General features: G+C 70.7%; 47 protein-coding genes and 1 pseudogene (1 of these 48 running past the window's edge). 27 read left to right on the top strand and 21 right to left on the bottom strand.

The genetic code is table 11. From position 1 onward, the window contains the following. Positions 1 to 36 precede the first annotated feature (36 nt). Both M1203_RS16130 and M1203_RS16125 read left to right on the top strand, forming a co-directional pair. Positions 37 to 1,308 (top strand): cytochrome P450, encoded by a 1,272-nt coding sequence (locus M1203_RS16130; RefSeq protein WP_249950384.1) that lies wholly within the window; start codon positions 37 to 39, stop codon positions 1,306 to 1,308. Between the two features lie 58 nt (positions 1,309 to 1,366). Continuing rightward, a complete protein-coding gene (locus M1203_RS16125; protein WP_249950383.1) occupies positions 1,367 to 2,005 on the top strand; it encodes a GNAT family N-acetyltransferase in 639 nt (212 codons plus the stop codon). 114 nt (positions 2,006 to 2,119) lie between these two features. Here the strand turns inward: M1203_RS16125 and M1203_RS16120 are convergent, their stop codons facing one another. Beyond that, positions 2,120 to 3,088: an aldo/keto reductase gene (locus M1203_RS16120; RefSeq protein WP_249950382.1), complete on the bottom strand. Its 969-nt coding sequence runs from the start codon at positions 3,086 to 3,088 to the stop codon at positions 2,120 to 2,122. Between the two features lie 277 nt (positions 3,089 to 3,365). Between M1203_RS16120 and M1203_RS16115 the strand changes: the two genes are divergently transcribed. Then, complete coding sequence (locus tag M1203_RS16115) at positions 3,366 to 4,694, top strand: cytochrome P450 (protein WP_249950381.1); 1,329 nt, start codon at positions 3,366 to 3,368, stop codon at positions 4,692 to 4,694. Between the two features lie 40 nt (positions 4,695 to 4,734). On the opposite strand, the gene M1203_RS16110 is transcribed toward M1203_RS16115, so the two are convergent. From M1203_RS16110 to M1203_RS16100, 3 genes are all read right to left on the bottom strand, one after another. Then, entirely contained in the window at positions 4,735 to 4,950 is a 216-nt protein-coding gene (locus M1203_RS16110) for a hypothetical protein (RefSeq protein WP_249950380.1), read from the bottom strand. 162 nt (positions 4,951 to 5,112) lie between these two features. After that, on the bottom strand, positions 5,113 to 8,631 hold the full coding sequence (locus tag M1203_RS16105) for a phosphodiester glycosidase family protein (RefSeq protein ID WP_374403092.1): 3,519 nt from the start codon (positions 8,629 to 8,631) through the stop codon (positions 5,113 to 5,115). Positions 8,632 to 8,889: 258 nt separating this feature from the next. After that, the gene (locus tag M1203_RS16100; RefSeq protein ID WP_308404876.1) at positions 8,890 to 10,566 is read right to left on the bottom strand and encodes a SpoIIE family protein phosphatase; all 1,677 of its coding nucleotides are present in this window, start codon (positions 10,564 to 10,566) and stop codon (positions 8,890 to 8,892) included. A 162-nt stretch (positions 10,567 to 10,728) separates the two neighbouring features. Between M1203_RS16100 and M1203_RS16095 the strand changes: the two genes are divergently transcribed. Further along, a complete protein-coding gene (locus M1203_RS16095) occupies positions 10,729 to 12,516 on the top strand; it encodes an ABC transporter ATP-binding protein (RefSeq protein WP_249950379.1) in 1,788 nt (595 codons plus the stop codon). Positions 12,517 to 12,684: 168 nt separating this feature from the next. After that, positions 12,685 to 12,978, top strand: a complete 294-nt coding sequence (locus tag M1203_RS16090; protein ID WP_249950378.1) for a chaplin — start codon at positions 12,685 to 12,687, stop codon at positions 12,976 to 12,978. Positions 12,979 to 13,073: 95 nt separating this feature from the next. On the opposite strand, the gene M1203_RS16085 is transcribed toward M1203_RS16090, so the two are convergent. The 9 genes from M1203_RS16085 to M1203_RS16045 form a co-directional block, all read right to left on the bottom strand. Then, positions 13,074 to 13,937, bottom strand: a complete 864-nt coding sequence (locus tag M1203_RS16085; protein WP_249950377.1) for a tyrosinase family protein — start codon at positions 13,935 to 13,937, stop codon at positions 13,074 to 13,076. A 54-nt stretch (positions 13,938 to 13,991) separates the two neighbouring features. Continuing rightward, a complete protein-coding gene (locus M1203_RS16080; RefSeq protein WP_249950376.1) occupies positions 13,992 to 14,546 on the bottom strand; it encodes a tyrosinase cofactor in 555 nt (184 codons plus the stop codon). 215 nt (positions 14,547 to 14,761) lie between these two features. Beyond that, positions 14,762 to 15,820 (bottom strand): glycoside hydrolase family 19 protein, encoded by a 1,059-nt coding sequence (locus M1203_RS16075; protein ID WP_249950375.1) that lies wholly within the window; start codon positions 15,818 to 15,820, stop codon positions 14,762 to 14,764. Between the two features lie 134 nt (positions 15,821 to 15,954). Further along, a complete protein-coding gene (locus M1203_RS16070) occupies positions 15,955 to 16,980 on the bottom strand; it encodes a LacI family DNA-binding transcriptional regulator (protein ID WP_249950374.1) in 1,026 nt (341 codons plus the stop codon). Then, positions 16,980 to 18,404 (bottom strand): L-fucose/L-arabinose isomerase family protein, encoded by a 1,425-nt coding sequence (locus M1203_RS16065; protein WP_249950373.1) that lies wholly within the window; start codon positions 18,402 to 18,404, stop codon positions 16,980 to 16,982. The genes M1203_RS16070 and M1203_RS16065 overlap by 1 nt, the downstream gene beginning before the upstream one ends. 150 nt (positions 18,405 to 18,554) lie before the next feature. Next, positions 18,555 to 19,640 (bottom strand): rhamnose ABC transporter substrate-binding protein, encoded by a 1,086-nt coding sequence (rhaS, locus tag M1203_RS16060; RefSeq protein WP_249950372.1) that lies wholly within the window; start codon positions 19,638 to 19,640, stop codon positions 18,555 to 18,557. A 102-nt stretch (positions 19,641 to 19,742) separates the two neighbouring features. Further along, positions 19,743 to 20,813, bottom strand: coding sequence for an ABC transporter permease (locus tag M1203_RS16055; RefSeq protein WP_249950371.1), 1,071 nt, complete (start codon positions 20,811 to 20,813; stop codon positions 19,743 to 19,745). Continuing rightward, positions 20,797 to 21,846 carry an ABC transporter permease gene (locus tag M1203_RS16050; RefSeq protein ID WP_249950370.1) on the bottom strand — a complete coding sequence of 350 codons (1,050 nt, stop codon included), beginning with the start codon at positions 21,844 to 21,846 and terminating at the stop codon, positions 20,797 to 20,799. Before M1203_RS16050 ends, M1203_RS16055 begins: the two co-directional genes overlap by 17 nt. After that, the gene (locus M1203_RS16045; protein WP_249950369.1) at positions 21,843 to 23,366 is read right to left on the bottom strand and encodes a sugar ABC transporter ATP-binding protein; all 1,524 of its coding nucleotides are present in this window, start codon (positions 23,364 to 23,366) and stop codon (positions 21,843 to 21,845) included. The genes M1203_RS16050 and M1203_RS16045 overlap by 4 nt, the downstream gene beginning before the upstream one ends. A gap of 274 nt (positions 23,367 to 23,640) precedes the next feature. Here M1203_RS16045 and rhaI point away from each other — a divergent pair, with 274 nt between their 5' ends. From rhaI to M1203_RS16025, 4 genes are all read left to right on the top strand, one after another. Then, entirely contained in the window at positions 23,641 to 24,810 is a 1,170-nt protein-coding gene (gene rhaI / locus M1203_RS16040; protein ID WP_249950368.1) for an L-rhamnose isomerase, read from the top strand. A 51-nt stretch (positions 24,811 to 24,861) separates the two neighbouring features. Next, on the top strand, positions 24,862 to 26,913 hold the full coding sequence (locus M1203_RS16035) for a bifunctional aldolase/short-chain dehydrogenase (RefSeq protein ID WP_249950367.1): 2,052 nt from the start codon (positions 24,862 to 24,864) through the stop codon (positions 26,911 to 26,913). Between the two features lie 168 nt (positions 26,914 to 27,081). Continuing rightward, positions 27,082 to 28,584, top strand: coding sequence for a rhamnulokinase family protein (locus tag M1203_RS16030; RefSeq protein WP_308404875.1), 1,503 nt, complete (start codon positions 27,082 to 27,084; stop codon positions 28,582 to 28,584). 191 nt (positions 28,585 to 28,775) lie between these two features. Then, complete coding sequence (locus M1203_RS16025; protein ID WP_249950522.1) at positions 28,776 to 29,798, top strand: LacI family DNA-binding transcriptional regulator; 1,023 nt, start codon at positions 28,776 to 28,778, stop codon at positions 29,796 to 29,798. 140 nt (positions 29,799 to 29,938) lie between these two features. Here M1203_RS16025 and M1203_RS16020 read toward each other — a convergent pair whose 3' ends face one another. Further along, the gene (locus tag M1203_RS16020) at positions 29,939 to 30,469 is read right to left on the bottom strand and encodes a GNAT family N-acetyltransferase (protein ID WP_249950366.1); all 531 of its coding nucleotides are present in this window, start codon (positions 30,467 to 30,469) and stop codon (positions 29,939 to 29,941) included. Positions 30,470 to 30,694: 225 nt separating this feature from the next. On the opposite strand from M1203_RS16020, the gene M1203_RS16015 reads away from it, so the two are divergent. The 4 genes from M1203_RS16015 to M1203_RS16000 all read left to right on the top strand — a co-directional run bounded on the left by M1203_RS16015 (position 30,695) and on the right by M1203_RS16000 (position 34,314). Then, a complete protein-coding gene (locus M1203_RS16015; protein WP_249950365.1) occupies positions 30,695 to 31,405 on the top strand; it encodes a carbonic anhydrase in 711 nt (236 codons plus the stop codon). 398 nt (positions 31,406 to 31,803) lie between these two features. After that, positions 31,804 to 32,778 carry a fibronectin type III domain-containing protein gene (locus M1203_RS16010; RefSeq protein WP_249950364.1) on the top strand — a complete coding sequence of 325 codons (975 nt, stop codon included), beginning with the start codon at positions 31,804 to 31,806 and terminating at the stop codon, positions 32,776 to 32,778. A gap of 75 nt (positions 32,779 to 32,853) precedes the next feature. Next, a complete protein-coding gene (locus M1203_RS16005; protein WP_129766339.1) occupies positions 32,854 to 33,207 on the top strand; it encodes a VOC family protein in 354 nt (117 codons plus the stop codon). Positions 33,208 to 33,339: 132 nt separating this feature from the next. Then, on the top strand, positions 33,340 to 34,314 hold the full coding sequence (locus M1203_RS16000; RefSeq protein ID WP_249950363.1) for an NADP-dependent oxidoreductase: 975 nt from the start codon (positions 33,340 to 33,342) through the stop codon (positions 34,312 to 34,314). Between the two features lie 41 nt (positions 34,315 to 34,355). Here M1203_RS16000 and M1203_RS15995 read toward each other — a convergent pair whose 3' ends face one another. Both M1203_RS15995 and M1203_RS15990 read right to left on the bottom strand, forming a co-directional pair. Further along, positions 34,356 to 35,522, bottom strand: coding sequence for a DUF6397 family protein (locus M1203_RS15995; protein WP_249950362.1), 1,167 nt, complete (start codon positions 35,520 to 35,522; stop codon positions 34,356 to 34,358). 198 nt (positions 35,523 to 35,720) lie between these two features. Beyond that, entirely contained in the window at positions 35,721 to 36,134 is a 414-nt protein-coding gene (locus M1203_RS15990; RefSeq protein ID WP_249950361.1) for a roadblock/LC7 domain-containing protein, read from the bottom strand. 134 nt (positions 36,135 to 36,268) lie between these two features. Here M1203_RS15990 and M1203_RS15985 point away from each other — a divergent pair, with 134 nt between their 5' ends. Next, entirely contained in the window at positions 36,269 to 36,697 is a 429-nt protein-coding gene (locus M1203_RS15985; RefSeq protein ID WP_249950360.1) for a PPOX class F420-dependent oxidoreductase, read from the top strand. A gap of 148 nt (positions 36,698 to 36,845) precedes the next feature. Here the strand turns inward: M1203_RS15985 and M1203_RS15980 are convergent, their stop codons facing one another. Beyond that, a complete protein-coding gene (locus tag M1203_RS15980) occupies positions 36,846 to 37,547 on the bottom strand; it encodes an SDR family oxidoreductase (RefSeq protein WP_249950359.1) in 702 nt (233 codons plus the stop codon). Between the two features lie 116 nt (positions 37,548 to 37,663). Here M1203_RS15980 and M1203_RS15975 point away from each other — a divergent pair, with 116 nt between their 5' ends. After that, on the top strand, positions 37,664 to 38,341 hold the full coding sequence (locus M1203_RS15975; RefSeq protein WP_249950358.1) for a CGNR zinc finger domain-containing protein: 678 nt from the start codon (positions 37,664 to 37,666) through the stop codon (positions 38,339 to 38,341). A 75-nt stretch (positions 38,342 to 38,416) separates the two neighbouring features. On the opposite strand, the gene M1203_RS15970 is transcribed toward M1203_RS15975, so the two are convergent. Both M1203_RS15970 and M1203_RS15965 read right to left on the bottom strand, forming a co-directional pair. Further along, positions 38,417 to 39,703, bottom strand: a complete 1,287-nt coding sequence (locus tag M1203_RS15970; RefSeq protein WP_249950357.1) for a sigma-70 family RNA polymerase sigma factor — start codon at positions 39,701 to 39,703, stop codon at positions 38,417 to 38,419. Between the two features lie 27 nt (positions 39,704 to 39,730). Then, entirely contained in the window at positions 39,731 to 40,132 is a 402-nt protein-coding gene (locus tag M1203_RS15965; protein ID WP_249950356.1) for a YciI family protein, read from the bottom strand. 293 nt (positions 40,133 to 40,425) lie between these two features. Here M1203_RS15965 and M1203_RS15960 point away from each other — a divergent pair, with 293 nt between their 5' ends. From M1203_RS15960 to M1203_RS15950, 3 genes are all read left to right on the top strand, one after another. Next, positions 40,426 to 41,025 carry a class I SAM-dependent methyltransferase gene (locus M1203_RS15960; RefSeq protein ID WP_249950355.1) on the top strand — a complete coding sequence of 200 codons (600 nt, stop codon included), beginning with the start codon at positions 40,426 to 40,428 and terminating at the stop codon, positions 41,023 to 41,025. A 257-nt stretch (positions 41,026 to 41,282) separates the two neighbouring features. Continuing rightward, complete coding sequence (locus tag M1203_RS15955; RefSeq protein ID WP_249950521.1) at positions 41,283 to 41,546, top strand: hypothetical protein; 264 nt, start codon at positions 41,283 to 41,285, stop codon at positions 41,544 to 41,546. Between the two features lie 137 nt (positions 41,547 to 41,683). Beyond that, on the top strand, positions 41,684 to 42,496 hold the full coding sequence (locus tag M1203_RS15950; RefSeq protein WP_249950354.1) for a hypothetical protein: 813 nt from the start codon (positions 41,684 to 41,686) through the stop codon (positions 42,494 to 42,496). A gap of 227 nt (positions 42,497 to 42,723) precedes the next feature. Here the strand turns inward: M1203_RS15950 and M1203_RS15945 are convergent, their stop codons facing one another. Both M1203_RS15945 and M1203_RS15940 read right to left on the bottom strand, forming a co-directional pair. Further along, on the bottom strand, positions 42,724 to 42,906 hold the full coding sequence (locus tag M1203_RS15945) for a hypothetical protein (protein WP_249950353.1): 183 nt from the start codon (positions 42,904 to 42,906) through the stop codon (positions 42,724 to 42,726). 68 nt (positions 42,907 to 42,974) lie between these two features. Further along, on the bottom strand, positions 42,975 to 44,054 hold the full coding sequence (locus tag M1203_RS15940; RefSeq protein ID WP_249950352.1) for an acyl-CoA desaturase: 1,080 nt from the start codon (positions 44,052 to 44,054) through the stop codon (positions 42,975 to 42,977). Between the two features lie 281 nt (positions 44,055 to 44,335). Here M1203_RS15940 and M1203_RS15935 point away from each other — a divergent pair, with 281 nt between their 5' ends. The 9 genes and pseudogenes from M1203_RS15935 to M1203_RS15895 form a co-directional block, all read left to right on the top strand. Further along, a complete protein-coding gene (locus M1203_RS15935) occupies positions 44,336 to 47,320 on the top strand; it encodes an SNF2-related protein (RefSeq protein ID WP_249950351.1) in 2,985 nt (994 codons plus the stop codon). Further along, positions 47,317 to 48,723 carry an SWF or SNF family helicase gene (locus tag M1203_RS15930; protein WP_249950350.1) on the top strand — a complete coding sequence of 469 codons (1,407 nt, stop codon included), beginning with the start codon at positions 47,317 to 47,319 and terminating at the stop codon, positions 48,721 to 48,723. The genes M1203_RS15935 and M1203_RS15930 overlap by 4 nt, the downstream gene beginning before the upstream one ends. A 95-nt stretch (positions 48,724 to 48,818) precedes the next feature. Then, positions 48,819 to 50,072 carry a GAF domain-containing protein gene (locus M1203_RS15925; RefSeq protein WP_249950349.1) on the top strand — a complete coding sequence of 418 codons (1,254 nt, stop codon included), beginning with the start codon at positions 48,819 to 48,821 and terminating at the stop codon, positions 50,070 to 50,072. Between the two features lie 54 nt (positions 50,073 to 50,126). Further along, positions 50,127 to 50,417 (top strand): annotated as a pseudogene (locus M1203_RS15920) (hypothetical protein); the annotation flags it as partial. A 201-nt stretch (positions 50,418 to 50,618) separates the two neighbouring features. Continuing rightward, a complete protein-coding gene (locus M1203_RS15915) occupies positions 50,619 to 52,142 on the top strand; it encodes an aldehyde dehydrogenase family protein (protein WP_249950348.1) in 1,524 nt (507 codons plus the stop codon). A gap of 564 nt (positions 52,143 to 52,706) precedes the next feature. Further along, positions 52,707 to 53,069, top strand: a complete 363-nt coding sequence (locus M1203_RS15910) for a hypothetical protein (RefSeq protein ID WP_249950347.1) — start codon at positions 52,707 to 52,709, stop codon at positions 53,067 to 53,069. A gap of 831 nt (positions 53,070 to 53,900) precedes the next feature. Further along, positions 53,901 to 54,248, top strand: coding sequence for a hypothetical protein (locus tag M1203_RS15905; protein WP_249950346.1), 348 nt, complete (start codon positions 53,901 to 53,903; stop codon positions 54,246 to 54,248). Beyond that, positions 54,245 to 56,584, top strand: a complete 2,340-nt coding sequence (locus M1203_RS15900) for a transposase (protein ID WP_249950345.1) — start codon at positions 54,245 to 54,247, stop codon at positions 56,582 to 56,584. Before M1203_RS15905 ends, M1203_RS15900 begins: the two co-directional genes overlap by 4 nt. A gap of 1 nt (position 56,585) precedes the next feature. Next, a protein-coding gene (locus M1203_RS15895; protein WP_249950344.1) for an ATP-binding protein crosses the window boundary here: on the top strand, positions 56,586 to 57,671 show its 5' portion. It continues 216 nt past the right edge of the window; 1,086 of the gene's 1,302 nt are visible here — the first part of the coding sequence; its start codon is at positions 56,586 to 56,588; its stop codon lies beyond the right edge, outside the window.

The following is a 57,671-nucleotide window of genomic DNA, read 5'->3' as shown; positions in this document are numbered from 1 at the left end:
GCACGCCGGTGCGGTGCGTGCCAAGGAGACCGCCTCATGAACCATCCCTCCCCGCTCCCCGCGCCGCCGGAGTGTCCGGCCCACTCTCCGGGCGCGGAGGTGCTTTCCCTGTCGGCCGCGACCGGCGCGTCCGAACCCCGCGAGGTCTACCGCAGACTGCGCGAGCAGTGGGGCAATGTCGCCCGCGTCGAGCTGGAACCGGGCGTACCGGCCTGGCTCGTCATGGGGTACCGGGAGTTGCTGACGATCACCCGGCAGGAACAGGTCTTCTCCCGCGACGCGCGCAACTGGCGCGATCTCAACGAGGGGCTCGTTCCGCCGCATTCGGGGCTGCTGCCGATGATGGCCTGGCGTACCAATGTCATCGGCGCGGACGGTCCCGAGCACCGTCGGCTGCGCCAGCCGCTGGACGACGGTGTGGCGCGGATCGACCAGCGCAGGGCGCGCCGCCAGGTCCAGTCGGTGTGTACGGAGTTGATCGCGTGCTTCTCCCAGCAGGGCCGGGCGGATCTGGTGAACGACTACGCCACGATCGTGCCGTTGCTCTCCATCGCGTCCCTGTTCGGCCTGGACAGCGCGGAGGGCCAGGAGCTGCTGCGCGCGCTCATCGCGCTGTTCGGCAGCGCCGACGACTCGCAGGACGGCAACCGCCACTTCGAGGAGATCCTGGTCGACGCGTTGCGCCGTCGCCAGGAGTGCCCGACCGACGATCTGACGACGGCGTTCATCAACCACCCCAATCTGCGCAACGAGTCGGAACGCATCCAGTCGATGGCGGTGATGATCTCTTCGGGTACCGAGGGCGTCAACGCGTGGACATCGCTGACGCTGCGGCTGATGCTCACCGATCCGCGCTTCGCCGCCCGGATGCACGGCGGCCGGCTCGGTGTGGACGACGCCCTCGACGAAGCCCTCTGGCGCGACCCGCCCATGAACAACATGCCCGCCCGCTACGCACTGCGCGACACCGAACTCGGCGGGCGCCGCATCCGCCGCGGCGACGTCCTCATCCTCGGCATCGCAGCCGCCAACGACGACCCCGCCATCCGCCCCGACGACACCGCGGGAGAACCCGGCAACCGCGCCCACCTCGCCTTCTCCGCCGGCCCCCACGTCTGCCCCGCACAAGTACCCGCCCGACTCATCACCCGCACCGCCGTCAACACGGTCCTGCACCTGCTCCCCGACATGAGACTCGCCATCCCCGCCGAGGAGGTGGCCTGGCATCCCTCGCCGTGGACACGTATCCCGGTCTCGCTTCCGGTGGAATTCTCGGCGGCCCGGATTCCGGCTCTCGTCAGCCGCTGACGGGGCCGTTCAGGGGGCCCTTGTGGGAGCGCTCCCGGCACTGGCACCATGCGTTGCTGTGCCGCCTCTCCTCGCCACCGCCACGGTCCGCGCCTATCGCCCCGAGGACCTTCCCGCGCTTCACGACATCTGCGTACGCACGGCCGACGCGGGCGGGGATTCCCGGCATCTGTATCCGGACCCGGACCTGATGCCGAGCATCTTCGCCGCGCCGTACGCGGCGCTGGAGCCCGAGCTGACCTTCGTTCTCGACGACGGCCGGGGCCGGGCGGTGGGTTATGTCCTCGGCACCGCCGACACCGCCGGCTTCGTGAGCGCGTTCCGCGAGGAGTGGCTGCCGCGGCTCGCCGGCCGCTATCCGGTACCGGCCGGCCCTGCCCGCACCCCGAGCGAGGAGATGATCGCCCTGCTGCACCGGCCGGAGCGGATGATCCTGCCCGAACTGGCCGCTTATCCCGCCCATCTGCATATCGATCTGCTGCCCGTCGCACAGCGCCAGGGGTTTGGCCGGGCCCTGATGTACACGTTCCTGCGCGCCCTGGGTGACCGGGGAGCCGGCGCCGTCCATCTCTCGATGGTCACCGCCAACACCTCGGCCCGGGCCTTCTACGACCGGCTCGGCTTCCATGAGATCGCGGTGCCGGATCCCGGCCCGCTCACCTGTCTCGGGCGCTCGACCTCACTCGACGACGGTTGAGCGGACGGCTCGAACCGGGCACCGTCGACCGGCTCCGGGGGGTACGTACTGTTCCGCGACGAGCCCGGGGAAGACGCGCGCGGCACGGATGACCACGCCGTTGTTCAGGTCCTGTCAGCTGCGGGGAGCGGCCTCCCGGTCGCCCGCCGCGACACCGTGCGGCGCCGCCGCGTCGATCGCCGCCAGATCGCCTGCGGTCAGTTCGATCCCGGCCGCCTCGGCGTTGTGCTCCAGATAGGCGCGCCGCTTGGTGCCGGGGATCGGTACGACCCGCTGCGCCAGCAGCCAGGCCAGCGTCAGCTGGGTCGGGGTGACGCCCTTGGCCTCCGCCAGCTCGGTGACCTTGTGGACGACCGCCAGATTCGCCGCGATGTTCTCCTCGGTGAACCTGGGCAGACCGCGGCGCGCGTCGTCGGGCGCGAGATCGTCGCGGCGCCTGATCTTCCCGGACAGGAAGCCGCGTCCCAGCGGCGAGAACGCGACGAACCCGATGCCCAGCTCCCGTACGGTCTCCAGCACCCCGTTGTGCTCCACATCCCGGGTGAACAGGGAGTACTCGGACTGGAGCGCGGTCAGCGGATGCACCGCGTGGGCCCGGCGGATCAGATCGGGGCTCGCCTCCGAGACACCGATGTACCGCACCTTGCCCGCCCGCACCATCTCGCTCATCGCCCCGACGCTCTCCTCGATGGGGACGTTCGGGTCGACGCGGTGCAGGTAGTACAGATCGATGACATCCATGCCGAGGTGCCGCAGGGAGCGGTCCACCGCCCGGTGCGCGTACGCGGCGCTGCCGTTGTGCCCGTGCGGCGTGCCGTCGTCGTCGAACTCGGTGGCGAACTTGGTCGCGATCGTGATCTCGTCACGTCGCTTGCCCAGGGCGCGTCCGATCAGCTTCTCGTTCTCGAACGGGCCGTACGCCTCGGCGGTGTCGATATGCGTGACCCCGATGTCGACGGCCCGGTTGAGCGTGGCGATGGCTTCCCGCTCGTCCCTGGGGCCGTACCAGACGCTCATGCCCCTCGCGCCCAGGCCCTCGGCGGAGACGGTGAGGCCCTGTGAACCGAGTTTCACGGTTTTCATGACGAGGAAACGCCCTTTCGGTAGAAGTCGGTCTTCCGTACATCCGGCTGCGGCCGGCAAACCGGACTCATACCTCCAGCGTCCACCCTGGAGCGCTCCCGGGCAGGCGGAACGCGCGCCCCCACCGTCGGAGGGGCCCGTCGGCCGGGCCCGTCGGAGGGGCCCTGTCCCGATGGGGCCCTCTGGTACGGATCGCGGCCGGGCGCTTTGCTTGTCGGGTCCCGTCGTCTCCGCCCTTCCCGTCCCGCGGCCTTCCACTCCCCCGAGGAGCCCTGCCATGACGACTGTGCCCGTACCCGGTCCGCCCCGACTTCCGTTACTCGGGAATCTGCCCGCCTTCGCGCGTGATCCGCTCGGCTTCTTCACGCGGCTGCGCGGCCACGGTGACCTCGTCGAGTGGCGGCTCGGCCCGCAGCGCTCCCTGTTCCTCTCCCGGCCCGAGCACATCGGGGAACTGCTCACGGGCATCGAGAGCGAGTTCCGCCACCCCGAACTCGGCTGGGCGTTCAAGCTGGTTCTCGGCGAGGGCGTCGTCACCTCGGAGGGGCCCTCCTGGCGCCGCAAGCGCGCCCTGGTGCAGCCCGCCGTCCGCCCCCGCCAGGTGCGGGGCTACGCGGAGACGATGACCGACTGCGCGGCCACACTCGCGCGGTCCTGGCGGCCCGGTCAGCGTCTCGATGTACGGGACGAGATGCTGGGGCTCACCCAGCGGATCGCCGTACGGACGCTCTTCGGCGCCGACACCGCGGGGCGCGAGTCCACGATCGGACCGGCGATGGACATCGCCCAGCGGGCGATCGGCGACGAGTTCCGGGGCGTCACGCTGTTTCTGCCGCCCTGGCTCCCCACCCCGGGCCGCCGGAAGCTGAGGAGGGCCGTCGCCGTCATCGACCGCGAGGTGGCCCGGGTCACCGGGATACGCCGCCGGAGCGGCGAGGAGCGCGACGATCTGCTGAGCCGACTGCTCGCGGCCAGGGACGAACAGGACCGGCCGCTCACCGACAAGGAGATCCGGGACGAGGCGGTCACCCTCTACATCGGCGGGCACGAGACCACCGGCACCACACTCACCTGGGCCTGGTATCTGCTCTCCCGCAGCCCGGAGGCGCGGGACAGGCTCACGCGGGAGCTCGACGACGCCCTCGGCGGCCGGGCGCCGGGCCATGACGATCTCCGGCTGCTTCCCTGGACCGAGCAGATCATCAAGGAGACGCTGCGGCTCTTTCCCCCGGTCTGGCTGATGAGCGGGATCGCCAAGGAGCGCTCGACGGTGGGCGGTCATGCGGTCGCGAAGGGCACCGTGGTCTGGTCCAGCCAGTGGAGCGCCCACCGGGACGCGCGCTGGTTCCCCGACCCGGAGGCGTTCCGTCCCGAGCGGTGGGACGCCGACGTGGCCGCCGCCGTACCGGACCACGCGTGGTTCCCCTTCGGCGGCGGTTCACGCGCCTGCCTCGGGGCCAGATTCGCGATGGTGGAGGCCGTCCTCGTACTGGCGACGCTCGCGCAGCGCTTCCATGTCGACGTGGACAAGGGCGAGATCCCGCCGCGCACGGGCCTCACCCTCCAGCCGTCACGTCCCGTGCGCGGCACACTGCGCGCCGTCTGAAACCGCCGGAAACCGCCGGAAACCGCTGCGGGTCGCGGCGCTAGAGTCCCCGCTTCTTCGCACTCTCCGCGGCCGCGCCCATGGCGAGGCCGGCCACGATCAGTACGACGGACACATAGATCTCATAGCCGTCGAAGTAGTCCATCCTCGCCACCAGCGACCAGAGTGAGAACCACCCGTCCGTCCATTCGTGCAGCAGTCCTCCCACGCCTTGGGACAACAGGAGGAAACACAGGATTCCGCATACCGTCTTCACCCCTGGAGGCTAGAAAGGGCAAGCCCGGCAGGGCTATTGGCCTTCAGGAGCGGCCCCCGCGACCAAAGTCGCGAGCGCGGTCCCGCTCCCCCGTCCCAAAGTCGCCGCGTACGGTGGCCCGGCGTCCGGCCGGCCGGACGCCGGGCCACCGTACTCATCGGGTCAGGCCGCGGGCGCGACCGTCTCGGACGTTCCGGCGGCCGTCGCCGCGATCCTGATCTCCTCCCGCCGCGTGACGCCGTTGACCGTCACCGCGAGGACGACCGTCCCTGGCCGCAGCGCGGTCAGGGTGCCCGTCGCCGGGTCGAAGACCGCCGCGTGGCGGGAGCGGGCGCCGTTCCGGTCGCCGATACGGAGGTTCGGGGAGCCCGTCCAGTCGGCGCTGAGCGGGAAACCGACCGGGACGGCCCTGGTCCCCTGGGTGACGGTCGCCGTGGCGCGGGCACTGTGCCCGGGGGCCAGCGCGGTCGGCACGTCCAGCGTGAGCGCGTCGGTGTGCGCGCGGGTCCCTACGGAGACCCAGTCGGGGCCGCCCTTCCACGGAGCCAGCCGCGCGGCCGACTGTGCGCCCCGCGAGACCTGGTCGACCCCGACGAGGGACCATCCGGTGAATCCGCCCTCGCCCGCCGGGGCCGCGGGTGCCTTGCCGGAGTTCCCGTTGATCAGATACGGCACGCCGTCGACCCGTGAGGCGTCGAAGACTCCGACATGGCTGCCGATGAGCGCCGCGCCCTTGCCGGTCGTCCGGCGGAAGTCCGCGAGCCACTGTTCGAGGAGGGCCGCCTCCTTGCGGTCGCTCAGCTCACTGGCCTTCTGGACGGTCGGATCGCGTGGCGGTACGTGCTCGATCACCATCACCGAGCGGACCCGGTCGTCCTTCGCCGCCGCGTCCAGCTGCTCCCGTACCGCCTTGATCTGCGCCAACCCTCCGCCGCGCAGCGTCAGACTCGATGTGTCGAGGGTGAGGAAGCGGGTCCCCCGGTGGTCGAAGATCCGCTGGGCGGGGCCGAACCGGTCCACGAAGTTCTTGATCGTGCCGCCCATCACCTCGTGGTTGCCCGGTACGTAGTACCAGGGCAGGGCGTCGCCCAGTTCCTCGGTCAGCAGTGTCCCGGCGAAGGCGAGATCCGCCGGAGATCCCTCGTCCACCAGGTCGCCGTTGATGACGAGGAAGTCGGGCTTCGCCGCCTTGATCTCGCGCAGCGTACGACGTGCCTGGGCCACGATCGCGCTGTCGGGGTCACGGGCGACGAACTGGGCGTCGGACATCACCGCGAACCGCCAGTCCCTGGCGTCAGTGCCGGCCGCCGAGTCGATCAGCGGATCGGCGGGGCGCGGCTGCGCGGGCAGCTCCACCGTGGGCGGCACCTGCGCCGTCAGTCCGTCGATCACGATCTCGCCGGTGTACTGCTTGGTGGCGGCGGTCTCCGCGAGATAGAAGCGGTACACGCCGAGCGGCGTCGCGGCTCCGGCCGGCACGGCGAAGGTCACCTGCCGCCAGCCGGTCCAGGTGACGTACGGGCCGCGCAGCAACTGGTCGGAGCCCGCGGCGTCCTTGAGATGCAGGGTGGGCCAGGCGCCCTTGCCGTCACCCTTGATCCAGAGCGTGAAGGACTGCGGCTGGCCGGGCACCGGGATCGGCCGGGGCGGATTCGCGTACGCCGCGCGGGTGGCGGTGGAGCGGGTGAAGTCGTACGTGAGGGTGAGCCCGGTGCCGGTCTGCCCGTCCGGGGTGGCCGAGACCGAGCCGTCCGCGCGTGCCTGACCGAAGGTCCAGGACGCGGCGTCGTCGAAGGCGGAGACCGGCTGCTCGTCCAGCCCGACACTGACGGCGAGGACCGTCGTGCGGCCGCCCGCCTCGACGGTGACACGCCCGGCTCCGCTGCCCGTCAGGGACTTGACGGTGAAGGAGCCCCGGCCGTTGTCGGTGACGGAGAAGAGCGAGCGGTCGTAGTCGAGCCGTATGTCACGGGGTTCGATGGGTGCGCTGGTGCCGTGGGCGTCGAGGCCGACGATGCCGAAGGTGCCGGTCGCCGTGGTGTCCGCGAGTCCGACGCGCCGGGTGGTGGGCTGGAGGCGGTCGAGCCGGTCGAGGACCGTCAGCTCCATGCCGCCGCCGGCCCGGCCGCGTTCGGCGCGTACCTCGGTGGTACCGCTGTCGCGCGCGGTGAACACGCCGTCGGCGTCGACGCGGCCCACCGAGGACCGTACGGCCCGCCAGTGCGGAGCGCCCGACGCGGGCCCGTAGGTCTCGTCGTATCCGGCCGCGGTGAGCGTCCTGGTCAGTCCGGGGAAGACCCGCTCGGGGTGGCCGCCCTTGACGGGGTCGACGCTCGGGGCGCCGCTCGCGGGGGTACGGGGCTCGACCCAGAAGCCCTTGAGCCGTCCACTGCCGTCGGGCGCGGTGAGGGCCAGGCCGTTGGGGACCGTGCGCTCGCTGCCGTCGGAGGGGCTGTTCTCCACGCGCAGCACGTCGCTGCCCGGTGCGCGGGCGACCAGCGTGGACGAGCCACCGCCATCGAGGTTGAGCGCGCTGTGGGCACCGGCGCGCAGCATCATCAGGCCCAGCTCGGTGAGGGTGACGCCCCCGCTGTCGGCCTGCCGGCCGTCGACGGTGATCACCTGCATGGTGCTGCCGTCGCGCGAGAACCCGACGGCGGTGCGCGGCGCGGCGGTGTTGTTGCCCTCGCCGTCGTGGTTCTGCGCCACGCCGTCGACCACGAGGAGTTCACGGCCGCCGACCGCGGTCCGCGGGACGGATCCGCTGTCGGTGCGCGGCCGGTATTCGAGGGTGACCGGGTCGCCGGGGCGCAGCGCCCGCAGCGCCTCGGCGCCCGCTTCGCGGCCGACCAGGACGGTCGTGCCCTCGGCGATCGCTCCGATGCCGGGACGGTCCGCCACGGAGACGACCTTGCCGTCCCGTACGGCGGCCTCGGCGACGGGGGTCGCCCGGTCCACGGTGAGCGCTCGGTCCGCCACACCCCACCCCGCGTTGTACGCGCCGATGCCGCCGGCCGGCACATTGGCCGCGTTGTAGGCGTTCAGCGCGCGCGGTCCCGAGGGGAGCGTCACGGTGCCGTCGAAGTACAGCTTCAGGAGGCGTCCGGCGTTCCCGGGGCCGATACCGATGGCCTGGTTGACGCCGGGCGCGGGCGAGTGCGTGACCTCGCCGTCCGCGATGCCGGGGCCCTGGGGCGCGCCCGTCTCGTTGATGTCGAAGAAGTCGGCGTTGATCGCGGCGACGGTACGGCGTCCGGGACCGGCGTCATGGCCGGCGGCCAGTTCCGAGACCGTGCGGCGGTCGGAGACCTTGCCCGAGGAGAGGTAGTCGGCCTGGGCGCCGGTGCCGTCGAGGTCGACGGAGAGGGCGTCCACGCGCAGCCACTTGTCGGATTCCAGCCGGTCGTACGAAGTGAGCCGGACGCCGGGGGCGATCGGGCGCGAGGCCCGCGCGGTCTCGATGCCGTCGCCGTCGGCGACGGTTCGCGGGGTTCCGGTGGATCTCGGGTCCGCGGTGGCAGCGCTCGCGGGTGGTGGCGCGACCGGCCGCAGCACCTCCGCGGCGGTACGGGGTCGGGGGTCGGGGGTGGAGTCGGCGGAGGACGGGGATACCGCCCCCACCGTCAGAGCGGTCACGGCCGCGAAGAGCACGGCGGTCCGCCCGGCGATGCCTGGGCCCACAACTTCTCCTGGAAGACGGTGGATACGCGTGGCGTGTGCGATGTCGGCCGCCAGCATTGCCGTGCGCGGACCAATGAACCAGGGGTTCGTGGGGACGTCGGGGAGAACACGCGGTGACAGGGGGGATCGGGGCGTCGGATCCGGCCGGGTTCGGACGCCACCACGGCGTCAGAATCGCTGCGGCCACGGGGAGCTGTCCGGCCGTGGGAGTCTGCCCGGCCGTGGGAAGCTGTCCGGCCGTGGGAAGCTGTCCCGGCGTCAGACGCCGTCCCGCCGCAGAAGCAGCAGGGCCATGTCGTCCCCGCCGCTCCGCTCCCGCTCCACCGCGAACAGCAGGTCCGCCAGCTCCTCCAGATCCGCCGGGCCCGTCCGTACGGTCTCCCTGAGCCCTTCCAGGCTCTCGCCGAGATCGATGCCCGGCTGCTCCACCAGCCCGTCGGTGCACAGCAGCAGCGTCTCACCGGGCCCCAGCACCCCGGTGGTCACCGGATAGCTGACCCCGCCGAGCTCCGGGAACTCCGTGGACAGTCCGAGGGGCAGCCCGCCCGATGTCTCGATCCAGTGGCAGCCGCCGTCGGCCCGGCGCACCAGCGGGTCGAGATGGCCCGCCCGTACGATCCGCAGTTCTCCGGTCAACAGGTCCACTTCCACGTAGGTGCAGGTCGCGAAGCGGTCGGTGCCCAGCTCGCGCAGCAGGGCGGAGGCGCGGGCCATCGCCGCGTCGGGCGGATGCCCTTCGGCGGCGTACGCCCAGAGCGCCATGCGGAGCTGGCCCATGACCACGGCCGCGTCCGTGTCATGGCCCTGGACATCGCCGATCGTCAGGCCCACCCGGTCGCCGGGCAGCGGAAGCACGTCGTACCAGTCACCGCCGACGCTCCGGCCGAGTCGCGCGGAGCGGTAGCGGAAGGCGCTGCGGGCGCCGGGGACCTCGGGGACACGCCGGGGCAGCATCGCCCGCTGGAGATCCTCGGAGAGACTGTGCTCCTGCTCGTAGAGGATGGCGCGTTGCAGACTCTGCGCGATTCCGCTGGAGAGCGCGACCAGGAGATTGCGTTCCTCGGCGGTGAAGCCGCCGTGCCGGGGGTAGAGCAGCCCCATGGCGCCGATCATCCTCCCCTGGGCGATCAGCGGCAGATAGGCGCCGGAAGCCACCGACAGCGGCTCCACATGCGGCCAGAGCAGCGGGTAGGACGACCGGAAGTCCTCGCGCGAGGTGATGAAGCGGGGCCGCTGGGTGCGTACCACCTCGCTCATCGGGAACTGCCCGTCGATCCGGGTGTACTTCAGCTCCGGCACATACGACCCGGCCCGGCCCTCCGCGATCGTCCGGATCCGGCCGCCCTCCACCACGCCCAGCATGACGCTCACGGCCTTGAGATGGCCGAGCGCCTCCTCGTCCCGCAGGACGTCGAGGACGTCCTCGACGGTCTCGGCGCGGGCCAGCAGGACGGTGGTGCGCTCCACCACCCCGGCCATCCTGCGCCGAGCCTCGTGCAGATCGCTTCTGGTGGCCACCTCGGTCAGCTCGTGTTCCGCGTTCCGTAGGAGGCCGATGATCCGCCGGGGCCGCCCCGCTCCGTCATAGGCGATATGCGCCTGGGCGCGGGCCCAGTGGCGTGATCCGTCGCGCCTGACGATCCGGAAGTAGGCCGCGACCTCCGCCGAGCCCTCCTTGAGCGCACGCGCCAGCATGCTCTTCAGCCGGGCGGCCTCGGACAGCGACAACCGGCGGGCGAGGCCGCGCGGACTGCCGTCGTACTCCTCCGGGCGAAGGCCCAGGATCTGGAGGGCGGGCACGTTCAGATGCAGCAGCCCGCTGTCGATGTCCCAGTCGAAGCTTCCCATGCGGTTGAGAGCGAGGCTCAGGTCCGGATGGGCGGGCCAGTCGTCCGGCAGCGACACGGCAGCCGGAAGTGCGCCCCGATCAGCCATGGAGCCACCATCTCACCGATCGGCCCGTCCCACTCCTTGAGCGGCTGCCCGGTCCGGGGGCGAGCGGCGAAGAAAGCGCTTCCCCCGGGGAGCGCGCCGGAGGAAACTGGGTGTCTGCAATCGAGTGCGCGCTATCGCTGTCGAAAGAGGACTCCGCTCTCCATGCAGAAATCCGAATCCGCCCCGCGTCCCAGTCCACTGGACCATCACTACTCCGGGGAGCATCCGCTCCGCACTCTCGCCTATCTCTTCCGGCCCGACCGCCACCGGCTGTCCCTCGCGGTCCTGGTGTTCGCCGTCAAACACATCCCGGTCTGGCTGCTCCCCCTGATCACGGCCAACATCATCGATGTGGTGGTGGATCACGGCCCGGTGTCCGAACTCTGGTACAACACCGGGGTCCTGGTGTTCGTCCTCGTGCTGAACTTTCCGCTGGCGCTGCTGTACGCGCGCCTGATGAGCTCCAGCATCCGCCGGATGGGCCGCGAGCTGCGCTCGGCGCTCTGCCGCCGGATGCAGTACCTGTCCATCGGCTACCACGCCCGGGTCAGCGCGGGCGTCCTGCAGACCAAGGTCGTACGGGACGTCGAGAGCGTGGAGCAGATGACCCAGCAGAGCGCCGACATGGGGCTCGGCGCCATCATGACGCTGATCGGCGGACTGGCGGTGATCGGGTACCGCGCCCCCGTCGTACTGCCGGTGTTCCTGGTCGTCGTGCCCCTCGCCGCCCTGCTGGTACGCCGGCTGCGCTCCCGGATCCGCAGCAACAACGAGGAGTTCCGGCTGGAGATCGAGCAGCTCTCCTCACGTGTCGGTGAGATGACCACGCTCATCCCGATCACCCGTGCCCACGGTCTGGAGCGGACCGCGCTGCACCGCGTCGACCACACCCTGGAGCGGGTGCTCTCCGCCGGGTTCCGGCTCGATCTGCTCAACGGCCGCTTCGGATCGCTCTCCTGGATCCTGCTCAACACGATGGCGGTCGGCTGTCTCTCGGGGTCGGCGGTCGTCGCGTACTACGGATGGCTGGGGCTCTCGGCCGGCGACGTCGTGATGATCAGCGCCTTCTTCACGGCGCTGACCGCCTCGCTGACGACCCTGATGAATCTGACCCCGATCATCGCCAAGGGTCTGGAGTCGGTGCGTTCGATCGGTGAGGTGCTTCAGGCGCCCGACCTGGAGAGCAACGAGGGCAAGGCGTCCGTCGACCGTATCGGCGGGCGCATCGACTTCCAGGAGATGGGTTTCCGCTACCCGGAGGCGACGGAGCACTCGGTGCGCGGTTTCGAGCTGTCCGTCCGGCCGGGCGAGACCATAGCCCTGGTCGGTGCGTCGGGCGCGGGCAAGTCCACGATCCTGAATCTGCTGATCGGCTTCATCCGGCCCACCGAGGGGCGGATACTGCTCGACGGGACCGACATGGCCTCTCTGGATCTGCGCACCTACCGCCGTTTCCTGTCCGTCGTACCGCAGGAGTCGATCCTCTTCGAGGGAACCATCCGGGAGAACGTCACCTACGGTCTGGAGGGCGGCGCCGACGAGGACGCGCTGCGCGGGGCGCTGCTCGCCGCGAACGCGATGGAGTTCATCGAGCGACTGCCCGACGGCCTCGACACGGTGGTGGGGCAGCGCGGCGCCCGGCTGTCGGGCGGGCAGAAGCAGCGGCTGGCGATCGCCAGGGCGCTGATCAGGGATCCCCGCATCCTGGTGCTCGACGAGGCGACCTCGGCCCTCGACAACACCTCGGAGGGGCTGATCCAGGACGCGCTGTCCCGTCTCGTACGGGGCCGGACGGTGTTCGTCGTGGCGCACCGGCTGTCCACCATCCGGAACGCGGACCGCATCATCGTGATGGAGCGGGGCCGCATCGTCGAGGCCGGCAGCCACCATGAGCTGCTGGCACGGGGCGGGGCGTACGCGACCACGCTCCAGCCGAGGCGTTCCGGCTGAGGACGCCGCTCAGTCGGCGGACTGAGTCTGCTGCGCTGACCAGGTGACGTTGGGAGTGATCGGAACCGGATCCCCGAATATCCGTTACCGGGCGTGAATCGGGGCGTTGAAGGGGCGTGAGGCCGCACATCGTGCGGCTGTGCTCCAAACGGTTCAAGGAGATTCTTGATGTCGCGTATCGCGAAGGCAACAGCTGTTCTCGTCGGCACGGGCGCCGTGCTGGCCGGTGGCGCCGGTATGGCCGCTGCCGACGCCGACGCCCAGGGGGCCGCCATCGGCTCGCCCGGTGTCGTGTCGGGCAATGTCGTCCAGGTGCCCCTGCACATCCCGATCAACCTCTGCGGCAACACCATTGACGTGGTCGGTCTGCTCAACCCGGCGTTCGGCAACCACTGCGTCAACCTGTCGGGCGAGAAGCACCACAAGGGTGGCGAGCACCACGGTGGCGGCTACGGCGGCTGATCGCCGATGACGACGCGCGGCCCCGGAGTCGCGCGCGGTCGGTGAGGGACGGCCCCCCGTGTGTCCACGCGGGGGGCCGTCCCATGTACCGGGTGTCATGCTTCGTAGCGGTACAGGTCCTGGTGGTCGAGGAGTTCGGACGGCGTGACGTTCCAGGGCGGCATCGGTTCCACCAGACTGATCGCCCGGCCGCTCTGCGGATCTCCGGCGCCCAGCTTCGACTTCGGCAGATAGGTCGCCTTCGGGTGCTTGCTCCGCCAGCGGTCCCAGAGCAGATCGACAAAGGCGTGGTGGAGCCAGAAGACAGGGTCGTCGGGGGAGGAACCGCCGAGCATATGGCCGCCGATCCAGCGGTGGACCCGGTTGTGGTTGCACCAGGGCTCGTCGCCTCCTGACGTCCAGCCCTCCAGCCTGTTCCGGAAGCCGGAGGCCACCGTCGAGTCCCAGGGGGCCGCGTCGTAGACCTGCTCGTTCATCGCCCAGGCCAGCTCGTCCTCGGTGGGCAGTGCGACCGGGTCGGAGGGACGGCCGAGGTCGCGGGTGAGGAACTTCCCCTCCCTCACCCCGCCCCTGATCGTCCAGTTGCCCGACGTGTAGGCGAACGGACCGGTGACGACCTGCTGGTCCTGAGGTCGGCCGGTGCCTCCCAGGAAGTCCTCGGTCCAGGGTGAGGCGGTGGGTGTGTTGTCGGTGGTCCAGTCCCAGTACGGGACGCTCACCCTCGGGTCCACCCGGCGGAGCGCGCGCTCGAAGTCGAGCAGGAAGCGGCGGTGCCAGGGGAAGAACGACGGGGCCATGTGCGCGGCGCGCGGTCCGCCCTCCGCGTCGGAGGTGTGGTACTGGAGGTGCAGCCGGACGAACTCGTCGTACTCACCACGGCGTTTGAGTTCAACGACGGCGCCGACGAACCTCTTCTTCTCGGCGCTGGTGAGATTCCGCTGGTTCTTTCTGATGTACATCGGTGAGGCGGCCCTCCAGCCGTCGAATCCGGTGAGACGGGGTGGCTGGACGGGTCAGATGTGGTGGACCGGTCCGTCGAGGGCCAGTTGCGCGCCCCCGAGATCCCTGACCGCCGCACGGGCCGCCGCGAGCGGGGTCGGGAACGACTCGTAGTGGTTGACCACGCTCAGATAGCCGCCGTCGGCCCGCCGCGTCAACGGGAGCGGCCGGCCGTCGATCCGGATGTCGGGCGGGGACGGAGGCGACAGGACGGAGGCGTCCGGACCGGCCGCGACCGTGGTGACGGAGCCGGGGCGCGCGGTGCCCGAGCGCCCGATCCGGATATGCCGTCCTCGGTACATCTCCTCGAAGGCCCGGTCGTTCCCGGTCTCCGCGTTCCGTGCCGGGCCTCCGGCCACCGCGCCGACGCTCCCGCGCCCCGCTTCGAGGATGGGCGCCAACGCCCCGGAGGTGCCCGTGACCATGCCCAGGGTGAAGAGCGCGCGCAGCAGATCGCGTCGCGTCCTGGCGCGCCGTGACGGATCCGTCGCGGCGGCGCCCGGTGCGGGGGCCGCTATCTGTCCGGAGGGCCTTGTACGGTCCGATTCCGCCTGGATTCCCGCCTGCATGAAGGCCTTCCCTCGTCGTGCGCCGCTCGGTCCGGGCGACGGCTCCGTCACGCGGCGAGCGCGCGGGAACGGGCCGTGACCCGACTGGCTCAACGACACGGCGGCCGATCAGTTCTCCGGCGCGGAACCGGCAGGGGCCGGGAACGTTCGTACGTACGCGAAGGCCGGTCCGACGGTGGCGAACACCCTCGGACCGGCCTCTGCTCGGACGATGCTCAGCAGCTCAGATTGGACCCGGGAGTGGTCCCGAGGATCCCCACGAAGCGCTGGTAGTTGTTGATCCGGCTCTGCACCTGTCCGGGGTTGCCCCCGTTGCACTCGATGCTGCCGTTGATGCTGCGAATGGTCTCGCCGAAGCCGCGGCTGTTGACCATGGCGTTGTGCGGGGTCATCGTGCCGGGTCCGGTCTGGGTGTTCCAGTACCAGAGAGCCGTCTTCCAGGCCACGGCCGAGTCGTTCTGCACGAGCCAGGGGTTGTTGAGGAGGTCGATGCCGAGGGCGTCGCCCGCGGCCTTGTAGTTGAAGTTCCAGCTCAGCTGGATCGGGCCGCGTCCGTAGTAGGCGGCCTGTCCGGCGGGGCAGCCGTAGGGCTGCGAAGTGTCGCAGTAGTGCGGGTAGTTGGCGGTGTTCTGCTCGACGATGTGGACGAGCCCACCGGTCTCATGGCTGACGTTCGCCAGGAACGCGGCGGCTTCCTGGCGCTTGATCGTGTCGCTGCCGGTGTTCGCGAAACCGGGGTAGGCGCCGAGGGCGGCGGTCAGACCGCTGTAGGAGTAGAAGGAGTTCCGGCTCGGGAACATCTGGTTGAACTGGGCCTCGCTGACCACGAATCCGCCCTGTGGCGGCGGGGTGGTGCCACAGGTGTAGGGCTCCCAGTACCAGGTGCTGATGACCGGGTCGTAGCCCGGGTTGTCGTGCTCGGCCCGGTAGAACTTGCCGTCGGTGTACTTGACGATGTCGCCGGCGACATACGCGCGGCCCGCGACCCAGGCGGGATAGTCGCAGCTGCCGCCGGACCCGCCACCGGGGCTGGAGCCGTCACAACTGCCCTGGTCGGCCCAGACATCGGCGGTGCCGGGGGTCTCCCCCTGGGTCCACCACTTCGCCGACCAGTTGCGACCGTTGTACGAGGCGACATTTCCGCCGGTGTAGACGGCGGAGGCGGTCCAGCCGGGGCCGCAGGTCGCGGCGGAGGCGGTGGAGGCGGGCAGGAACACGGCGAGGGCGAGGGCCGAAACCATCGCCGTGAGGAGGGCAAGGACTCGCTGTCTCAAACGACTCACTCCTTCGCGCGAGCAGCCGCTGCCGGCGCTCGCCATGGGGGGTGAGGGAACCAAACCGGAATTGTGCGGACCCTGTCAAGGTCTAGACCAAGTCAGGGTCTGACGAACGCTCAGTTCCCGGCCGTTCACGGGTGCGTCCGGGCGAGCGTGGAGGCCCGCACCACGAGCTCGGGCTGCAGCACGATGCGCCGGTGCTCATGGCGCGCGGCGTCGTCGCCGGTCTCCTCGATGAGCAGATCCGCCGCGGCCACGCCCAGCCGGACGGCCGGCTGGCGCACCGACGTCAGCGGTACGGCCGCGGCGGACGCGAACTCTATGTCGTCGTAACCGACGAGGGCGACATCCTCGGGCACCCGTATCCCCGCGTGGTACAGCGTCTGCAGCACGCCCAGTGCCAGCAGGTCGTTCGCGCAGAACACCGCGCTCGGCCGGGACTCCATACCGAGGAGCCGCGCCCCGGCGTCCCGGCCCGCCGCGACATCGAGCCGCGCGGCCTCGATATGCCTCAGCGCCCCGGGCGGCAGCCCCGCTTCCGCGAGGGCGGTCAGCGCGCCCTCGCGGCGGTTGCGGCACTGCGCCAGATGCATCGGACCGCTGACGTACACGATCTCGCGGCAGCCGCGCCGCAGCAGATGGCGTACGGCCAGGGCGCCGCCCGCCACATCGTCGACGGAGACCGAACAGCCGTCCGCGCTGGGCACGATGCGGTCGACGAGGACGAACGGGATGCCGTGGCGCCGGAAGGTGTCGAGGTTGCGTCCGCTCATATCGGCCGGGGTGACCAGCACGCCCCGTACCTGCTGTTCGGAGAAGAGATTGAGGTAGGTGGCCTCCTCGGCGGGGCTCTCCGCGCTGTTGCACAGCATCACGCCGAGTCCGGCGGCGCGGGCGGAGCGTTCCGCGCCCGTGGCCACCGCCACGAAGAACGGATTGGCCATGTCGAGCACGAGCATGGCCAGAATACGACTGCGGCCCGCGCGCAACTGCCGCGCGGATTCGCTGCGTACGTAGCCGAGCCGTTCGATGGTGGCCAGAACGCGCCGGCGGGTCTCCTCGGTCACGGACTCGGGGCGGTTGATCACATTCGAGACGGTGCCCACCGAGACACCGGCCGCGCCGGCCACGTCCTTGATTCCCACCGGACGCCGCATCAGACGGAGACTTCCACGAGCTCCAGGCCGGTCAGCCCGGACAGCGCGCGCAGCTCGGGCAGCAGTGCGCCGGTGGCCAGCGCCCAGTGATGGCCGACCCCGCTCGCGCTCCAGGCGTCGGTCCACTCCCCCGGGTCGCAGCCGAAGTCGACACGCGAGGTGGTGTTGCCGATCTCCAGATGCGGGCCGGGGACGACCTCGCCCTCGGCGGCGACCAGCCGGTAGCGGCCGTCGCGGCTCTGTCCGAGCCCGACCAGCGTGACGGGTCCGTGCCGTACGTCGAACTCGACGGAGACCCCCCAGCCGCGCTTGCCGTGGTAGACGCCCAGCCCGCGCAGCAGGGGCTTGCGCGCGCTGATGGCGAGGTGCCCGGGGCCGTCGTGGCCCATCTCGACCACACCGGCCGTGAAGTCCAGGGCCTGGAGTTCGGTGAACGAGCCACCCGCGCCGAGCCGGTCGGCGACGAGCATGGCCAGGGAGGTGCGGAGTTCGTACTCACCGCAGGCCGGGACACCACGGGCGGTGAGCAGCGAGGAGCCGAGGATCATGCCCGCGCCGAGCCGTTCATGGATCTCGGCGTCGAGTCCGCGGTGGTAGTACGCGAGGGAGTCCAGGTCGAAGTCCTCGACCAGCCGGTCGAGGCCGACGGCGACACGGGCGGCCCAGCGAAGGTCCTCCTCGACCACGGAGTCGGCGAGTTCGAAGAGCGCCCGGGTCTCGTCCAGTTTGGCCCTGAGGTCGTCGTCCTCGACCTGCTCCACCCGTACCCGCAGATCGTCGAATTCGACGACCTCCACATGGCCGCCGAGATGGCCGGGGACCATGGTGAGGTCCGTGGACACGTCGTACATCCCTGGGTAGAGATGGCCCATCAGACCGTGCCGGCCGTTCCGCAGCACCGCGCGGACCCCGGCGGCGCGGATCCAGCGGCCGATGCGCTGCCAGGCGCGCTCGTCCTCCAGATGGCCGGAGACGGAGCGGAACGGCACGCCGACACGTTCGAAGGCGTTGGCCATCTCCGGCAGCGGGCAGGCGCCGCAGTACGCCAGCCACTGTCCGGTGTCGAACGAGGCGTGGTCCATGGCCGGGGTGGGCTGGAGGTTGATCAGCAGGACCGGCGCGCCGCTGCGCTGTGCGATGGGCACGAGCATGGTGGCCGTCATATAGGTGGTGAGGAAGCCGACGATCAGATCGCAGTCGGCGGCGCGCAGCTTTTCGGCGGCCTCGGCCCCCTGCTGGGCGTCGGAGATGAAGCCGACGTCGACGACCTCGGCGTCGAACTCCCGCATCCGTTCGGTGACTCGGTCCGCGGAGCGCTGGAGTTGCGGGAGCAGATCGGGGAACTGCGGCCAGTAGGCGCCGAGTCCCCCGGCGACCAGGCCGATCCTGGGCTTACGGGCGACGGCGGGGGTGCGTGTGGTCATGGCGGTTCCTTCGTGCCTCGGGACGGGGTGGTGCCTCAGGTCGGGAGCCGGACGTCGATCACCCGCGGGGGCGAGGGTGTGATGCCGGTCGACGTCCGGTGATACATGAACGAGACAACGCCGTCCCGGGCGACGCGGGTGTCGCCCCGCTCAGAAGTCGAACTTGTCGATGTTGCCCTTGTCGAAGACGGTCGGTTCACCGAGGATGATCTCGCCGTCCTTGCCGATGGTGTACTCACCGAGCTTGCCCGCCTTGAACTTCTCTCCCTCGGCACCGGTGATCTGACCGGAGGCCAGGGCCGCGGCCGCGTACGAGCCCAGATAGCCCAGCTCTTCGGGGTTCCAGAGCGAGAACTGCTCGACGGTGCCGTCCTTGACGTACTTGCGCATCTGGTTCGGGGTGCCCAGGCCGTTGAGCACGACCTTGCCCTTGTACGAGGAGTCACCGAGGTAGCGGGCGGCGGCGGCGATGCCGACGGTGGTGGGCGAGATGATGCCCTTGAGGTCGGGATACGCCTGGAGCAGGCCCTGGGTCTGCTGGAAGGACTTCTGGTCCGCATCGTCGCCGTACGCGACCTTGACGAGTCGCATGTTCTTGTACCTGGGCAGCTTCAGCTCGTCCTTCATGAACTCGATCCAGGTGTTCTGGTTCGTGGCGTTCTGGGTGGCCGAGAGGATCGCGATCTTGCCCTGGTAGCCGATCTGTTCGCCCAGGTGCTGGACGAGACTCCGGCCTATCTCCTCGGAGCTGGCCTGGTTGATGAAGAGCTGCCGGCAGTCCTTGGCGGTGTCCGAGTCGTACGCGACGACCTTGATGTCCTTCTTCATGGCCTGCTTGAGCGGGCCGCACACCGCGTTCGGGTCATTGGCCGCGATGAGGATGGCGTCCTGGCGCTGCTGGATCAGGGTGTTGATGTACGAGACCTGGGAAGAGGCGCTGGCGTCGGAGGGACCGACCTCCTTGCCCGTGGCGCCGTACTCCTCGGCGGCGGCGATACCCGCCTCGTCGACGATCTTCTCGTACGGGTTGTTGATCTGCTTGGGCAGGAAGGCGAGCTTGAGCCCCTTCTTGAGGGGGGCGTTCGGGTCGGCCTTCGCCGCGGTGCCCGCGTTCGTGGTGTCCTTCTCGGCGCTGTCCTTGGTGGTGCCGGAGCAGGCGGTCAGTGCGACGGCGAGGGCGCAGGCGGTGGCGGCGGTGACGGCCGCACGGCGTCGGGCTGCGATTCGGGTGATCATGGCGGGCGGATGCCTTTCGGGAGGTACGGCGGACTCGGGGCCATGCGGGGGGGGTTCAGGGACGTGCGGGAGCGTGCGGGAGACGTGCCGGCGCGCGCGTGCTCAGGACTCGGGCGCGGCGCCCGCCGCGCGCCGGTGCCGGCGTTCGATCACGGTGGCGATGACGCGCGGGGTGAGGACGGAGGCGACGAGCAGCAGACCGGTCACGATGACCTGGACCTCGTTCGGCACATCGTTCAGCGTGAGCAGGTTCTTGAGGACTCCGATGAGCAGCACACCGGCGACCGCCCCGAAGAGCGTCCCCTTGCCGCCGTCGAAGTCGACGCCGCCGAGCAGCACGGCGGCGATGACGAGCATCTCGAACCCGAGACCGTTGTCGGCGCGGGCGCTGCCGTAGCGCAGGGTGAAGACGATCCCGGCGAAGGCGGCGAACACCCCGGTGACGACGAAGAGGATCAGTTTGAAGCGTTTGACCCTGATCCCGGCGAAGTAGGCGGCCTCCTCCTGCGCGCCGATCGCGAACAGCGACCGGCCGAAGGCGGTGGAGTGCAGCAGGACGGCGGTCGCCACGGCCAGTGTGCTGAACAGGGCGATGGGATAGGTGATGAAGGTGCCGGGGATCGTGGTGGTGTCCACGGCCCAACTGGCGTACGTCTGGGGGAAGTCGGTGACGGCGTCGCTGCCCAGCGCGACCGAGGCGAGACCCCGGTAGAGGGCGAGCGTACCGATGGTGACGGCGAGCGAGGGCAGGCCGACGCGGGTGACCAGCCAGCCGTTGAGGAGACCACCCGCGACGCCGACCAGCAGAACGACGGGCACGATCAGCTCGAACGCCCAGCCCGCGTTCCACAGGGCGCCGGTCAGCGCGCTGCCGAGCCCCAGCATCGAGGCGACGGACAGATCGACCTGTCCGGCCACCACCAGCAGGGTCATGGGCAGCGCGATCAGGGCGACTTCCGCGATGTCGTTGAAGGCGAAGGCGAGGTTCTCACCGGACGCGAAGCCGTCGGTCGTGCCGAGGCCGACGACGAAGACCGCCACCAGCAGGGCGCCGACCGCGGTGTCCCAGCGCAGGCCGACGGACCTGACGAACTCGCCCGCCGTCGTGACGCGGGGCGCCGGTGCCTTGGCCGGTGGCCGCGGCGCGGTCTGTGTGTCAGGCGCCATTCCCATGCCGGGCGCTCCTCTTCCTCAGTGCGGCTGTCATGCGCAGGGACACGATCCGGTCGACGGTGATGGCCGCGAGGAGCAGCGCGCCGGTGATGGCGCCCTGCCAGAACGAGTCGACCTTCAGGACGACCAGCGCGCTGCCGATGGTGGTGAGCAGCAACGCGCCGAGCGCGGCTCCCCAGACCGTGCCGGTGCCGCCGGTGATGGCCACGCCGCCGACGACCACGGCGCTGACGACGGTCAGTTCCCAGCCGTGCGCGTTGTCGGCGACGACGGTGCCGAAGCGGGCGAGCCACAGGGCACCGGCGAATCCGGCGACGGCACCGGAGAAGGCGTACGCGCCGAGGATCCGGCGGCGGATCGGTACGCCGGCCAGCCGGGCGGCCTCGGGGTTGGAGCCGATCGCGTACAGCTCACGCCCCGAGCGGTAGCCGCGCAGGTAGTACGCGGTGGCGGCCAGCAGGGCCAGCGCGATGAGGGGCAGATAGGGGATGCCGAGGATGCCCCCGCTGCCCAGGCCGAGGACCGGGCCGGGGACGTCGTTGGCGCTGATCTGCTCGCCCTGCGCCCACCAGTAGTCGAGGCCCTGGATGATGTAGAGCATGCCGAGGGTGACCACGAGCGCCGGTACCCTGCCGAAGCTCACCAGGGCGCCGCTGACCAGTCCGCAGGCCACGCCGAGGGCGATACCCAGCAGCATGACGGTGAGTACGCCGTGCTCGGTGCCCGCGACGAACTTGCCGCAGGCGAAGGCGGAGAGACCGACGACCGAGCCGACCGAGAGGTCGATATTGCGGGTGACGACGACCACGGACTGGCCGACGGCGAGCAGGACCAGGATGGAGGCGTTCAGGAGGAGGTCCTTGACGCCCTGGTCGTCGAGGAAGCGCGGGTTGGCGATCCAGGTGCCGAGGACGAGCAGCGCCAGCGCTCCCGCGATGCTGATCTCGCGGGCCCGGAACACGGCGTCGACGAGCGAGCGCGCCGAGCCGTCGTCCTTGGTGGTCGTCGTGGGTTCGTCCATCAGGGTGGTCATGCCGCCGCCCTCCCGCGCCGCCCGGTGGCGGCGGCCATCACGGCTTCCTCGGTGGCCTCGGCGCGCGGGATCTCGGCGGTGAGCCGGCCCTCGTGCATCACCAGCACCCGGTCGGCCATGCCGAGCACCTCGGGCAGGTCGGAGGAGATCATGAGGACGGCGAGTCCTTCCGCGGCCAGGGAGGAGAGGAGCCGGTGCACCTCCGCCTTGGTGCCGACATCGATCCCCCGGGTGGGTTCGTCGACGATGAGCACGGCCGGTTCCGTCGCCAGCCATTTGGCGAGGACGACCTTCTGCTGATTGCCGCCGGACAGGACGCCGACGGGGTCGGCGAGCCGGTTGTACTTGAGCTGGAGGCGTACGGCCCAGTCGGCGGCCCGGCCGCGCTCCAGGGCCCGGCGCACCATGCCGCCCCTGCCGAGCCGGTCGAGTCCGGTGAGGGCGATGTTCCGTTCGATGGACAGGTCCATCACCAGTCCGCGCTGTCTGCGGTCCTCGGGGACGAGCGCGAGTCCCGCGTCCATCGCGGCGGTCGGTGAACCGGCCGGGAGCGTACGTCCGTCGACCACCACCTCGCCCGCGTCGGCCCGGTCGACACCGAAGACGGCCTGCGCCACCTCGCTGCGGCCCGCCCCGACGAGTCCGGCCAGGGCGACGATCTCGCCCCTGCGCACCTCGAAGGAGATGTCGCGGAACACCCCCTCCCGGGTCAGCCGGCGCACCGACAGGGCGATCTCCCCGGCGTCCACGGACTGTTTGGGGTACAGGTCGCCCAGATCCCGGCCCACCATGGAGCGCACGAGGTCGTCCTCGGTCAGTCCGGCCAGCGGCTCGGAGGAGATCCGGCGGCCGTCGCGCAGGACGGTGACCCGCTGGCAGAGCCCGAAGATCTCCTCAAGTCGGTGGGAGATGAACAGGACGGCGGCTCCCTCGGCCCTGAGGGTCCCCACGACGGAGAACAGCCGGGCGGTCTCACCGCCGGTCAGGGCCGCGGTGGGCTCGTCCATGATGAGGACGCGCGCGTCGAAGGAGAGCGCCTTGGCGATCTCGACGATCTGCTGGTCGGCTATGGAGAGCCCGCGGGCGGGCCGGTCCGGGTCCAGCTCCACACCGAGGCGCTTCATCAGGGCCGCGGTGGTGTCCCGTACGGCCCGGCGGTCGATACGGCCGAGCGCGCGCCGCGGCTGACGGCCCATGAAGATGTTCTCGGCGATGGACAGATCGGGGAAGAGCGTCGGCTCCTGGTAGATGACGGCGATACCGGCGTCCCTGGCGTCGGCCGGGCCGTGGAAGACGACGGCCTCGCCGTCGAGCACCACCTCGCCGGCGTCGGGGCTGTGCACCCCGGCGAGTGTCTTGATGAGGGTGGACTTGCCCGCGCCGTTCTCCCCGGCGAGCGCGTGTGCCTCACCGGGGAACAGTCGCAGGGAGACGTCCCGCAGGGCCCGTACGGCGCCGAAGGACTTGCTCACATCCTTGAGGGCCAGGACCGGGGCGGGGTCCGTGGCGGGCTGGTTCATGAGGGCTCCTCAGCGGTGGGGACTCGTGGCATGACCCGCCGTGAAAGGTTTCAATGAGGTTGCACGGAAGCTAAACGGCCACTACCGACGGCGTCAATGGGCTGTGCGCGACATTTTCCGTTGAATCCAGGGAGTGCTTCACGCACAACCCGAGGCGATGCGGAAAGGGTTGACACGCACCGGGGACTCCCATAGCTTCACCGCGATGAAACGATTCATAAGGAATCGCTGCACCGACTCGCCCGCCGAGTCCGCACCACGGGAGCGCTGAGAGATGACGGGTCGATCCGCCGTGTCCGCTGTGAAGAACGCGCTGAAGTCACAGGCTGTCGAGACGCCGTCGTGGGCGTTCGGGAACTCGGGCACCCGTTTCAAGGTGTTCACACAGCCGGGCGTGCCGCGGACCCCGCGGGAGAAACTGGCGGACGCGGCCCGGGTGCACGCGCACACGGGCGTGGCTCCCACCGTCGCCCTGCACATCCCCTGGGACCGCGTGGACGATTACGGTGCGCTCGCCGCCGAGGCGCACGAACTGGGCCTGCGCGTCGGGGCGATCAACTCCAATGTGTTCCAGGACGACGACTACAAGCTGGGATCCGTGACCCATCCGGACGCCGCGGTCCGGCGCAAGGCCCTGGCCCATCTGCTGGAGTGCGTGGACATCATGGACGCCACCGGCTCGCGCGATCTGAAGCTGTGGTTCTCCGACGGCACCAACTACCCCGGCCAGGACGACATCTCCGCCCGCCAGGGCCGGCTGGCCGAAGCCCTCGCCACGGTGTACGAGCGGCTCGGCGAGGGGCAGCGGATGCTGCTGGAGTACAAGCTGTTCGAGCCCGCCTTCTATGCCACGGACGTCCCGGACTGGGGCACCGCCTACGCGCACTGCCTCAAGCTCGGTGAGAAGGCCCAGGTCGTGGTCGACACCGGGCACCACGCGCCGGGCACCAATATCGAGTTCATCGTCGCGCTGCTGCTGCGCGAGGGAAAGCTCGGCGGGTTCGACTTCAACTCCCGCTTCTACGCGGACGACGATCTGATGGCCGGGGCCGCGGACCCCTTCCAGCTGTTCCGGATCATGTACGAGGTGATCAAGGGCGGCGGGTTCACCGAGCGGACCGCGTTCATGCTCGACCAGTGCCACAACATCGAGGAGAAGATCCCCGCGATCATCCGGTCGGTGATGAACGTCCAGGAGGCCACGGCCAAGGCGCTGCTGGTGGACGCGGACGCGCTGGACGCGGCGCAGCGCTCCGGCGACGTGCTGGCGGCGAACGCGGCGCTGATGGACGCCTTCAACACCGACGTACGCCCGCTGGTCGCCGAGGTCCGCGCCGAACTGGGCGCGGACGCCGACCCCGTCGCCGCCTATCACGCGTCCGGCTACGGCGAGAAGATCGCCGCCGAGCGGATCGGCGGCACCCAGGCCGGCTGGGGAGCCTGAACGCTCACCCCGTACCCCCCTTGCGAAGACCGCACCTCACAGAGGGACATGATGACCGACCAGCCCCATATCCACCCTGTGGCAGCCCAGTTGCTCGACCGATCGCACCGGCTCGGCGCCGATCCGCGCAACACCAACTACGCCGGCGGCAACACCTCGGCCAAGGGATCCGCCCCGGACCCGGTGACCGGTGACGACGTCGAACTGATGTGGGTCAAGGGGTCCGGCGGCGACCTGGGCACGCTCACCGCCGGCGGCCTGGCCGCGCTGCGGGTCGACCGGCTGCGCGCGCTGACCCGGGTCTATCCGGGGGTGGCGCGCGAGGACGAGATGGTCGCCGCGTTCGACTACTGCCTGCACGGCAAGGGCGGGGCGGCCCCGTCCATCGACACCGCGATGCACGGGCTGGTCGACGCCCCCCATGTGGACCATCTCCACCCCGACTCGGGGATCGCCCTGGCCTGCGCGGCCGACGGCGAGAAGCTGACCGCCGAGTGCTTCGGCGACACCGTGATCTGGGTGCCCTGGCGCCGCCCCGGCTTCCAGCTGGGCCTGGACATCGCCGCGGTCAAGGAAGCCCATCCGCGGGCGATCGGCTGTGTGCTGGGCGGCCATGGCATCACCGCCTGGGGCGCCACCTCCGAGGAGTGCGAACGCAACTCCCTGCACATCATCCGCACGGCCGAGACGTTTCTCGCCGAGCGCGGGGCGCCCGAGCCGTTCGGCCCCGTACAGCCGGGGTACGAGCCGCTGCCGGAGGCCGAGCGACGGGCCAGGGCGGCGGCGCTCGCCCCGTTGATCCGCGGTCTCGCCTCCACCGACCGGCGCCAGGTCGGCCACTACACGGACTCCGGACCGGTCCTCGACTTCCTCTCCCGCGCGGAGCATCCGCGGCTGGCGGCCCTGGGCACCTCCTGCCCGGACCACTTCCTGCGCACCAAGGTCCGCCCGCTCGTTCTCGATCTGCCGGCCGGCGCGCCACTGGAGCGGGTGCGGGAGCGGCTCGCGGAGCTGCACACCGCGTACCGCGAGGAGTACCGGGCGTACTACGCGCGGCACGCGTCGCCCGACTCGCCGGCGATGCGCGGCGCGGACCCGGCGATCGTGCTGGTGCCGGGCGTGGGCATGTTCTCGTTCGGCAAGGACAAGCAGACCGCCCGGGTCGCCGGGGAGTTCTATCTCAACGCCATCAATGTGATGCGCGGCGCCGAGGCCGTCTCCTCGTACGCGCCGATCGAGGAGTCCGAGAAGTTCCGCATCGAGTACTGGGAGCTGGAAGAGGCCAAGCTGCGCCGGATGCCCGCGCCCAAGGCGCTGGCCTCCCGGGTGGCGCTGGTGACGGGCGCGGGCTCCGGGATCGGCCGGGCCATCGCGCACCGGCTGGTGGCCGAGGGCGCGTGTGTGGTGGTCGCCGATCTCAACACCGAGAGCGCGAAGGTGGTCGCCGACGAACTGGGCGGCGCGGACAAGGCCGTCGCGGTGAGCGTCGATGTGACCGACGAGGACCAGATCAAGGACGCGTTCGACGCGGCGGCGCTCGCCTTCGGCGGAGTGGATCTCGTCGTCAACAACGCCGGTATCTCGATCTCCAGGCCGCTGCTGGAGACCACCGCCCGGGACTGGGACCTCCAGCACTCCATCATGGCGCGCGGCTCGTTCCTGGTCTCCCGCGAGGCCGCCCGGGTGATGACCGATCAGGGCTTCGGCGGCGACCTCGTCTATATCGCCTCCAAGAACGCGGTGTTCGCGGGCCCGAACAACGTCGCCTACTCCGCGACCAAGGCCGACCAGGCCCATCAGGTACGGCTGCTCGCCGCCGAGTTGGGCGGTCTCGGTATCCGCGTCAACGGCGTCAACCCCGACGGGGTGGTGCGCGGCTCCGGGATCTTCGCGGGCGGCTGGGGCGCGGAGCGCGCGGCGGTGTACGGCGTGGAGGAGGAGAAGCTGGGCGAGTTCTACGCGCAGCGGACGATCCTCAAGCGGGAGGTGCTGCCCGAGCATGTGGCCAACGCGGTGTTCGCGCTCACGGGCGGCGAGCTGAGCCACACGACAGGGCTGCATGTCCCGGTGGACGCGGGGGTCGCCGCGGCGTTCCTGCGCTGAGTCATGGCGGAGCGGGGCGGGCGGGGGCCGGGCGGCCGACGTGGCTGCCCCGCTCCGATCGCCCCCTTTCCCGCCGCTCTCACTCCCCGGGGTCTCCGCCTGTCTCTCTCCCCCCGCGGTCTCCGCCTGTCTCCCCCCGCTGTTCGACGAGTTCCGACGAGGTCAGCCGTGCCATCCACAGAACCGCTCCCTTTCGCCGCCGTCGACCTCGGCGCGTCCAGCGGCCGTGTCATGGTCGGGTGGGTCTCCGGCCGGGGCACGGGAACGCTGCGTCTGGAGGAGGTCCACCGCTTCCCCAACCGGCCGGTACGGACCGCGGGCACGCTGCACTGGGACATCCTGTCGCTGTACGGGGGCGTGCTGGACGGTCTGCGGGCGGCCGGCGCGGCGGCGGGGCGCGCGCCCGCGAGTGTCGGGATCGACACCTGGGCCGTCGACTACGGGCTGCTTGACGCCTCCGGCGCGCTGCTCGGCAATCCGGTGCACTACCGGGACGGCCGTACCGAGGGCGAGGCGGCCAAGGTCGGCGCTGTGCTGTCGCCGTCCGCGCTGTACGGGGCGACGGGCCTGCAGTACCTGCCGTTCAACACGCTGTTCCAGCTCACCGCCGCGCGGGGCAGCGCCGCGCTGGGGGCCGCGCGGCGACTGCTGCTGATCCCCGATCTGATCGCGTACTGGCTCACCGGCGAGGTGGGGACCGAACTCACCAACGCCTCGACCACCCAGCTCATCGACCCCCGGACCCGGGAGTGGTCACGATCCGTCGCCGACACGCTCGGCATCGATCTGACGCTCTTCGCGCCGCTGCGCGGTCCGGGCGATCCGGCGGGACGGCTGCTCCCGGACGTGCTCGCCGAGACCGGGCTGACCGGCCCGGTGCCGGTGACGGCCGTCGGCTCGCATGACACCGCGTCCGCGGTCGCCGCGGTGCCCGCCTCCGGGGACCGGTTCGCGTATGTCGCCACCGGCACCTGGTCCTTGGCGGGACTGGAGCTGGAGGCCCCCGTACTCACCGAGGAGAGCAGGCGCGCCAACTTCACGAACGAGCTGGGCGTCGACGGCACGGTCCGCTATCTGCGCAACATCATGGGGCTGTGGCTGCTCCAGGAGTGTCTGCGGACCTGGGAGGCCGAGGGCGCGCCGCAGCGGCTCGACCGGCTGTTGCGGGAGGCCGCGGAGGTGCCGGGCCTGCGGTCGTTCGTGGACGCGGACGATCCGGCGTTTCTCGCGCCCGGCGGTATGCCGGACCGTATCCGGGACGCCTGCCGCCGCACGGGCGGACCGGCACCGGAGAGTCCGGCCGAGATCACCCGTTGTGTCCTCGACTCCCTGGCGCTCGCGCACCGCAGGGCGATCCAGGACGCCCAGCGGCTGTCCGGCCGGGCCGTGGACACGGTGCATGTCGTCGGCGGCGGTGCCCATAACGAACTGCTGTGCCGGCTCACCGCCGACGCCTGCGGGCTGCCTGTCGTTGCGGGTCCGGCCGAGGCCGCCGCGCTCGGCAACGTACTCGTCCAGGCGCGCGCCGCGGGCGTCGTCCGGGGCGGTCTCGCCGAGCTGCGCACCCTGCTCCGCGCCACGCTGGAGCCGCGCCGTTACGAGCCGACCGGGGACCGGGCCGGCTGGGACCGCGCCGCCGAGCTGCTGGCGGGCGTGGGCGCGCGGCGCTGACCTGTCTCTGGGTTTCCTCTGACGTGTCTCTGGGTCTCTGGGGACGGGCGGTCTCTGGTGGGACAGGCCCGTGGTGACATGTCTGCGCTGGCACCCCTGTGGGTGATATATCCGACCGGGTGCGCGTCCCCCGTTAGGATGGTCAACTCGGTCAGGGGAACCAACGAGATGTGACAGAACGGGCAGGGCGCGTGGTGCAGACGGTCGGTATCAAGGACGTGGCCCGGCTGGCGGGGGTCTCGGTCGGCACCGTCTCGAATGTGCTCAACCGCCCCGAGAAGGTGTCGGAACAGACCCGGGTGCGGGTGCGGGCGGTGATAGAGCAGCTCGGTTTCGTACGGAGCGAGACGGCCCGGCAGCTCAGGGTCGGTACCAGCCGCATTCTGGCCATCCTGGTGCTCGACATGGCCAACCCCTTCTTCGTCGCGGTCGCCAAGGGAGCCGAGCGGGCGGCGCGTGAGGCGGGGCTCGGCGTGATGCTCTGCAACAGCGCGGGCAGCACGGCCGAGGAGGCGGAGTATCTGGGGCTCTTCGCCGAGCAGCGGGTGCGCGGCGTGCTGCTCACCCCGGCCGACACGACGGGCGGCAACGTACGGGACTTCGCGCGGCGGGGCATTCCGTTCGTCCATGTCGACCGTGCGGTGCCCGCCACCGAGGGGTGCTCCGTATCGGTGGACGACGTGGCCGGTGGCGCGCTCGCCGTCCGGCATCTGCTGGCCGCCGGGCACCGCTCCGTCACCTATATCAGCGGGCCGATGTCGCTCCCCCAGTGCCGCGACCGCCGTACCGGCGCGCTGATGGCGCTGCGCGACGCGGGTCTGCCGGAACAGGCCCTGCGACAGGTGGAGTCGGCGCGGCTCGATGTGGCGTCGGGTATCGACGCGGGGGCCCGGCTGCTGGGACTCACGGAGCGCCCCACCGCGGTGTTCTGCGCCAATGACCTACTCGCGCTGGGGGTCTTGCAGGCGATGTACGGGGCCGGGGTGGATGTGCCCGGCGATGTGTCGATCGTCGGCTACGACGACATCGAGTTCGCGGCGGCGGCCGTCGTACCCCTCACGTCCGTACGGCAGCCGGCCGACGCGATGGGGCGGGCGGCGGCGGAGATGCTGATGGACGAGACGGGCCCGGACGCCGGGCACCACACGCATCACTCCGTCGTCCTCCAGCCGGAACTGGTGGTACGCAGTTCGACGCGGCGCCTGGTGCGCTGAGCGCGTGACGGCCCGCTCCCCGGCGGCGGGGGCGGGGGCGACGGTGAGGCCTTCGGTGGGTCAGGAAAATTCCCCCATCCGTGTCACTGCCCGGCCTCCGGTATGAGGATGATCCGCCACGTCGTGGTGCGGCTGTCGGATCAGGCGGGGGCGGCGTAGCAGCGGACTGTGACCGTCTGATCCGGGCTCCAGCGCTGATCGACAACAGCGAGCAGGCTCCAGCCCATGCGTTCGTAAAGTGCCGCCGCGGCGGCGTCGGTGGACACGACGTCCAGCACCGGGTGCAGCCCGCGCCGTCTGGCCTCCCGCGCCGCCTGGGCCATGAGCAGGGCGCCGATGCCGTGACCGCGCGCCGAGGGGGCGACGAACAGGCGGCTCACCACAGCGATCTCGCGGAGGGTGGTACCGGCGCGGCTGCTCCAGAGCGCGGGGGCGACATCGCCCTCGCCCGCCGGGCAGAGGGCGAGATGGCCGACGATTTGGCCGTCCAATTCGGCTACCCAGGCGTCGAGTTGAGCGGGCTGGGCGAGCCAGCCCATGGGGTGCTCGGGCCAGTTCACCGGGTACCCGTCGGCCTTGTGCACCTCACCCAGGACCCGCACGCACGCGTCGAGGTCATCCCTGCCGCGACGCCGGACATCACACATGGGGATGTCATCGGCCGTAGGCATCGTCTGTCGATTCACCGAACCCATGCAACCACAATCGGGCGGCCTCCCCGGCAGGCTCCAAGGGCTGAACGGCGAGGGAACGGATCTTGAGCGCACACCGAACCCGTCATGTTTGAGCCACAGTTGGCTCAAGAGCTGGTCAACAGATCACCAAGTGAAATCGTTGGCCAAGGTTGTCACGGATAGTCTCCGGCCGTGATATTGACCAGAGCACAGAGACCCCCCATGACCACGGGAACCCCCCGGAGAACGCTGCTTCGCGCGGCCCTGGCGGGAAGCGCGGCCACCGCGGGAGTGACGCTTGCCGCGCCCTCCGCGGGTGCGGCTGTCACTCGGCCGAGCAGCGCCCGCCCGACCACCCCCGACCAGGCACTTCAGGAGCTCTCCGAGGGCAACAAGCGCTGGCGAACCTTCCGCCAGCAGCACCCGCACGAGACCGCCGCCCTGCGGCAGACCCTGGCGACGGGCCAGCATCCCTTCGCCGTCGTCCTCGGGTGCATCGACTCCCGGGTGCCGCCGGAGCTCGCCTTCGACCAGGGTCTCGGCGACCTGATGACCGTACGGTCGGCCGGCGAGGTCCTGGACGAGGCCGTCCTCGGCAGCATCGCCTATGGCGTGCTGGAGTTGGCGATCCCGCTGGTCCTGGTCCTGGGCCACCAGTCGTGCGGCGCCGTCGCCGCGGCGGTCGAGGCCGAGGAGACCGGCGAGCGGCTGCCGAACCACATCCAGTACCTGGCCGACCAGATCAAGCCCGCCATCGATCACTCCCAGCACGGCGACGCTCGCGTCGACGCCACCGTCAGCGCCAACGTCAAGATGGTCCGTGCGCGCCTCGCCGCCGAGCCCGACCTCGCGGCCAAGGTGGCCGAGGGCAAGCTGGCCATCGTCGGAGCCCGTTACGAGCTGACCAACCAGCTGGTGCACCGGATAGACTGACCCACTTTCCGCATCGCCACTCGATCGTTCCCTGACCGGGGCCGGAAGGTGTCCCGGTCAGGGAACGATCGAGTCGATGTTTCCGCGTATCCGCCGTCGACCCGCATCGCCGCCACCCCGCATCGCTGCTCTCCAGCGCGGGCCGGCCGCCGAAGATGCCCAGATCGTCGATGAGGATGTCCGCCCCGGCGGCGCGCAAGAGCCCCTGCCGGGCCCCTCGTCCGAGGCGACAGCACCGGGTGCGGCGAGGAATCTCCCGTTCGGCACCTGTCCGCGCCGGCGCCCTGGCGCGTGGATCTCGTGATGATCCGTCATCGAATACCGCCTCCCCCTTGATGTGCACCCGACACCTGTGTCATATATGTCTAGACCATTGCCCCCAGGTGGAGGACACGGCCATGAGAAGGACCTTCTGCCTTGCCGCCCTCGCGTCCGCCGCCGTCCTCGCCCTGGGCGCGTGCGGCTCCAACGACGAGGCGCCGAAGGCGCCTTCGGCGCCGGCCGGCGTCACGGCCCAGGCCGGGAGCGCCACTTCCGTCCATGTCATGTGGAAGCCGGCCCCCGGCAAGGACGGAGTCAGCGGATACGAGGTGTACCGGGGCAAGACAAAGGTCAAGGACGTCCCGGCCGGCCAGACCATGATCGATGTCACCGGTCTGAAGCCGTCGACCGCCTACACCTTCAGCGTCCGGGCCCGGGGCGCCGAAGGCACCGTCTCCCCGCCCAGCGGCGAACTGGCCGTCACCACGCCGGCCGCGGTCACCGAGGACAAGGAGGCCCCGGCCCGGCCGACCGGAGTGACCGGCAAGAGCGACGGCGCCCGGGGCGCCCAGCTCAACTGGGCCCCGGCGGCGGGCGACCAGGGCATCACCTCGTACGACATCTACCAGGGCGACTCCAAGATCCATAGCGTCGGCGGGGACGCGACCGGCGCACGGATCACCCAGCTGCGGCCCGGGACCCACTACAGCTTCACCGTGACCGCGCGGGACGCGGCCGACAACACCTCGCCCGCCAGCCGGGCCGTGGAGATCACCACCCCGAGCGGCCCCGGCGACGATCCCGACACCGCGCCGATCGACTTCCGGGCCACGACACACGCCGCCGACGGTGCCTATTACGTGGATCTGTCCTGGCTGGCGCCGAAGACCGGCGGCGAGGTCCCCTCCTACCAGATCTATCTCGACGGGAAGTTCGCGACGACCCTGATCTGGGGCGGCGAGCCTCCGAAGGGCCGGGCCAGCTATAGCGTGTACGCGAGCAAGAAGGCCGGCGAGACCTACCGGGTGAAGATCCGCGCCAAGTTGCCCGATGGCAACTGGGGCAAGTTCTCCACGGAACGCACCATCGTCACCGGCGACGCCCGGCCCTGACGACGGACACCGGGCCCCGGTTGGGGGAAGGATGGGGCACGCGGGACCGCCCGCAGTCACTGACAGGAGCCACCGATGTCCGTCCGCAGAGTCGTACCCGACATTCGGTCCGAGGCCATGAAGGAGAGCCGGGACTTCTACGGGCTCCTCGGACTGGAAGAAGTCATGAACCTGGGCTGGGTCATGACGCTCGCCTCCCCCTCCCAGCCCAGCGCGCAGCTGACGCTGATGCGGCACGACGAGTCCGTCGCCGTCGTCCCCGATCTGAGCATCGAGGTGGACGACGTGGACACGGTGTACGCGGCGGTCGTCGCGAGCGGCGCCGAGATCGTCTACCCCCTGCGGGACGAGGCGTGGGGGGTACGGCGGTTCTTCGTCACCGATCCCAATGGCCGGGTGGTCAATGTGGTGAGTCACCTCCGGCAGTGACACAGGCGGGCCTCCTCCGTGTTCTCCAGCGCGCCGATCGCCGGCGCGGCCCTCCGGGGATAGCTTGCGGACGTTGGACAGCAGCAGCCGCGAGTGCGTAGGCGCCCCGGCACGCACCACAGGAGAACCGCGATGAGCAGCAACACCAGAAGCATGCGCGCGATCACCCAGGACACCTTCGGCGGCCCCGAGGTGCTGCGGCTCGCCGAGCAGGCCCGGCCGCAGCCGCTGCCGACCGAGGTACAGGTCCGCGTCCACGCGGCGGGGGTGAACCCCGTCGACTGGAAGACCCGCGCGGGCGGCGGAATGGCCGGTGTTCTGGGGGAACCTCCTTTCGTGCTGGGCTGGGATGTCTCGGGCGTCGTGTCAGAGGTCGGCTTCGGTGTCCACACCCTTCGGGTGGGCGACGAGGTGTACGGCATGCCGTGGTTCCCCCGGCAGGCGGGCGGCTACGCCGAGTATGTGACCGCGCCCGCCCGCCAGTTCGCCCGCAAGCCCGCCTCGCTCGGCCACGACCGGGCCGCCGCGGTACCCCTCGCCGCGCTCACCGCGTGGCAGTCGCTCGTCGACGCCGCCCGGATCGGGCCGGGACAGCGCGTCCTCGTCCACGCCGCCGCGGGCGGCGTGGGCCACTTCGCGGTGCAGTTCGCCAAGCACCTCGGTGCCCATGTCATCGGCACGGCGAGCGCCGCCAAACACGACTGGCTGCGCTCGCTCGGCGCCGACGAGCTGATCGACTACACGGCGGTCCGGTTCGAGGACGTCGTGCGCGACATCGATGTGGTGATCGATCTCGTAGGGGACGAACACGACGCGACGAGCACCCGCTCCCTCATGACCCTGCGGCCGGGTGGCGTCCTCGTCGCCGTGCCCTCCGGCGTCTCCCCCGAGCTTCATGACGCGGCCCTCGCGCGGGACGTACGCACGAGCGCCTTCCTCGTTGAGCCCGATGGCGCGTCCCTGACCCGGATCGCCGAGCTGATCGACAGGGGCGTCGCCAAGGTCGAGGTGGAGGACGTCCTTCCGCTGGCGGACGCGGCCGAGGCGCACCGTCGGGGCGAGCGGGGACGGACCCGCGGCAAGCTCGTCCTGCGCGTCACCTCCTGACCCCCGTGCCCCGTCCCGCCGGGCTCCGCGGACGCCACCGCTCAGCTCCGGACCCCGGAGCGGTGACTTCTCTTCCCCCTGGTCCTCAGCCGGGTCAGCAGCCCCCGGTGACCGCCCTCGCGCGGCGGCTCGTGTGCCACCGGCGTCGACCCGGATTCCCGCCCTGTCGGCCCGGGTTCCGGTCCTGTCGGTGCGATCTCGGGTGCGGGCGCGAGCTCTGGTGCCGGTGCTGGTGCGGGTGCGGGTGCGGGTGCGGCTGCCGGGGTCGGTACTGTCCCGTCGTACCGCCGGGCGGGACCCCTGTTGTGCGACGGGGAGCTGCCGGGGCGCGGTGCGGCGCGTGCGCGCCGGGCCGCCGTCAGCAGCGTGTCAAGACTGGCGCGGTGCCACTGGATCTCGTCCGGGTGATCCGCCACCAGCACACGCCGGACCGCCGTCCGCGCCGCTTCCGACTCGGGACGGCCGTGGCCGAGGTCCGGTCGCAGCCGGTCCAGATAGGCGCGTTCGTACGGATCAGCCACCAGCTCGGCCAGTTGGACCGGATCGAGCACACAGCCCACAACGGCGGCCCGTTCCCAGGGGTCCCCGCTCTCATGCAGCAACTCACCGATACGCCGCCCCCGCCAGTTGCGTGGCCGCCAGTCCTCCCCCGCCCCCGGTCCGGCCCGCAGCGGCCGTGGGAACCGTCCGGTGAGCAGCCCTGGTTCCCTGGCGGCGAAGGATCGTAGCTCATCGGCCAGATACAGCCATACGACCGCTCGGTACCGATTCAGATAGAACCGCACCGGCACGAGGAACCCCGATCGGGCCAGCTGTGTGAAGCGCCCCGGGCTGACGGGCATCAGCGCCGCCCCCTCGGCGGTGCCCACGGTCCGCACCCGCTCGCGCAGAGTGTGCGGGAATCCCTCCGCCGCCCGCAGACGGTCGATCTCCTGCCGCGTGACCTGCCGCCGCCCCAGGGTCGTCCCGGCGGTCGAGCCGGCGGTCGTCACGCCGGCGGTGGCGATGGTACGGATGTGCCCGAGCCGTACGGCGAGCTCGAACTCGCCTCGCCGCAGGTCCAGTTCCCGCGCGGCCCGGTCGGCGCCGACGGCCCGGGGCCCTTTCCCCGCGCTGTCCACCGCCTCGGCGGTCGCCGCGACGGCGAACGTATCCGCTTCCCCGGCGATGTGGTGCCGGGCGTGTGACTGAGCATCGCTGACGGACATGATGGTCCTCCCCCGTGAGGCTTAACTACTCTCGGTGACGACCGTAGCGCGACAGCGGCTTTCTTCGCCGAGCCTGTGGATAACTCCCGGATCGTGGACAACTCCCGCATCGGGCCGAGAATCCGGCTTCAGGCTGGGAGTGGCTGGGAGTCTTCAGAGGCTCCAGGGACCTCAGAGGCCCAGGGGGCCAAAGAGGTCTCAGAGACCACTCAGGCTGGTGTCTCCCGGCTGTCGCGCCGCGACACCGAGGTGCTCACCGACCCGGTTGACGAGCAGCGTCATCTCGTAGGCGACCTGGCCGACATCGGCCTCGGCCGCCGTCAGTACGCACAGGCAGCTGCCGTCACCGGCGGCGGTGACGAACAGCAGTGCCTCGTCGAACTCGACCATCGTCTGCCTGGCCTGACCGGCCCGGAAATGCCGCCCCGATCCCCGGGCGAGGCTGTGCAGCCCCGAGGAGACCGCCGCGAGGTGTTCCGCGTCCTCGCGCGCCAGCCCGGTGCTGGCCCCTGTCACCAGACCGTCGTTGGACAGCACCAGTGCGTGCTTGATGTGCTCGACCCGTTCGGTCAGGTCGTCGAGCAACCAGTCGAGTCCCTTTTCCAACGGCATTGTCGTTCCTCCCCGTTCAAGTGTTCCCCATGGTCCCGCAACGCCCGTAGCCTTCCGCACCGACCGCTCCCGGGCAAGCGGGTCCCAGGGAGCGCCGCGTCGCGCCGGCCGGCCTGTCAGCGGAAAATGCGGACATGGCGACAAACATGAGCAAGGAGCAGTGGCGCGCCTTCGTCTCGGAAGGAACGCGCACCGGCAAGTTGTCCACCGTACGGGCAGACGGGAGCCCGCATATCGCGCCCATCTGGTTCGTACTGGACGGCGACGATCTTGTCTTCAACACCGGCAGGGAGACCGTGAAGGGGGCCAATCTGCTGCGCGACGACCACTTGGCGTTGTGCGTGGACGACGAACGTCCGCCGTTCTCCTTCGTGGTGATCAACGGGCGGGCCGAGATCGACGAGGAGCCGGACCAGCTGCGCGCCTGGGCGACCAGGATCGCCGCGCGGTACATGGGGCAGGACCGGGCGCGGGAGTTCGGGGAGCGCAACGGGGTGCCGGGCGAAATGGTGGTACGGGTGAAGATCGACAAGGTGCTGGCGTACGCGGACATCGCGGACTGACCTGCGGGAGGGTGGCGGCACGACTCGGTGCCGCCACCCTCCCCGCCCAGGACCCACCTCTGCCGGGCCCCACCTCTGCCGGGTCCCTCCCCTGCCAGGCCACGCCCACGCCGGCCCACGCCGCGCGGCGATCACGGCGTCAGCCGGGTCAGGCGACCGGCCGAAGGCTCAGCCCCTCGACGGGTCCGGACAGCGCGGCCTTGAAGGCACGGCTCACCTCGTCGGCGAGGACCTCGCTCTCGCCCTTCTCCAGCGCGGCGACGACATCGCGTGCCACCTCCCGCGGATCGTTCTTGACGACATCCAGCTCACGCGTCATGTCGGTGTCCGTGTATCCGAGATGAACACCCACCACCTGGGTCCCCTGGGGCGCCAGTTCCAGCCGGAGCGAGTTGGTGAGCGACCACAGAGCGGCCTTCGTCGCACCGTAGACACCGGCTCCGGCCGCCCAGGACAGCGCCGAGTGAATATCGACGAGGGCCCCGCCACCACGGGCCGCCAGCACCGGGGCGAATGCCTGGGCAACGCGCAGCGCGCCGAACACATTGGCCTCGAAGACGGCCCTGACCTCGTCGGCGCCGACTTCGGTGAGCGGGCCGCCGCCCGAGATCCCCGCGTTGTTGATGACGATGGAGACATCGTCGGCCGTACGCGCCAGCTCGGCGACCGAGTCCTCGTCGGTCACCTCCAGCGCCAGCGGGACGATCCGGGGGTCGCTCTCGGCGACGGGCGTACGGGCCGTGGCGTAGACCTTGGCGGCCCCCGCGTCCAGCAGTTCCCGCACGAAGGCCCTGCCCAGGCCGCGCTGCCCCCCGGTGACCAGGGCGGTTGCTCCAATGACGGTGGTCATGTCGCTCTCTCCTCATGAAATGGACGGAGGCCTCATAAAACAGACAGAGGCGTAAGCCAATAGCCTCTGTCATCAGCCTGCTCGCCCGCCGTGACATAGTCAAGTACGATTCGGTTATGTCATGGGCAGCCAGTGAGCGATATCGCGTACGCCAGGCTCCTGCCGGACTCGCGCTGGTGCAGGAGCTGATCAACACCCGTGCGATCAAGGAGTACGCGCCCGATCTGCTCGCCGACCACGAGGCCGCCGAGCGGTGGCTGACCGGCGCCGCCGGGGAGTGGGCCCGTATCCACGGCCTCGATTCCCCCGACTGCGCGCTGTCCCCGTCGGACCCCCGGGCTCTGCGCGACCTGCGGGAATCCTTCGAGCGGCTGATCACCACGGCCCCGGCGTCGGGCACGGATCCCGGCGTCGGCACGACGCCCCGCTCCGGTGCCGGTACGACGCCCCGCCCCGTTTCCGATCGCGGCGTCGCGGTGCGGCTCGCCCCCGACGAGCAGGGGCAGGTGCGGCTGCTCCCGGTCGGCCGGGGGCGCGGCTGGCTGGAGTCGGCTCTCTGGTCGGAGACACTGCTCGCCCAGCGGGCCGGGACCTGGCCCCGCCTCAAGATCTGCCGCAACAACGAGTGCGGCTCGGCCTTCTACGACACGTCGCGCAACAACAGCGGTGTCTGGCACGACGTACGTATCTGCGGCAACGCGGCCAATCTGCGCGCCTCACGACAGCGCAAGCGGATCCGGGCCGCCGCCGAGGGCGACCGCGACGGCGAGGACGAGGGCGCGCCGGCCGACTGAGGACGAGGGCGCGCGGGCCGACCGATCCCGGGCACGGCGCGTGTCTCCGAAAAGGGGCCCTCCGAGGAGGCGTCCTCAGTCCGGAGCGGCGACGCGGGTGGCGCGAAGCGTGAGGTAGTGCCGTTCCGGCAGGCTGGTCGTACGGTGCGCCGCCTCCCGGTAGTTCTCCAGCGCGCCCTGCCGGTCGCCGGCCATTTCGAGGAGATGGGCCCGCGCCACATACAACCGGTGGTTGCCCGCCAGACGGCCGTCCGCCTCAAGGTCCTTGAGAATGCCGAGACCCGCGTCCGCACCGCGCACCATCGCGACGGCCACCGCCCGGTTCAGCGAGACGACCGGACTGGCGGACAGCTGCTCCAGCACTCCGTACAGGGCGAGGATCTGCGGCCAGTCGGTGTCCTCGACCGTCGCCGCCTCGTCATGGACGGCGGCGACCGCCGCCTGGACCTGATACGGGCCGAGGGGCCCCTTGGGAAGGGTGGCCGTGAGAAGCGCGGTGCCCTCGTCGATGGCCCGCGTGTCCCACAGCCCCCGGTCCTGCTCGGCGAGCGGGACCAGCTCACCGGCCGGGCCGGTACGCGCGGCGCTTCTGGCGTGGGTGAGCAGCATCAGCGCCAGCAGACCGGCCACCTCGCTGTCATCGGGGAGCAGTTCATGAGCGGCTCTGGTCAGCCGGATCGCTTCCCGGGACAGCTCGACCCGTTGCAGATCCGGGCCCTCGCTGGTGGCGTATCCCTCATTGAAGATCAGATAGAGGACACGCAGTACGTTGTCGAGCCGGCCGGGGCGCTCCTCGCCCTCCGGCATCCCGAACGGGATCCCGGACGCCTTGATCCGCTGCTTGGCCCGGCTGATCCGCTGCCCCATCGTCGTCTCGGGCACCATGAAGGCGCGTGCGATCTGGCTCGTGGTCAGGCCCCCGACACAGCGCAGGGTCAGTGCGATCGCGGCCGTGGGCGACAGCGCCGGATGGCAGCACAGAAAGAGCAGGACCAGCGAGTCGTCCCGGTCCGCCGGTTCCGCACTGTCCGCGGCCGGCGCCGTCCACCGGTCCGTGGGCAGTTGTCTCGCCGCCAGGTCCTCGCGACGGCGGCGCGCCTGCTCGCCACGGACCCGCTCGGTCATCCGGCGGCTCGCGACCTGGATCAGCCAGCCGCGCGGATTGCGGGGCACGCCCTCGTCGGGCCACTGCGTCGACGCCGCCAACAGCGCTTCCTGTACGGCGTCCTCGGCCGAGTCGAAATCCCCGAAGCGCCGGGTGAGCACGCCGACGACCTGCGGCGCCAATGTGCGCAGCAGGTCCTCGGCCGTCGCCTCCCCGCCGGTTCCCGGATCCGTCCTCGGATCGGGCTCGGGCTCCACGGGGCGTGGGGTCGTATCAGTCAGCGCTCACATCTCCTCGGGCGGTCCCGCCATCACCTGGCGTACCTCGATCGGCATGTTGAGCGGCTTTCCGCCGGGGCCGGGCGCCGTCGACACATACGCGGCCAGCTCCACCGCCCGCTCGTCGCTCTCGCAGTCCACGATCCAGTAACCGGCCAGGAATTCCTTGGTCTCGGGGAAGGGGCCTTCGGTGACGACGGCGGAACCGTCGCCACCCGCCCGTACGATCCTGGCCTGCTCGGGACCCGCCAGCCCCTCCGCCGTGACCAGCTCGCCCGCATCCGAGAGCTTGCTGTTCGTGTCCCGCATAAAGGCGATATGGGCCCTGACCTCGTCCTGGGTCCACTCCGTGAGCGGTGCGAAGTCCGCGGTCTTCGCACTGAACTGCATCAGCAGCATGTACTTCATGACGTTCTCCTCACTGTCGCGCCCTTCTCGGCGCTCTCACTGACAGGTAGAAGCACGCGCCGTGATTTCGACATCCTCGACGGAACCGGCGAGGATTTCTCGGAAAATCTCCGTGAGAAGCCCTCGGGGGCCCTCCGAGGCTCCCGAACATCCGGGACATCCCGGATGTTCTCGGGTGCCTCTGGGACAAGTTACCCCCGGGAAAAGCCGACGGGAAGTGGGGCGGCGAAGTGGGGCAATGAAGTGCGGCGGCCCGCGCGCCATGCGACGGCCTTGCCGGGGATCATTGCCCCATGGCCCATGACCACACACATGTGCAGGAATTCTTCGGCTCCCGGGCGGCGGACTGGGACGCGCGCTTCCCGGACGACGGTCCGGCCTACGCCGCCGCCGTCGCCGACCTGGGGCTGCGCCCTGGTGACGCCGTACTGGACGCGGGCTGCGGTACGGGCCGCGCGCTGCCACCGCTGCGGGACGCGGTGGGCCCGGGAGGCACGGTCCTGGGCGTCGATCTGACCCCGGAGATGCTCGACGCGGCCGTACGGGCCGGCCGTCGCGCCGCCGGGCGACTGCTGCTCGCCGATGTGAGCCGGCTGCCGGTGCGGACGGCGGTGCTCGACGCGGTGTTCGGTGCGGGGCTGATCGCTCATCTCCCGCAACCCGAGGAGAATCTGCGGGAGTTGGCCCGGGTCGTACGGCCGGGGGGCCGGCTGGCGCTGTTCCATCCCATCGGCCGGGCGGCGCTGGCCGCCCGGCAGGGCCGACGGATCACGGACGAGGATCTGCGCGCCGAGCTCAACCTCCGTCCGCTGCTGGCCGGCTCCGGCTGGCGGCTGGAGTCGTACACCGACGAGGACTCCCGTTTCCTGGCCCTGGCGGTACGCCACGGCTGAACCCCGCGCCCATCGCCCCGCGCCCCGCGTACGCGGCCCCACCCCCGCGCGTCCTTGGTCCAGCGTCCTTGGCCCGGAAAAGCACCTGCCATGAGGACGGGCCTCTTCTGCCGGCGCAGCCGCGACCGTACGTTGGAAGGGCGGCCCGGACGGCGGCCAGGACGACCGGACGACCGTCGCGGCCCGCACCACGCCAGGCAGCAGGGAAGGTGGACCCCGTGTTCAGCAGACTGCGCAGGATCCTCGTACCGGACCATGTGTCGGACCGGGCCGCCGCCCCGGCCGCGAAGCCGCCCCCGGACCGGCCGCACAACATATTCGAGGCCGCCGCCACCTATGTGTCGGCGTGCGCGGAGGACGATCAGCGGCGGATCGACGAGGCGGTGGACTGGGTCTCACCGGAGGCCCTCTCCTTCGGCGTCAGCGAACTCGCCTGCCGGGCGGTCATCGCGCTGGCCCGCGAGCGGAACGAGTCGCCGCAGACCGTGGCCCGCGGCCTGCTGGGCCTGCCGACCGTCTGACCACCGGCCCGGCCGAGACCGCGACACTCCGCCCGGACCGGCGCCAGTGCCGGAAAAGCCTGGTCGTACCGCACTCTCGACGTCCGGGTCGCCCACTGGCTAGGGTGCGCCGACAACCGATCGGTTCGGGAGGCGCGGTGACCGGAACGGAAGACTCCGTGGACGACGACGCACTGTATGTGCTGACCGCCACCCTGCTCACACCGGCGCGGTTCCCGGCCGTACTCGGCGACGACTACCCGGAAGCGTGTGCCGCCCTCGGGCTCGATCCGTACGACCGCGGATACGGGCTGGTCATGGGGCAGGACGGCGTCGGCGCCCGCTGGACGGTGGTGGTGGACGACGTGTCCCTGGTCGCCGTGGCGATCGCGGCCTGGGACTGCGGAATGGAGCACGACCTGTCGCCGGGGGAACGGACCGTGGTGTGCGCCCTGCCCGGCTGGCCGGTCGCCCTCGCCGTCGCGGCGCCCGGCGTACCCGCCCCGCACGACCCAGAACCGGAACCCGGCTCCGAGGAGAACGGCCCCCGGCCACCCCTCGCACCGCCCGACACCGAGTCCTGGGGCCCGGCCCAGCGGCGCCTCGGCGCGGACGAAATCGCCCTCCAGTGGACGGCCTGGCGGGAGCAGCTGCACGGGAACGAGCCGGCGACCGCAGCCGCCGACGGCGTGCCGATACCTGCCCATGAGGGGGTGCGACGCGTGCTGAAGGAACTGCGCGGCTATCTGGACACACCGCCGCCGCTCGGCAGGGTGCGGTCCGGCTTCGCCCCGGGCGAGGCGCGGACGCTGCGCGCCGACGGCCCCGGCTGGTCCTTCGTCGCCAGGACCGACGACATGGCGTTCGTCCTGCTGGACGAGGAGCCGCGGGACGTACTGCCGGTCGGCCGGGGCGCGGAACTGCCGGAACTGCTGAAGGCGCTCGACGGCATGGCCGTACGCCCCGCCTGAGGCGGCCCCCTCATGGCCGTACGCCCGGCCTGAGGCGGCTCCCTCTGACCTGAGGCGGCCCCCTCGGACCGCCCGCTTCCGGCTACCGGGCTTCCTGCCGGGGCTCCGGGGCTTCTCGAACCGCTGAGGCTTCTCGAAGCACCGCTGTCGGGCTGGAACCACGTCCGCGTGCGGGGCCAGGACCATCCGGCCCAGGACCCCGCACGCGTCTGATCAGCCCGGCCGGATCAGCGGCCCAGCTCCTTGCGGCTGATCCTGCGCAGCCTGCGGCGCTGCGACGGGTCCAGCATCAGATACGCGACCGCCGGCACGCCGAGCACCACCAGCAGTGAGAACCAGAAACCGATCAGCGGTATCAGAAGAAGGCCGACGGCCACTCCCCCGATGGTGATCTTCGTGCGTGTCGACATCTCGACGCCTCCTTCGCGGCCAGGCCGCTTCCTGCCCAGTGAACGCGTACGGGCGTCCGCCAGTTCCACTATGCGCCCGCGCGCAGCGGTTCGCCGACCTCATGCATATGGCCGAGCGCCTGGCGGTACGACTCGATCAGTCCCGTCTCCGTGTACGGGAGTCCCAGCGAGAGGCAGTGGGCGCGCACCATCGGCTGGGCGAGACGCAGATGGGGACGCGGCATGCTGGGGAAGAGATGGTGCTCGATCTGGTAGTTCAGCCCGCCGAGGAACCAGTCGGTCAGGAGTCCGCCCCGGACGTTCCGCGAGGTCAGCACCTGACGGCGGAGATGGCCCCAGCCCTCGCTGTTCTCCGGGTCGGGCATCTCCATGCCTTTGTGGTTGGGCGCGAAGGCCATGCCCAGATGGAGACCGAGGAGCATCTGGTTGATCAGGGCGAAGACGATGGCCTGGCCGACGGTCATCGTGGTGAGCAGCAGGGTCACATACGCCGCGACATGGGCGATGAGGAGCCCTCCCTCGGTCACTCGCCGGCGGGCGGGCATCCGGTCGTCGCCGCGGGAGAAGACGGCCTGGAAGCCGTACACCTTGAGGGCGATGCCCTCAAGGGTGGTCAGCGGGAAGAACAGCCAGGCCTGGTGCCGGGTGAGCCAGCGGCGCAGTCCGGTGCGGCCCGCGGTCTGGTGCTGGGTGAAGACGAGGATGTCCGCGGCGACGTCCGGGTCCTTGTCGATGTGGTTGGGGTTGGCGTGGTGCCTGTTGTGCTTGTCGTTCCACCACTCCTGGCTCATACCGAGCATCAGGTTGGCGTGGACGAGCTGGATGAAGCGGCCCCTGCCCCGGTCGGAGGTGATCTGGGCATGTCCCGCGTCATGGCCGACGAACGCCATGCGCGCCGATATGACGGCCAGCGGCGGCGCGAGGAGCAGCGTCCACCAGGAGGGGCCGAGGAGCACCATTCCGGCGACGATCGCCGCCAGGAAGAGGAAGTTGACAGTGATGCCCCGGGCGTACCAGGCGACCCTGCGCTCCAGGAGGCCCTGCTCCCTGACCGTACGCAGGAGGGGCGCGAAGTCGCTGCCGCCGACGCGGCCGACTGCGGGGTCGGGTATGGGGTCCGCGAGGGGGATGGCGGCGGCTTGGGGCATGTCGGTCTCCGGTCTGTGTAGGCCGAGGTGGGCACTGAGAGGGGGCCGCGCGGACTGCGTCGGCCCCTTTGAAACGTAGGTGTGCGTGCTGCCGGGCGGCCATGACGCCACCACCCGGAAAAGCTGGGTGCTGTCCGGGGGGTGGGGGTGGTGCTGGCTACACCCAGAGGTGTCGCGGAGTGAGTCAGGTCACGGCGGTGCCGTCCCCGCGTGGCTTCGCGGTGGGGTACCCTCGGCGGCTCCGACCCGCATTAGTCAAACTTGAGGAATGCGTCTTCGCTGTGCACAGGCTCCCCGCGGCAACGCTCTCCCGGACCGCCGAACTCGCCCTCTGTTCCACCGTCTTTCTCCCCGCGGATCCGGCTCGCACCGGGCGGATCGCCTTCTGGCGACCCGACGGCGCGGAGCCGCCGTCCGCACCGGGCTCCCTGGAGGAACTGGGCGTCGTCGACACCGAAGGCCACCCTCTCACGGTCAGGGCGCTGTTGACTCCCGTATCCACCGCTCTCCCCGTGCTGACCAGGGCACGCGCCTCGGCGAACGCGTCCTCGTCCGCGGCCTTCTGGGGTGCGGCGGCGCTCCTTGCCCTGCAACTCGCCGCCCGTGGGCGGCTGTTGCCCGGCCTCACCGCTACGGATCACGACGCGTGGCGGGCCGGGCCACTGACCGCGGAGGATCTGGAGCGGATCCGGGCGCTGGCCGCCGCCATGCCGCCCAGCGCGCACGCCGTACCGCTCGGCGCCACCGCCGGGCGAGCCGCCGGATCGGCGGATACGGTGCTTCTCCCCCGGCCCGAGAGGCTGTTGAGGGATTTCCTCGACGCGGTCGCCGACGTGCTGCCGCGCACGCCTGCCGCCACGCTCGTCACAACGGAACCCGCCTTCGCCGCCGCCCCGCCACGACGCTTTCCCGAGCTGCGTGACTGGGCCACGGCTGTGGCGGCGGGGCATGACGCGGGCGTGCGGCTCTCGTTGCGCGTCGAACTGCCGGGTCTGGCGGATACCCCGGACACGCCGAGTACGCCGAGTACGCCAGGCGCGCCGGACACACCCGGCACACCGCGATCCGCCTTCCGCGCCGTCCTCCAGATGCACAGCGTCAGCGATCCCTCCGCGGTCTCCGACGCCACCGACGTGTGGTCGGGTCCGGCGTCGGCCGCCTTCGGCCCGCGCGCCCGGATGGACGCCCTGCTCGCCCTGCGCCGCGCCGCCCGCGCCTGGCCACCACTCACCCCGCTGCTCTCGGCCGCCGTGCCGGACGCCATCGAGCTCGCGGACGAGGAGGTCACCGAACTGCTGGGCGAGGCGGCCGGGGCGCTGGCCGCGACCGGCGTCCAGGTGCACTGGCCCAGGGAACTGGCGCGCACGCTGACGGCTCGCGCGGTCATCGGCCCCGCGGACGAAATGTCCGGCTCCGATACGACGGACACGGCGGACGCGACGGGAACAGCGGACTCGGCGGACACCGGTGGCTCCTCCCGGCCGGAGCGGCCGGAGACGAATCTGCCCGCCTTCCTGTCGGCCGACGCCCTCCTCTCCTTCAACTGGCACTTCGCGCTGGGTGATCAGCGACTCTCCCGTGCCGAGCTCGACCGGCTCGCCGAGGCGAGCCCCCCCGTCGTCCGACTGCGTGACCAGTGGGTTCTGATCGATCCGGCGGAGGTCCGGCGGGCCCAGCGGAGCCAGGACCGCAAGCTCAGTCCGGTCGACGCGCTCGAAGCCGTGCTGACCGGCTCCACGGAGGTCGAGGGCCGCCGGGTCGAGGTACAGGCGACGGGCCGGCTCGCCACTCTGCGCGACCGGCTCGCCGATCCGGAGAGCGCGGAGCAGGAGATCGGACAGCCGGCCGCGCTCGCCGCGACGCTCCGCGACTACCAGCTCCGCGGGCTCAACTGGCTGCACCGCATGACATCGCTCGGACTCGGCGGCTGTCTCGCCGACGACATGGGGCTGGGCAAGACCATCACCCTCATCGCCCTCCATCTGCACCGGCAGACCGACCCGGCGGCGGCCGGCCCGACCCTCGTCGTCTGCCCGGCCTCCCTGATGGGCAACTGGCAGCGTGAGATCGAACGGTTCGGCCCCGGCACGCCGGTGCGCCGCTTCCACGGTGCCTCGCGCAGTCTGGAGGGCCTGGCGGACGGCGAGTTCGTCCTCACCACGTACGGCACCATGCGGCTGGACGCGGTGAGACTCGGCGGGACGGACTGGGGCATGGTCGTGGCCGACGAGGCGCAGCACGTCAAGAACCCGTACTCCGCCACCGCCCGGCAGCTGCGGACCATCGGAGCCAGGGCCCGGGTCGCTCTCTCCGGCACCCCCGTGGAGAACAATCTCTCCGAGCTGTGGGCGATCCTCGACTGGACCACCCCGGGGCTCCTCGGCCGCCTCGGTACGTTCCGTACCCGCTACGCGGAGTCCGTCGAGAGCGGCAACGACCCGGCGGCGGCCGAGCGTCTCGCCGCGCTGGTCCGACCGTTCCTGCTGCGCCGCCGCAAGTCTGATCCGGGGATCGCGCCCGAACTGCCGCCCAAGACCGAGACCGACCGCGCCGTCTCCCTCACCAGGGAACAGGCCGGACTGTACGAAGCGGTCGTACGGGAGACCCTGGCCGCGATCGCGGAGGCGGGCGGTATGGAACGCCGCGGACTCGTCGTCAAACTGCTGACCGCGCTCAAGCAGATCTGCAATCACCCGGCGCAGTATCTGAAGGAGGAGCGGCCCCGTCTCACCGACCGCTCCGGGAAGCTGGAACTGCTGGACGAGCTGCTCGACACGATCCTCGCGGAGGACGCGAGCGTGCTGGTCTTCACCCAGTACGTACAGATGGCGCGGCTGCTGGAGCGGCATCTGGCGGCGCGCGGAGTACGCACCCAGTTTCTGCACGGCGGTACGCCGATCGCCGAACGCGAGGCGATGGTGGACCGCTTCCAGAACGGTGAGGTGCCGGTCTTCCTGCTGTCGTTGAAGGCGGCGGGCACCGGGCTCAATCTGACCCGCGCGGAGCATGTCGTGCACTTCGACCGCTGGTGGAATCCCGCTGTCGAGGCACAGGCGACGGACCGCGCGTACCGCATCGGGCAGCTTCGGCCCGTACAGGTGCACCGGATGATCACCGAAGGCACGATCGAGGACCGGATCGCCGAGATGCTGGCACGTAAGCAGGGGCTGGCCGATGCCGTACTGGGCTCCGGCGAGGCGGCCCTGACCGAACTGACCGACGCCGAGCTGGCGGATCTGGTGGAGCTGCGAGGGAGCGCCCGATGAGCGGTAGGTACGACGGCGGTTCCGAGGACGGTTCGACGGACGGCCCCCCGGTGGAGGGCTTCGCGCGCCACGCGCCGGACGGTTCGGCGGACGGCGACGAGCGCACCTTCGCCGCGCTGGCGCCCGCCGGGGGCCGGGCCTTCGCGCAGACCTGGTGGGGCCGGGCCTGGTTGAAGGCGCTGGAGGACACCGCGCTCGACGCCCAGCAGCTGAAGCGGGGGCGCAGACAGGCCCGCGAGGGCGCCGTCGGCGCCGTGTCCGTACGGCCGGGACGGATCACGGCGGTCGTCCATGACCGGGACGGCACCGCCCAGCGCAGCGATGTGCTGTTGCAGCAGCTGAGCGACGAGGAGTGGGACCGTTTCCTGGACATGGCGGTCGACCGGGCGGGCCATATCGCGGCGCTGCTCGACCGGGAGATGCCGCCGCATCTGGTGGAGGACGCCGCGGGCGCCGGGGTCGAACTCCTCCCCGGTATAGGTGATCTGGAGCCGGAGTGCGGCTGTGAGGCCTGGGACCACTGCCCGCACTCCGCCGCGCTCTGCTATCAGATGGCCAGGCTGCTGGACCAGGATCCGTTCGTCCTGCTGCTGATGCGGGGCAGGAGCGAGCGCCGGCTGCTCGACGAGCTTCAGGTGCGCAGCGTCGCCCGTGCCGCCCGTACGAAGGAGGAGCCGGGGGACGGCATGGACGACGGCGGCGCCCGGGGCGGCGAGGAGGCCGGCGTACCGGCCGTGGCCGCGTTCGCCGCGCGCGACCTCCTGCCGCCGCTGCCCGCTCCCCCGCCGCTGCCGCCGGAGCCGGGGCAGCCTCCGGCCCTCGACACGGAGGGCACGCCACCGGCCGGGGTCGACGCGGACGCCCTGGAGTTCCTCGCCGCCGACGCGGCGGCGCGTGCCCTGCGGCTGCTGTCGGAAGCGCTGCTTCCGGGCCATGAACAGCAGCCGGAGGAGCCGGAGTTGCCCCCTGTGCAGGATGCGGTACGGCTGGCCGCCACGACGTCCGACCAGCGGCTGGTGGCGCGGCTCGCCTCGGGCTCCGGCCGACGGCCGGCCGAACTGGATCTCGCGGTGCGCGCCTGGCGGTACGGCGGCGCGGCGGCCCTCTCCGTACTGGAGGACACCTGGACCCCGGAGCCCGAGTCCCTCGCACGGGCGACGGCGGCGCTCGACGCGGCCTGGGAGGACGGGGACAGGCCGCGGCTGCGGGCGGGCGGCGGCGGGCGCTGGACCGTGGCCGAGTCGTCGGTCCAGCTGCGCTACGGCCGCGACGGGCGCTGGTGGCCCTACCGCAAGGAGCGGGGCCGGTGGGCTCCCGCGGGTCCGGGCGGCCCCGATCCCGCGGCGGCCCTGGCGGACGCGCTCGCGGAGGACACACCCTGGGCGAGTGAGTCCGGGGCGTGATCCGTACGGTCGGGTTGCCCGGCGGGACGCTTGCCGGGCCGGGCCGCCGGAGCGACGATGGGCACGTCCGGTGATGTCCGACCGGGGAGGCCGCATTGACCGACACCTGGGTGGCTCTGGAAGCGGGCGCCGATCCGGTGAAGCGCCGAGGGGCCCTGCGCCGCGCGTACGAGTCGTACGCGAGCGCGGGGCGGGTCGAGCACCCGGTGCGGCCGGTGGTGGCCGCGTCCTGGCGGCGGTCCGCCCGCGCCCATGTCAGCCCGGAGGGCATGGCGTGCGTGGAGCTGTCCGACGACGAACTCGCCGCGTACCGCGACGCCCATCCGCTCGCCCGGGTGATGCCGCTCTTCCGTGAGCTGATGGGCGCGTACGCCATGGACGGCGAACATCTGATGGCGGTGTGCGACGCGCACGGCAGACTGCTCTGGGTCGAGGGGCACCGGGCGACCCGGCTGCTCGCGGGCCGGATGAACTTCGTCCCGGGCGCCCGCTGGTCGGAGGCCGTGACCGGAACGAACGCGCCGGGCACCGCGATCGCCGTGGACCGGCCCGTACAGGTCTTCGCCGCCGAGCACTTCCAGCGGCCTGTGCACCCATGGACCTGCGCGGCGGCGCCCGTCCACGATCCTCTCAGTGGACGGCTGCTGGGCGCCGTCGACATCACCGGTGGAGACCGGCTGGCCCATCCGCACAGCCTGGCCTTCGTGGGCGCGGTCGCGCGGGCCGCCGAGTCACAGCTCGCGCTGCTCGCGCCGTCCCCCGACACCGAGGCCGTACGGCTGACGGCGCTGGGACGGGACGAGGCGCTGCTGGTGGCGGCCGGCCGCAAGCTGCGGCTGAGCCCCCGGCACAGCGAGATCCTGACCCTGCTCGCGCGCCGTCCCGAGGGCATGGCGGGGGACGAGCTGCTTGTGGAACTGTACGAGGACGAGTCGGTCACCCCGGTCACGCTGCGCGCGGAACTCTCCCGGCTGCGCGGGCTGCTCGGCCCCGGGCTGCTGCGATCACGGCCCTACCGGCTGGCCGCCCACGTCGAGTCGGACTTCGACACGGTGACCCGGCGGCTGGCCTCCGGCTCCGTGACCTCCGCGATGAGCGCGTACGCCGGGCCGCTGCTGCCGACCTCGCGGGCGCCCACGGTGGTACGGCTGCGCCGCCGTCTCGCGGACCAGCTGCGGGCGGCGCTGGTCGCTCGCGGCGACCCGGGGCTGCTGGCCGACTGGGCGTACAGCCCCTGGGGCGAGGACGACCTGCCGGTGTGGCGGGCGCTGGCCGCCGTACTCCCCGTACAGCAGCGGCCGGCCGCACTCGCACGGGTACGGGAGCTCGACGCGTGGCAGCGGACGTGACGGCCTGCCCCGACCACTCACACGAACGCACATACGATGAAGCGCTCTTCCACCCGGCGCGAGGTGATCGTCAGCTGCGGTGCCATCGACTCGCCGAAGCTGCTGATGCTGTCGGCGATCGGTCCCGGAGGGTGGCTGCGGGACGTGGGGGTGGACCCGCGCTGCTTCACGCACGAGCACGGCATCCGGGAGATCACCGCCCAGGCGCCGATGGCTCCGTGGACGGGGACCGAGCCGGCACCGGGCCGGGCGGCACGCTCCGACGAGGAGTTGTTCTCGTACATCCGCGAGACCCACAACACCGTCTACCTCCCGGCGGACTCGCCGCTCGATCCACCACGACGATGATCGGCGAGAAGTGCGCGGACATGATCAAGGCGGCGGAGTGAACGGAACCGGAGCGAGCCGAGGCGGCGCGAGCCGGGTCCGCTGGACCGCCTGGATGACCACGGCGGCGGTGCAACGTCGTCGCAACGTCCCGCTCCATAAGGTCGGGCGTGGGCGCCGTCCAACGGCGGGCGGCGCGGAATCCGGGAGGCCACAGAGATGACCCGTTACGCAGCGCCCGGCAGCGAGGGCGCGATCGTCTCGTACCAGTCCCGCTACGACCACTGGATCGGCGGGGAGTACGTACCGCCGGCCCGCGGTCAGTACTTCGAGAACCCCAGCCCGGTCAATGGCCGCCCCTTCACCGAGATCGCCCGTGGCACGGCGGACGATGTCGAGCGCGCCCTCGACGCGGCGCACGGCGCGGCCCCCGGCTGGGCGAAGACATCGGCGTCGGACCGTGCCAATATCCTCAACCGGATCGCCCACCGGATGGAGGAGCATCTGGAGGAGCTGGCGGTCGCGGAGAGCTGGGAGAACGGCAAGCCGGTCCGGGAGACCCTCGCGGCCGACATCCCGCTCGCCATCGACCACTTCCGCTACTTCGCGGGGGCGCTGCGCGCCCAGGAGGGCACGCTCAGCGAGCTGGACGACGACACCGTCGCCTACCACTTCCATGAGCCGCTCGGGGTGGTGGCCCAGATCATCCCGTGGAACTTCCCGATCCTGATGGCGACATGGAAGCTGGCGCCCGCGCTGGCCGCCGGAAACGCCGTCGTGCTCAAGCCGGCGGAGCAGACCCCGGCCTCCATCCATCTCTGGATGAGTCTGATCGCCGATCTGCTGCCGCCGGGCGTCGTCAATATCGTCAACGGCTTCGGCGTCGAGGCGGGCAAGCCGCTGGCGTCCAGCCCGCGTGTGGCGAAGGTCGCGTTCACCGGCGAGACCACGACGGGGCGGCTGATCATGCAGTACGCCTCCGAGAACATCAAGCCCGTCACCCTGGAACTCGGCGGCAAGAGCCCGAACCTCTTCTTCGACGACGTCTGGGCCGCCGATGACGACTTCCGTGACAAGGCGCTCGAAGGCTTCACGATGTTCGCCCTCAACCAGGGCGAGGTGTGCACCTGTCCGTCACGCGCGCTGATCCAGGACGGCCACTACAGCGAGTTCCTGGCCGCGGGCGTGGCCCGCACGGAGGCGATCGTGCCCGGCCACCCGCTGGACACCGACACGATGGTCGGCGCGCAGGCGTCCAACGACCAGTTGGAGAAGATCCTCTCGTATCTGGACATCGGCCGGCAGGAGGGGGCCAAGGTCCTGACGGGTGGTCAGCGTATCGACTACGACGGCGAACTGGCCGGTGGCTACTACGTCCAGCCCACGATCTTCGAGGGCCACAACCGCATGCGGATCTTCCAGGAGGAGATCTTCGGCCCGGTCCTCGCGGTGACGTCCTTCAGCGACTTCGACGACGCGATCAAAACCGCGAACGAAACGCTGTACGGTCTGGGCGCGGGCGTCTGGACGCGGGACATGAACACCGCTTACCGGGCGGGCCGTTCGATCCAGGCGGGCAGGGTCTGGACGAACTGCTACCACGCCTACCCGGCACACGCCGCCTTCGGCGGCTACAAGCAGTCGGGGATCGGCCGTGAGAACCACCGGATGATGCTGGACCACTATCAGCAGACGAAGAACCTGCTGGTGTCGTACTCACCGAAGAAACTGGGCTTCTTCTAGGCGCAAGAGAAGGGCGCCTGACCAGGTCCTATGCCTGTCAGGCGCCCTTCACGGCGCACGACTAAGCGGTATGGCGAGATGCGCCCTCAATCCCGATAACTCCCGCTGGTATTTCAGTTCTGACCAGCAGTTCCGGGGCATCTCCGGGCCAAGGTCTCGCTAGGTCTTTCTCCGTGTCGCCCACCGGCGCCTCCCAACGCCGCATGGACTCTCCGATCCGCCGGTTCGCGTGGTTCCGTGCTTCGGCCAAGAACTTGGCGTAGTAGCGGAAGAGGACCTGGATGCTTTGTCCGGATCGGCGCGCGCACCCGGCGGGGTCGACTCCGTAGGCCAACCAGAACGAGATGGCGGCGTAGCGCAGGTCGTAGGGGCGCTTCGCCAGCTCAAGGGCGTACTCGTCAGAGACAAGAGCGGCCTCACGCACTCGCCCACAGGTGATGCCGTTACGCCGAGGTATCGACGTAGAAGGCCGCCGAGGCGTGGGTCCGGGACGAGGACTTCCGGGTACGCCGGCTGGCGAGTGAGGCCATCCGGCCCTTGCCGCCCTGGGCCCCAAGGATCGCATTGCCCGTCGACGCGGGCCTGCCCGTCCTTGAACCTGACCTCGTGCTGGCCACCCTTCAGCGATGGAAGACCTCGGGCCGACTCACCGGCGAGCAGTTCGCCTTCCCCGCCCGGAACGCCCTGAGCAACCGGCTGAAGCAGGGCTGGCCGCCCGCCTACGCCGGCCTCGGCTGCGCCCACGACGCGCCCATCACGCTCCCGCTCGCCTTGGAACGCACCGAACTCCGCGACGACGACATCCCTGAACTTCTCCGCCGCTCTCACCGTCTCCCGCCCCTCCGGAGCCGATCAACCGCCCTTGAGGCCGCCGCCATCGCACGCTGCGGCACGGTCCGTGCTGTCCGCAACCCCCCGAAGGAGTGACCCGCCCTGATCGAACGAGTTTGAGCGGCGACAGCGCAGAGCCTGCACGCCCCGGCCCCGGCATGAGAACTGGCGTTCACCACATGCCCTCCGATCGGGCCGTGACGGGACCAGATCCAGCGCGTTTTTAGTGCATCAGTGCCACACCGACGCCCAGACGGAGCAACGCCATGATGAGACTGAGCACGATAGGTGTCGTCAACCATCCTTCCCGACCTGGTCTTTCTTGAAGGGCTGAGCACGACATCTGTCGCCGAATTCGCATCGTCGTTGACGTGTTCCGTGCTCTTTGCAGGCAAGTTGTCGCCAACTTCGAAGATTGCTTCTCCGAGGGTGAAGTGTGCGGCTTACCTGAGGATATGAGCGACATCCGGGACTCCTTGTGGTCCCACCGCTGCACGTGGACGGATCTGCTGGTCCCCGTCTCGCTGGACGCGGGGCGGGGCGGCTTGGACCTGTCCGACGGCTGGCCGGATCGGTGGAAGGCGACGTGGAAGTACGCCGGGGACGAGGTGGCGGGGCCGGTTCGGCATCTGGGGCGGGTGCCTGTGGCGAACCGGAACCCGATGCGGGGTTTCACCTGGCGGCGGGAGCAGAGGCATCGGCCTGGTCTGGAATCGCTGGTGTCGACGGGGCGTCTGCATGGGTTCGAGAGTCTCGAAGAGGATCAGCTGCTGGTGGCGCTGGACTTTGCCGGTGATCTGGTGGAGGTGCTGTCGCAGCCGCTTCGTATCCGGTTCCGTACCGCGGAGAAGTGGCGCAACCACACGCCGGACTTCTTCGCGGTCACACGGGCGGGGACTTGGCTGATCGACGTGCGGCCCCCTGGATTTGATCAAACCCGAGGATCTGGAGTCCTTCGCGGCCGCGGGGGAGGTGGCGTTGGTCTGCGGGTGGCACTACGCGGTCGCGGCCGAGTGGCGGCCGCATGTGCGGTCCACGCTCGGCGCGATGTACGGGAAGCGTCGTCCGACGCGGGACGTGCTCGGTGTGCAGGCTGATCTGCTTGCTCAGGCCGAAGAGGCGCTCACATTCGGCGAGTTGGCCGCCATGCATACGTACTGGCCCGTGGCGCGGGCGCAGTTACTGCACCTGCTGTGGCACCGCCGACTCGGCATCGACCTCGCTCAGCCGCTGACGGACAGGTCGCGGGTGGTGCTGGCAGGAGGCGTCTCATGATGGGGGCGACGGCACTGGATCTCTCGCCCGGCGCGGGCGTAGTGCTCGACGAGGTGGAGTGGCTGGTCGAGCGGCAGGAGCCGCATCTGGGGCGAGTCCACCTGGTGCGGTCGGACGGTGAGCGGCAGCGGGTGAGCTTCCGCTTTCTGGTCAATCATCCGCGGTGCCGGTCGTCGTCGCGCACGGCGGCGGAGGGCGCCAACCGTGGGCGGCAGGCGGCTTCGTGGAGTGATGTGAAGCCGGAGAAGCGACCCTTGATGGAACAGCGTTTCGCGCATCTGATGGAGGTCGACTGCGGATTCCGCAGCGGTGATCCGTTCCGGCCTGAGCCGGGGGAGCCGAGTCCCGAGTACGACCCGGACCGTACGACGCTGACCGAGCGCCGGGCGGCGAAGGCAGCCGAACTGTCGGCGCTGCGGCCCGAGGAGGCCAAGCTTCTCCTGGGGGTCGCACATGTCGGGGTGCGCACGCTGGAGCGGTGGGAGCGGCGGCGCAGGAAGTACGGGATCGTGGGCTGCGCCGATCACCGGTGGCTGCGGGCGAGCGGAGGACACCCGAGTATCAGTGAGGAGGTTCGTGAGGCGATCTTCGCGGTCCGCGCGGAGACGCAGCATCACCGGTCCCGGGTGAGCGCGCGGACCCGCGAGATCATGATCCGGCGCTATGTGCGGGAGACCTTCGAGAAGGAAGACGGAGAAGAGGGGGACGAGGGCGGGGACGGGGAAGAGCGCGAGAAGATCGAGGTCCCCAGCTATCACACGCTGCTGCGGGTGTGGAAGGAGTGGTTCGGGCCGGGCGGCGCCCGACCGAAGTACGAGCGCTCGGCCGAACTACCCACCAAGAACGGGCATGTGCTCGTGACGCGCCCCGGCCAGGTCGTCGCGCTGGATACGACGATCCTGCCGGTGATGGTTCGCGAGAACGTCTTCGGCGACCCGGTCACCGTCCACCTCACCTTGGCGCTGGACGTCTACACGCACTCCATCTGCGCGTTCCGGCTCACGCTGGTGTCGGACTCCTCGGTGGACGTCGCGATGGTGCTGCGCGACGTCATGCTGCCATTGCCCATGCGTCAGGAGTGGGGCGAGGACATGGAGTGGCCCTATCCAGGGCTGCCGGCGGCCATGGTCTCCGAGTTCGCAGGGTACGAGGTGGCCGGGCTGCCGTTCTTCACCCCCGAGACCCTCACCTCCGACCACGGCTCGGTCTACCGCAATCACCACCTGGTGGATGTCCAGGAGGCGATGGGCTGCAGGATCCTGCCGGCGCGTGTGCTGCGCCCGCAGGACAAGAGCGCGGTGGAGCGCGTCTTCGGCAGCATCCGTTCGCTGGTGTTCGAGAAGCTGGCCGGTTACACGGGAGTCGACGTGGCCGACCGCGGTGCCGACCCGGAGGGCGACGCGGTGCTGACCCTCGCCCAGATGGAGCACTTCATCGCGACCTGGGTCGTGAAGGTCTGGCAGAACCGCAGGCTCGGCGAATTCGCGCCCAGTTGGGATCCCGGAGGTGACCACAGCCCCAACACCCTGTTCGCCGCCTCCTTCGCCCAAGAGGGTTTCGACCTGGACATTCCGTCCCCTGAGACGTACTACCGTTTCCTGCCCGAGCATCATGTGAAGCGGATCTACCGGCGGGGCGTGAAGGTCAAAGGGCTCTGGTACGACGCCGAGTTGCTGAACCAGCCTGACATGAACTCCGTGCGCGGGGGCCGCTACAAGAAGCAGTGGGTCATCCACCGCGAACCCCGCGACCGGCGGATGGTGTACTTCCAGGATCCCGATACCCATGAATGGCATGAACTGCGCTGGACGGGGCTGCCGCCGGAGGGTGAAATGCCGGCCTTCGGGGACGCGCGGGTCGAGGAACTCCTCACCCGCGTACGGGAAGCAGGTCTCAAGCCGCGCTCCGACAGCGATCTTGCCTCCATCCTCCTGGAGATGCTGGGGGCCGTCGATCCGGTCGAAAAGTGGCCGTCCCAGCTGACCAAATCCCAGCGGACGCAGCACGCACGGGAGATCACCCAGGCCCGGGCTGCCGCCGCAGACCGGCCACAACAGCCGCCGAAGCCGGTCGAGCCGCCGCGCCTGACTGCCGTGGGTGCGCGGGACATGGAGCCGCCGTGGCGCGAGCGGGCCCGGGAGGCCACCGACAGCCTGGACGCCCAGCGGCGTCGCCGGCGGGAGGCGGCCACGTCCTCGCGGACGCCGTCGGCGCCCGCCCCACTCGGATCGAGCCGCCGCGGCCGCAACCTCCTCGTCATCGCCGACGATGACGGCCCAGGTGATCCGGCCCCGCAGCAGCCGAGCCCCGGCCAGCAACCGACGGAGGAGGACTGAGATGAGCGACCTGCACTCGCAGCCGCCGGACGTTCCCGTCCCGTTCCTGCGCTTCGGCCCGAGGCCGGACCGGACCCGCCACGAGGGCTGGCAGGAGTTCCGCCGCACGCGGGATCTGTTCGTGCCGGTCAAGAAGATCTCCCTGGCCGAGTATGCGCTGATGAGCCCGCGCAAGAAGTCGCTGTACGACCTGCACCGGGCGGCCACGCACGTCAACATGCAGATGCTGGACACCCCGATGAGCGAGGTGGTCACCATGCTGATGCGTTCGCGGATCCAGAACAACGCGATGCGTATCGGCCCGAGCACCCTGGACGGGCTGATGATCAACGGTGGGGGTTACCAGGGCAAGACGGAGACTGCCTGCCGGACCGCCGCCGAGTTCGAGGACACCTGGCGCGCCCTGTTCGAGCAGTACCCCGAGTGCTACTTCGACCCGATGCCCGGCACCCGGGACCTGATCGCGCCGGTCGCCTACTGCCAGACCCCGGTGAAGGCCACTCCGATCGGCCTGTGCGAGGCGATTCTCGACTACTACGGCGCCCCCTACGGCAGAAACCTGCGCGGCATGATCCGCAATGTCCGCGAGTCGATCAAGGCGCACGCCACCACCGTCCTGATCATCGACGACATCACCCGCCTGAAGATGCACCGGGAGGACGACCAGGACACCCTCGACCTGATCCGCGGCCTGATGGACCTGGACGTCACGCTCGTCCTCATCGGCGTGAACATCCCCCGCTCCGGTCTGCTCAGGGAGGGCTGGCACGACCCCCGCACCAACCAGTGGGTCTACGCACCCCTGAAGAAGGGCAAGAGCTACAACCCCGACGCCTCCACCCAGACCGAGCGCCGCTTCGACCTGGTCACCCTCGACCCCTTCGACTACAGCAACAACGCACGCACCGGCGCCTTCATCGACCACCTCGAAGGCATCGAGAACCAGATCCGGCTCTTCAACGCCGGCCCCGGCACACTGTCCGAAGGCCGGATGCCCGAGTACCTCTACCGCCGCACCCACGGCATTGTCGGCCTCCTGCGGCGCCTGATCGAGGACGGACTGACCAAGGCCATGGAGAGCGGCCTG

The sequence above is a fragment of the Streptomyces sp. 35G-GA-8 genome, from assembly GCF_023534745.1.
Classification (GTDB): domain Bacteria; phylum Actinomycetota; class Actinomycetes; order Streptomycetales; family Streptomycetaceae; genus Streptomyces.
The sequence above is the reverse complement of the archived record's forward strand: the minus strand, read 5'-3'. Positions and strand labels throughout refer to the sequence as shown.

Excerpts from the sequence above, each read along its gene's own strand:
- M1203_RS16130 (WP_249950384.1), top strand. The coding sequence starts at position 37 with ATGAACCATCCCTCCCCGCTCCCCGCGCCGCCGGAGTGTCCGGCCCAC.
- M1203_RS16120 (WP_249950382.1), bottom strand. The coding sequence starts at position 3,088 with ATGAAAACCGTGAAACTCGGTTCACAGGGCCTCACCGTCTCCGCCGAG.
- M1203_RS16115 (WP_249950381.1), top strand. The coding sequence starts at position 3,366 with ATGACGACTGTGCCCGTACCCGGTCCGCCCCGACTTCCGTTACTCGGG.
- M1203_RS16100 (WP_308404876.1), bottom strand. The coding sequence starts at position 10,566 with ATGGCTGATCGGGGCGCACTTCCGGCTGCCGTGTCGCTGCCGGACGAC.
- M1203_RS16095 (WP_249950379.1), top strand. The coding sequence starts at position 10,729 with ATGCAGAAATCCGAATCCGCCCCGCGTCCCAGTCCACTGGACCATCAC.
- M1203_RS16090 (WP_249950378.1), top strand. The coding sequence starts at position 12,685 with ATGTCGCGTATCGCGAAGGCAACAGCTGTTCTCGTCGGCACGGGCGCC.
- M1203_RS16085 (WP_249950377.1), bottom strand. The coding sequence starts at position 13,937 with ATGTACATCAGAAAGAACCAGCGGAATCTCACCAGCGCCGAGAAGAAG.
- M1203_RS16080 (WP_249950376.1), bottom strand. The coding sequence starts at position 14,546 with ATGCAGGCGGGAATCCAGGCGGAATCGGACCGTACAAGGCCCTCCGGA.
- M1203_RS16070 (WP_249950374.1), bottom strand. The coding sequence starts at position 16,980 with ATGCGGCGTCCGGTGGGAATCAAGGACGTGGCCGGCGCGGCCGGTGTC.
- M1203_RS16065 (WP_249950373.1), bottom strand. The coding sequence starts at position 18,404 with ATGACCACACGCACCCCCGCCGTCGCCCGTAAGCCCAGGATCGGCCTG.
- rhaS (WP_249950372.1), bottom strand. The coding sequence starts at position 19,640 with ATGATCACCCGAATCGCAGCCCGACGCCGTGCGGCCGTCACCGCCGCC.
- M1203_RS16055 (WP_249950371.1), bottom strand. The coding sequence starts at position 20,813 with ATGGGAATGGCGCCTGACACACAGACCGCGCCGCGGCCACCGGCCAAG.
- M1203_RS16050 (WP_249950370.1), bottom strand. The coding sequence starts at position 21,846 with ATGACCACCCTGATGGACGAACCCACGACGACCACCAAGGACGACGGC.
- M1203_RS16045 (WP_249950369.1), bottom strand. The coding sequence starts at position 23,366 with ATGAACCAGCCCGCCACGGACCCCGCCCCGGTCCTGGCCCTCAAGGAT.
- rhaI (WP_249950368.1), top strand. The coding sequence starts at position 23,641 with ATGACGGGTCGATCCGCCGTGTCCGCTGTGAAGAACGCGCTGAAGTCA.
- M1203_RS16035 (WP_249950367.1), top strand. The coding sequence starts at position 24,862 with ATGACCGACCAGCCCCATATCCACCCTGTGGCAGCCCAGTTGCTCGAC.
- M1203_RS16020 (WP_249950366.1), bottom strand. The coding sequence starts at position 30,469 with ATGCCTACGGCCGATGACATCCCCATGTGTGATGTCCGGCGTCGCGGC.
- M1203_RS16015 (WP_249950365.1), top strand. The coding sequence starts at position 30,695 with ATGACCACGGGAACCCCCCGGAGAACGCTGCTTCGCGCGGCCCTGGCG.
- M1203_RS16010 (WP_249950364.1), top strand. The coding sequence starts at position 31,804 with ATGAGAAGGACCTTCTGCCTTGCCGCCCTCGCGTCCGCCGCCGTCCTC.
- M1203_RS16005 (WP_129766339.1), top strand. The coding sequence starts at position 32,854 with ATGTCCGTCCGCAGAGTCGTACCCGACATTCGGTCCGAGGCCATGAAG.
- M1203_RS16000 (WP_249950363.1), top strand. The coding sequence starts at position 33,340 with ATGAGCAGCAACACCAGAAGCATGCGCGCGATCACCCAGGACACCTTC.
- M1203_RS15995 (WP_249950362.1), bottom strand. The coding sequence starts at position 35,522 with ATGTCCGTCAGCGATGCTCAGTCACACGCCCGGCACCACATCGCCGGG.
- M1203_RS15990 (WP_249950361.1), bottom strand. The coding sequence starts at position 36,134 with ATGCCGTTGGAAAAGGGACTCGACTGGTTGCTCGACGACCTGACCGAA.
- M1203_RS15985 (WP_249950360.1), top strand. The coding sequence starts at position 36,269 with ATGGCGACAAACATGAGCAAGGAGCAGTGGCGCGCCTTCGTCTCGGAA.
- M1203_RS15980 (WP_249950359.1), bottom strand. The coding sequence starts at position 37,547 with ATGACCACCGTCATTGGAGCAACCGCCCTGGTCACCGGGGGGCAGCGC.
- M1203_RS15975 (WP_249950358.1), top strand. The coding sequence starts at position 37,664 with ATGTCATGGGCAGCCAGTGAGCGATATCGCGTACGCCAGGCTCCTGCC.
- M1203_RS15965 (WP_249950356.1), bottom strand. The coding sequence starts at position 40,132 with ATGAAGTACATGCTGCTGATGCAGTTCAGTGCGAAGACCGCGGACTTC.
- M1203_RS15960 (WP_249950355.1), top strand. The coding sequence starts at position 40,426 with ATGGCCCATGACCACACACATGTGCAGGAATTCTTCGGCTCCCGGGCG.
- M1203_RS15945 (WP_249950353.1), bottom strand. The coding sequence starts at position 42,906 with ATGTCGACACGCACGAAGATCACCATCGGGGGAGTGGCCGTCGGCCTT.
- M1203_RS15940 (WP_249950352.1), bottom strand. The coding sequence starts at position 44,054 with ATGCCCCAAGCCGCCGCCATCCCCCTCGCGGACCCCATACCCGACCCC.
- M1203_RS15930 (WP_249950350.1), top strand. The coding sequence starts at position 47,317 with ATGAGCGGTAGGTACGACGGCGGTTCCGAGGACGGTTCGACGGACGGC.
- M1203_RS15915 (WP_249950348.1), top strand. The coding sequence starts at position 50,619 with ATGACCCGTTACGCAGCGCCCGGCAGCGAGGGCGCGATCGTCTCGTAC.
- M1203_RS15900 (WP_249950345.1), top strand. The coding sequence starts at position 54,245 with ATGATGGGGGCGACGGCACTGGATCTCTCGCCCGGCGCGGGCGTAGTG.